We start from the raw sequence: 54523 nt of genomic DNA, 5'->3' as shown, positions 1-54523 counted from the left end.
GCCCACGTCGACCTGACCCCGGGGGAGTACACGCAGCTCACCGGGCGGGCCGGGCGACGGGGCATCGACGTCGAGGGGCACGCCGTGGTGGTGTGGTCGCCGGAGACCGATCCACGGCACGTGGCGGGGCTGGCCTCCACCCGGACGTACCCGCTGCGGTCGAGCTTCCGGCCCTCGTACAACATGGCGGTCAACCTGGTCGGCAGCGTCGGCGCGGCACCGGCCCGCGAGCTGCTGGAGTCGTCGTTCGCGCAGTTCCAGGCGGACCGGTCGGTGGTCGGCCTGGCCCGGCAGGTGCAGCGCAACACCGAGACCATCGATGCGTACGGCGCGGAGGCGGCCTGCCACCACGGTGACTTCGACGAGTACTTCGCGCTGCGGGTGGCCATCTCCGATCGGGAGCGGGCCATCGCGCGCCAGGGGCAGAGTCAGCGCCGGGCGGCGGCGGTGGCGGCGCTGGAGCGGCTGCGGGTGGGTGACGTGATCCGGGTGCCGTCGGGACGCCGGGCCGGTCTGGCCGTGGTGCTCGACCCGGCGGCCGGCGGGTTCAGCGAGCCCCGGCCGCTGGTGCTCACGCAGGACCGGTGGGCGGGTCGGATCAGTCCCGGCGACTTCACCACCCCGGCCGAGGTGCTGGCGCGCATCCGGGTGCCCAAGCACTTCAACCACCGCAACCCGGCCGCGCGGCGGGACCTGGCGGCGCAGGTCAGCGGCACCGGCCTGGACCGGCACTCCCGTCGGGGCGCGCGCGGCCGACAGTCGGGGGAGGACCACCGGCTGACCCAGCTCCGCTCCGAGATGCGGCGACACCCCTGTCACGCCTGCCCGGAGCGGGAGGAACACGCCCGCTGGGCGGAGCGCCGCCGTCGGCTGGAGCGGGACACCGAGGAGTTGCGGCAGCGGGTCTCCGGACGGACGGGGTCGTTGGCCCGTACGTTCGACCGGATCGTGGCCCTGCTCACCGCGCGCGGCTACCTGACCGCCGAGGGTGCGGTGACCGACGCCGGGCGGATGCTGGGGCGGATCTGGACGGAGGCCGACCTGCTGGTCGCGGAGTGCCTGCGGCGTGGCGTCTGGGACGGGCTCTCCCCGGCCGAGTTGGCGGCGGCGGTCTCGGTGGTGGTCTTCGAGGCGCGTCGGGACGTCGACGAGCGGGCGTCGTTGCCGCGTGGCGCGGTCGCCGAGTCGGTGGACGCGACGTTGAAGCTGTGGAGCGAGATCGAGGCCGACGAGGCGGCGCGGGGCCTGACCGTCACCCGGGAGCCCGACCTGGGCTTCGCCTGGCCGGTCTACCGCTGGGCGCGGGGTGAGGCGTTGGCGAAGGTGTTGGCCAGCGGGCACGAGTTGGACGGCGAGATGCCGGCCGGCGACTTCGTCCGGTGGGCCCGTCAGGTGGTGGACCTGCTCGGGCAGGTGGCCGATTCGGGTGGCGCCTCGACCGAGCTGCGGGCCACGGCCCGACAGGCGATCGCGGCCGTCAACCGGGGAGTGCTGGCCTACCATTCGCCCGCGTGAGTGTGACCGTCGGGAATCGACGCATCGCTGAGTAATCGTGACAACACAGCGCGAAGTGCCCCCGAACGCCTATTGTGCCTGCTCGGGTGCTCCCCGATCATGTCTTCGGCGCGTCGCTACGCGTTGGTAGCAGCTCTGGGGGGAGCCCGTTGTGGCGGAAATCAATCATTTTGAATACGGATGGATCACGCCGGGGATCAGTTACGCCCTGTCGGTGCTGGGTTCCATTCTCGGCCTGATCTTCGCGGGCCGGATAAGGATCGCGCAGTCCACCGGGCAGAAGATCTGGTGGGGGACGCTCGCGGCGTGGGCGCTCGGCGGCACCGCGATCTGGACGATGCACTTCATGGCGATGCTTGGCTTCGCGGTGACCGGCTCGCGGATCCGGTACGACGTGCCGATCACCGTCGCCAGCGCCCTGCTGGCGGTGCTCGCGGTCGGCATCGGTCTGGCCATCGTGGGCACCGGCCGGCTGTCGGCGGTCCGCATCCTGGCCGGTGGCCTGTTCACCGGTCTCGGTGTGGCGGCGATGCACTACAGCGGCATGGCCGCGATGCGGCTGGACGGCCGGATCAGCTACGACTCGCTGCGGGTGGCGGCGTCGATCGTGATCGCGGTGGTTGCCGCCACCGTGGCGCTCTGGCTGGCGGTCACCGTCCGTCGGGGACTGGCGATCTTCGGCTCGGCGCTGGTGATGGGTGTGGCGGTCAACGGCATGCACTTCACCGGGATGAGCGCGATGTCGGTGCACCTGCACGACCAGCGGACCGAGCTGGCCGGGGCCACGGTCAGCACGATGCTGCTGCCGATCGTCCTGCTGGTGATCTTCGGCGTGGTGGGCCTGGTGTACGCCCTGCTCGCGGCGCCGACGGACGAGGACCGGGCGGCCATGGCATACCTGGACTCGCTGCGGGACTCGACCGCCGCCGCGCCGGCGCCGGCCGCCGTGTCCGCCGCCGACCCGGTCGGGCTGCGTGCCCGGTCGAGCCTGGCGCGTCCCGGCGCGCAGTTCCCGTCCCGCCGGGACCGTCCGACGCCCTGAGCGTCGGCCCGGCCCCAGGGCCGGTGGTGGCCCCGAGCAACGGCGCTCGGGGCCATCACCGTGTGCGGCCACGGGTCAGGGCAGGGCCTTGAGGAACGGGCCGTGGCTGCGGCCGAACTCCCACTGGTAGAAGCGGTCCCAGTTGATCGACCAGGTCATCAGGCCACGGAAGTTCGGGTTGGTGCCGCTGCGCGGCGTGTAACCGCCGCAGTTCTGCCCCCGGACCAGGCAGGTGACGGCCGCCTGCACCCCGGCCGGGGCGACGTAGCCGTTGCCCGCGCTGACCGACGAGGGCGCGCCGAAGGCCACCTGGTCCTCCCGCAGCGCGGGGAAGAAGCGGTCCGGGTTGCCGGCCACCGGGAAGCCGGCCAGCAGCATGTCGGTCATCGCGATGTGGAAGTCGGCCCCGCCCATGGTGTGGTACTGGCCGTCCAGCCCGACGATCGGGCCCGAGTTGTAGTTCTGCACGTGCAGCATGGTCAGGTGGTCCCGCAGCGCGTGGATCACCGGCAGGTACGACCCGGCGCGCGGGTCCTGGCCGCCCCACGGTCCCGGCCCGTAGAACTGGTAGCCGAGCTGGACGAAGAACGTCTCCGGCGCCATGGTGAGCAGGAAGCCTGCGCCGTAGCGTTGCTTGAGCGTACGGATCGCCGAGATCAGGTTCACCACGACCGGGGTGGTCGGGTTGCGGAAGTCGGTGTCACCGGCATCGAGGTACAGGGAGTGGCCCTCGAAGTCGATGTCGAGCCCGTCGAGGCCGTACCGGTCGACGATCGCCGACACCGAGCGGACGAAGGCGTCCCGGGCGGTGGTCGTGGTGAGCTGGACCTGCCCGTTCTGCCCGCCGATGGAGAGCAGCACCTTCTTGCCCTGCTGCTGCTTGGCCCGGATCGCGGCGGTGAACTCGGCCTCGCTCTCTACACCCGGACACTCGCTGGCCGGGCAGAGCTGGAACCGGATGTCGCCGGAGGTGACCGTGGTGGGTTCGCCGAAGGCGAGGTTGATGACGTCCCACTCGGCCGGTACGTCGGCCATCCGGAGGTAGCCGGAGCCGTTGGCGAAGCTGGCGTGCAGGTAGCCGATCAGAGCCCGTCGGGGCAGGCCGCCGGTGGGCGGTGTCGTCGGCGGTGGCGTGGTGGGTGGCACGGTGGTCGGCGGTGGGGTGCTGGGCGGTGGCGTGGTGGGCGGCGTGGTGGTCGGAGGAGTGGTGGTCGGCGGGGTCGTCGGGGTGCCGCCGCCGCAGGGCGCGCCGTTGATCCGGCAGTCGGTGGGTGACCCGGGCCCGGTGGCCAGGAAGCCGAAGGAGGTCGAGGCGCCCGGGGCGAGGGTGCCGTTCCAGGATCGGTTGGTGAAGGTGTGCCGCTGACCGACGCTGCTGACGGTGGCGTCCCAGAATGAGCCCAGGGTGGTCCCGGTGGGCAGGGTGAAGGCGACCTGCCAGGAGGTGATGGTGCTGCTGCCGCTGTTGGTGACGGTGTACCTGCCCTCCCAGCCGGTGCCCCAGTCGGCGGTCTTGACGAAGCCGGCGGTGGGACCGGCGGCCTGTGCCGGGCTGGTCGCCACCAGCGTGGTGGCGACGACGGTGGCCAGGGCCGCGACGGCGGTGAGCAGCAGATGTCGGGTGGGGCGACGCATCCGGACCTCCCGGGGGACGAGGGCCGTCGATCGACGGATGCTCAATTATTAGGATTGTTTACTGTAGATGTCCAGGGTTCCGTGTACGCCCGGTGACCACGCTCCCTGATGGACGGTTGCGGAAAGTGTCGTACCCCGCACCCACCATGTATTCATGGCTGTCCCCGCCCTCACCCCAGGCACCGCCCCGCCGCGCTCGCTGCCGCTCCGCGAGGCGCGCACCCGACTGAGCCAGCTCGTCGCCATGGCGGAGCTGACCGACACCGTCACCGTGATCACCCGCGACGGCGACCCCCGGCCGGTCGCCGCGATCGTGCCGCCGGGCGCGGTGCGCACCGCCGGCCAGGCCCGCGCCGACGCCGACCGGCTCGCCGAGGTCACCGCCGGATGGGCCCGCCGGCTGGAGGCCCAACGGGAGCAGAGTGGCCGTCGACACGCCGCCGAGCTGCGCGCGGTGACGACCGCGCTCGCCGAGGTCTGGGCCGAGTTGGAGCGACGCGCCCCCACCGGCGGCGATCCCGCGCTCGCCCGGCTGCGCGCGGCGCACGAACACCTGCTCGCCGGCTGATCACCGACCGGTCGCGCGGCCTTCGGCGTACCGGCCCGTCCGACCCTTCAGACGACGCCCCATCTCCCGGGCGATCTCCCGGTCGGCGTCCCGAGCGGCGAGCGCCTGCCGTTTGTCGTAGGCCTTGCGGCCCTTGGCCAGGGCCAGCTCGACCTTGGCCCAACCGCCGGAGAAGTACATCGACAGCGGCACCAGCGTGATCCCGCCCTCCCGGGTCTGGGCCAGGATGCGCTCGATCTCCACCCGGCGCAGCAGGAGTTTCCGGGTCCGCCGGGGCGCGTGGTTGGTCCACGTGCCATAGCCGTACTCGGCGATGTGCAGGCCGTAGAGCATGATCTCGCCGTCGCGTTCCTGCGCGAAGGCGTCGACGAGCGACACCCGCTTCTCGCGCAGCGACTTCACCTCGGTGCCGGCCAGCACGATCCCCGCCTCGTACGTCTTGAGGATCGTGTAGTCGTGCCGCGCCTTGCGGTTCGACGCGACAACCGTCCGCTCGTTGCCACCGGAGGTGCCCATCCGGCGAAGGATAGTGCCCGGCCGTCCCGATCCGCAGGGCCACCGGGGACGAGGCGTTGCGGACCCGCCTCGCCTCCACCGCCTCTTGCCGGACGCTCTAAGCTGCTCAGCGATGAACTCCGCCGACTCCAGCGACTCCGCCCGCATCGCCGCCCAGATCGTCGCCGCCCGTGGCGTCCTGGCCGACGATCTCGCTGATCTGACCGAGGCGCAGTGGGCCACCCGCTCGCTCTGCGGCTCCTGGAGCGTCGAGGAGACGCTGGCCCATCTGACCTCGGCGGCGCGCATGACTCCGTTCCGCTGGATGCGCAGCATGGCCGCCGCCGGGTTCCGCCCGGACGTGCACAACCGGCGTCGCCTGCGCGAGCAGCTCGGCGCGACGCCCGCCGAGACGCTGGCGACGTTCCGGGCCGCCGTGTCCGCCACGACCGCCCCGTCCGGGCACGCCGCCGCGTGGCTGGGCGAGGTCGTCGTGCACGGCCAGGACATCCGTCGCCCGCTCGGACTGCCCGGCGGGCCGACGGTCGAGGCGGCCACCACGGTCGCCGAGTTCTTCGTGTCCAGGAACTTCGCCGTCAACAGTCGCGATGTGGCGAGGGGCCTGCGGTGGGAGGCGACCGACGGGCCGTTCCGCAGCGGGGACGGCCCGGTCGTCCGGGGAACGACCGAGGCTCTGGTCATGGTCCTCGCGGGCCGACGTGCCTACCTCGCGGACATCACCGGCGACGGCGTGGCGACGGTGAGCGCCCGCCTCTAGGCACCGCGTGGACCCGTGCCGGTTCCGGGTGCCGCCCGGATCGTGGGTAGCTCTTGTATTCCTACTTTGCCGGTAGGAATATAGTTCGGTGGTCACCGATCCTCGACTCACATCCCGCCGGGTCGTCGACCTGATGCGGGTCGCCTCGGAACTCTGTACCGGCTCGGGCCGCGCCTGACCGGCGCGAGCCCGACGTCGAGCCCGTCCGCTGGTGTCACCCGGCGGATTCGATCACTCCACGCGTCCGTACGCCCTCTGCGTCGCCGTGCCCTCTCACCCCCGGAGGAACCCCCATGAGTGCCCCCGAACCACAGCCCACCCCGACCGCGCCGGAGAGCCGGTTCGCCATCAACGAGGACTGGGCCGCCACCCTCCTCGGGTTGGCCCTGCTCGCGCTGGTCCTGATCGGCGTCATCCCCGCCGGACTGGTGCCCTGATGACCACCGACGCCAGCCGACCCGCGACCGGCACCACCGCACCCGCCGACACGGACCCCACCGTCCCGGCCGACCCCGAGGCCGCCGTCGACTCGACGGCCACCACGGACGGCTCCCCAGCGGGCGCGACCGGTGCACCCGTATACACCGAGTCGGCACCCGCCGGTCCGGCGGGCCTGCCGCCGGCCGCGACACCGCCGGCCGGCGGCTCCTTCTGGGCCTGGACCGCCGTGGGCCTGCTGGTCGTCCTCGCCCTCGCCGTCCTGACCCGCTATCTCGAACAGAACGTGCCCACCTGGGCCGAGGGAACGGCGGTCGAGGACGTCACGGGCGCGATCGAATACCCGGTGTACGCCATCCTGCTGGGCCTGCTCGGCAACGCGGTGGTGACGCTGACCGGGCTACGGGACCGGATCGCCGCCGCGTTCCGCACCGAGTTCTTCATCAAGACCGGTCTGGTGCTGCTCGGTGCGTCGATCAACCTGGCGGTCATCGCCAGCGCCGCCGGTCCGGCCATCGCCCAGGCGTTGTTGCTGATCAGCGGCGTGTTCCTGTTCACCTGGTGGCTGGCCGGGCGGCTCGGTCTGGACGACAAGCTGCGGGCGCTGCTCGCCAGCGCCGTCTCCATCTGCGGGGTCAGTGCCGCGATCGCCGCCGCCGGTGCGGTACGCGCCCGCCGCGAGCAACTGGCCTACACGGCCAGCCTGGTGATCGTCTTCGCGTTGCCGTCGATCTTCCTGCTGCCCTGGCTGGCCGACGTGCTCGGGTTGGAGTCGGCGGTGGCCGGCGCCTGGATCGGCGGCAACATCGACACCACCGCCGCGGTCACCGCCGCCGGAGCGCTGGCCGGTGACGAGGCGTTGCAGATCGCCAGCATCGTCAAGGTCACCCAGAACGCGCTGATGGGCGTGGTCGCGGTGGCGCTGACCGCGTACTTCGCGCTGCACGTCGAGCGCCGGGCCGGCGCGGCCCGACCGGGACTCGGCGAGCTGTGGCGCCGGTTCCCGAAGTTCGTCCTCGGGTTCGTCGCCGCGTCGGTGATCGCCACCTGGTACCTCGACGTCGCCGGTGCGGACGGCAAGGCCACCATCGCGATCGTCAACGACCTACGAACCTGGTTCTTCATCCTGGCCTTCGTCAGCATCGGCCTGGAGGTGCGGGTGGCCGCGCTGCGGCAGGCCGGGTGGCGGCCGGTGGCGGTCTTCGGTGCCGCCACCGTGTTCAACCTGGTCCTCGCGCTGGGACTGGCTTCGGTGCTGTTCGCCGGCTTCTCGGTGAGCTGAGGCGAGGTTGGACGCGCGGTGCGGGAACCGGGTCCTCCCGCCGGTTCCCGCACCGCGTCCGCGTGGGTATGGCGGCGGGCCTCCTGCTCAGTCCGTCACTCGGCGGGGAGCTTTCGTGCGCCCTGGTCGCCCGGTCGCCACGGGTGTCGGGGCGGTTCGTAGTCCGGCCGGTTGGACGAAGACGGCCCGCCGGGTGACCGCATCACCCCGCATGTCGAGCTGGTAGCCCTCCAGCCAGATCCATCCGTCGTACGTGGTCCAGGTCAACACCCGGATCACGCGGAACAGGATCGGCCGACGAAACTGCACGCTGGCCTGCGGCCCGATCAGGAGCAGGTCACCGGCGCGCGGCGCGATGGTCACGGCAGCCACCCGAGGAACCGCCGATGCAGCAGCCCGGCCGGAGCCCACCCCATGTCCTGACTGGCCGCCACCAGGCACGCACCGAGGTAGAGCGCCAACGACATAGGAGCCTGGTCGTACTCGACCCGCAATTCCTGACGACGTGTCCGGCAGGGCCACGGCGCACCACACCCCGTACAGGTCCAGATCGGCACCACCGGCCCGTGCATCGTCACGAGGTCTCCCCAGGCCAGTGGCGTCGATTGATCGGCATCGGATAGCGCACCCGACACGGCAGATCCCGACCACACCGACATGTCACCCGCCTGAGCACGTGGTTCCATTTCGGTCGGTGCCGACGCGCGAACGTCAGAGCCGCGGCGAGCAGGAACTCGTTGTAGGTCATCTGCCGGACCATCTACCCCTCCTCCCATGAGGAGCGTGGTGGCCGGGCCACGCACGGTCATCCGACCACCACACTCAGGTTCATCGTCTGTTGCCGACGGCCACGGATGCACTATTTCATTTTGGATGAAACGTATGAGAGGATCTCAATACGAAGGACTGCATTGCGTAGCGTGTTCGGCAGGTGTTACAAATCGGGTGCAGTCATCGCCCGGTATGTAGTCAGGAAAAGGGAGTGGTCAGTGACTACCGACACCGGCTCGACAGTTCCCAGGCGGCAGCTCGGGCGGCACTTGCGGCACCTCCGCGAAGAGGCACGCATGACCATCAAGGCGGCAGCCGATGCCCTCGAATGGTCAACTCCGAAGATCTGGCGGATCGAATCCGGTGCTACCTCGATGCGATCGCTAGACGCAGAGGCGATGTGCAGAGTGTACGGAGCGTCACCGGAGATTACCGAGGCGCTGATGGGGCTCGCCAAGGAGACGAGGGGTCGAGGATGGTGGCATTCCTATGGTGACGCCATACCAGAGTGGTTTGAGCTGTACGTAGGACTGGAAGCGGCTGCTGCTCGTTTGCGGAAGTACGAGGCGCAGTTGATTCCTGGTCTACTCCAGACGAAGGCGTACGCCACCAATGTCTATGAGGTCGCACGGCCCGACATGACCGCCGAGGAGATCGATCGAAGCGTTGCGGTGCGACTCGGTCGACAGGCGCTGTTGACCCGCACTGCACCCCGCGCGCCACAGGTCGACATCCTGCTGGACGAGGCTGCCCTCCGGCGGTGCGTGGACGCTGAACAACTTGGCCATCTGGTGACGGTCAGCCGTCAGCCCAATGTGACCCTTCGGGTGCTGCCGTTCGGCGTCGATCTGTACCGCGCCAACCTGACGAACGGCGCCTTCACGATCCTCGACTTCGAACACGGCAGCGAGCCGTCCATCATCTACTCGGACGGCCTCACAGGTGCGCTGTACCTCGAAAAGCCAGCGGAGGTCGAGGCGTACGAAGCTGTGTGGTCCGCCACCGAGAACAAGGCCCTCAGCGAGACGCAGTCTCGCAAGCTCATCGCATCTATCGCAGAGGAGCGGACATGACCACCCTCAACTGGAAGAAGAGCACACGGAGCAACGCGGGCGGAGACTGCATCGAGATGGCCACGCCACCCGAGGCCGTGCTGGTGCGGGACAGCAAGGACCGGCACGGGCCGGTGCTGTCGTTCAACACCGACCAGTGGGCCGGCTTCGTCCAGGGTGTGAAGGGCGGCAGGTTCGTCGCCTGAGCGGCGACGTCTCGTCCTCAGGTGGGTACGCCGAGTCGGTCGAGCAGGCGGCGGCGTAGCGCGCCGAAGGCCGGGTCGTCGGGAGTACGGTCCGGGCCGAGCGGAACGTGCAGCTCCTCCGCGATGACGCCGGACTCCAGCAGGAGCAGCCGGTCGGCGAGCAGCAGTGCCTCTTCGACGTCGTGGGTGACCAGCAGCGCGGCGAAGCCGTGCTCGGCGCGTAGTCGACGCAGCAGCGCCTGCATCCGGAGTCGGGTGAGCGCGTCGAGCGCGCCGAACGGCTCGTCGAGCAGCAGCACGTCGGGTTCGCGTACCAGGGCTCGGGCGACCGCGACCCGCTGTGCCTGGCCGCCGGAGAGTTCGGCGGGCCAGGCGCGGTGCCGGTCGGCGAGGCCGACCTCGGCCAGCGCCCGGTCGACCCGTGCTGCCACGTCCGGGCCGGGCAGTCCCAGGGCGACGTTGTCGGCGACCCGTTTCCACGGCAGCAGCCGGTGCTCCTGGAAGACGACTGCGGCGGTGCCACGTAGGACGGTGTCGCCGGTGGCCTCCTCGTCGAGCCCGGCGAGGACGCGCAGCAGGGTGCTCTTGCCGGAGCCGCTGCCGCCGAGCAGGGCGACGACCTCGCCGGGCGCGATGCTCAGCGAGGTGCCGGCCAGCACGGTGGTGGTGCCGAAGTCACGGCGTACGTCGGTGGCGGTCAGCACCGCCGTCGGGCCGGTCAGGTCGCCCGAAGTCCTCGTCGCCATGACAGCGTCCTCCTCTCCAGGGTGCGGATGGCCACGTCGGAGAGCAGTCCGAGCAGGGCGTAGACGAGCAGGCCGAGGACCACCACGTCGGTCTGGCTGAACTCGCGGGCCTCCATCATCAGGAAGCCGATGCCGGTCTGCGCGTTGACCTGCTCGCCGACCACCAGGCTGAGCCAGGCGGCGCCGATGGCCAGCCGCAGTCCCAGGAACAGGGCGGGCAGCGCGCCGGGCAGCACCACGTGCCGCAGCCGGGCGACGGGACCCAGGCCGCAGGTGCGGGCCGCCTCGACCAGTCGTTCGTCGATGTCCCGGATGCCGGCGTAGGTGTTGAAGTAGAGCGGGAAGAAGGCACCGAGGGCGACCAGACTGATCTTCAGCGACTCACCGATACCGACCCAGATGATCAGCAGCGGTACGAGTCCGAGATGCGGCAGCATCCGGGCCATCTGGACCGGTGGGTCGATCAGGGCGTCACCGAGTCGCAGCAGCCCGGCGACGGCACCGAGGAGCAGGGCGAGCCCGCCGCCGATGAGCAGCCCGGCACCGGCCCGGCTGAGCGAGTCGAGCAGGTGGGTCAGTAGGGTGCCGTCGCTGGCCAGACGCCATCCGGTGGCGAGCACGGTGCTCGGTGCGGGCAGTTTCTCCGGCGCGAGCCACCCGGCCCGCGCCGCCAGTTCCCACCCCGACACCAGCAGCACCGGACTGGCCAGCCGCCACCCGGCGATCCCGGAGACCGTGGTACGTCGACGCCCCGCAGAGGGCCGCGACGTACCAGGATCTGTGGGGGTGGGTGGGGCGCCAGGGGTGGCTGTGCTGGTCACTGGTAGACCTCGTTGAAGCGGTCGTCGATCCGGGAGCGGATGTCGACCGGGCCGGGGATGAGTTCCAGCGCGGCGAAGCCGTCCGCGATGGCCTGCAACTCGTCACCGACGGCGGGGGTGACCGGTGCCAGGGCGCGGGCGCTGCGGTCCAGGGCCCGGCTGGTGACGTCCTCGGGGATCTTCAGTTCGGGGGCGAGCACCGAGGCGCGTTCGGTGGGGTTGGCGATGCCCCAGTCGGTGACCGTCCGGTAGGTACGCAGGAACGACTCGATCTGTGGGGACTTGTCCGTCAGCGCGTCCGGGTGGGCCAGCACGTACTCGCGGTTGCTGGCCAGGCCGGTGGCGTCGGCCAGGATCCGCACCCCGGGTCGCTCGGCGAGGGCGAAGTAGGGGTCCCAGATCACCCAGGCGTCGACCTGACCGTTGTCGAAGGCGGGCCGCCCCTCGGCGGGCTTGAGGTACTTGACGTTGATGTCCCCCAGGGTCAGGTTGTTCGCCTCCAACAGCCGGACGAGCAGCCAGTGCACGTTGGAGCCCTTGTTCAGGGCGACCGTGCGTCCCTTCAGGTCGGCGAAGGTGCGGATCCCGGAGTCCTCCCTGACCAGCACCGCCTCGCCCTGTGGGACCGGCTCGGAGGTGCCGATGACGGAGAACGGGATCTTGCCGGCGGCGGCGAAGATCGGCGGTGCCTCACCGGTCTGTCCGATGTCGATCGATCCTGCCTTGAGCGCCTCGGTCAGCGCCGGGCCGCTCTCGAACAGCGACCATTCGGCGTCCGGTGCCTCACCTCGCGCCTTGACCAGGCTCAGCCCGCCGAACCGTTGGTAGCCGATGCGCAGTCGGGGGGTGTCGTCGTCGCCGACGGCCGACCCGCCGCACGCGGTGAGGCCGACCGAGGCGACCAGGGCGAGCGCCGTGAGCAGGGCGGTCCGGGCGCGACGTGGGGGAGGGGTACGCATGGTTTCTCCTGGACACCGGGATGAGGGGATCGTCGGACATCGACAGAAGTCCGGGACGGCAGCAGCCTACTAAGCCGATAGGTTTTATCGATAGTCTGTCCGCGTGGTCGTCCCATCTCTCAGGAGTGGTCGGCCGGACCCACCCCTGCGCGCCCGGAGGATCGAGTCATGTCGTTGACGTTCCACTGGTTCCTGCCCACGTACGGCGACAGCCGGGACATCGTCGGCGGCGGGCACGGCATGTCGGCGGGAAGGGCCGGCGGCGCCCGCCCGCCCACCATCGGCTACCTCGGCCAGATCGCCCGCACGGCGGAGCAGCTCGGCTTCGTCGGCGCGCTCACCCCGACCGGGGCCTGGTGCGAGGACGCCTGGCTGACCACCGCCATGCTCACCGAGGTCACCGAGCGGCTGAAGTTCCTGGTCGCCTTCCGACCCGGTCTGCTCTCGCCGACCCTCGCCGCGCAGATGGGCGCCACCTTCCAGCGGCTCTCCGAGGGACGGCTGCTGGTCAACGTGGTCACCGGCGGCGAGGCACACGAACAGCGGGCGTACGGGGACTTCCTGGACAAGGACGCCCGGTATGCGCGTACCGACGAGTTCCTGCACGTGGTGCGGGCGCTGTGGCGCGGTGAGACGGTCGACCACAGCGGCACCCACGTCCGCGTCGAGCAGGCCCGCCTGGCCCGGCTGCCCGACCCGGCCCCGCCGGTCTACTTCGGCGGCTCGTCGGCGGCGGCCGGTCCGGTCGCCGCCCGGCACAGCGACGTCTACCTGACCTGGGGCGAGCCGCCGACGCAGGTCGCCGCCAAGCTCGACTGGATCCGCAAACTGGCCGCCGAGGCCGGCCGGACCGTGCGGTTCGGCATCCGGCTGCACGTCATCTCGCGCGACACCGCCGACGAGGCGTGGGCGCAGGCCCGACGACTGCTCGACGGTATCGCCGACGCCGACATCGCCGCCGCGCAGGAGGGGCTGCGCCGCAGCGAGTCCGAGGGGCAGCGACGGATGCTCGACCTGCACGGTGGGTCCCGGGACGGCCTGGAGATCAGCCCCAACCTGTGGGCCGGGGTCGGTCTGGTCCGTGGTGGCGCGGGCACCGCCCTGGTGGGCAGCCACACCGAGGTCGCCGACCGGATCGCCGAGTACCACGCGCTCGGCCTGGACGAGTTCGTGCTCTCCGGGCATCCGCACGTGGAGGAGGCGTACTGGTTCGGTGAGGGGGTGCTGCCGATCCTGCGGGCGCGCGGGCTGTGGCACCACCCGGCGGGCGCACCGGTGGTGTCGCAGCCCGCCGGCATCCCGTTCGCCACCCCGCCGGTGCCGTCGGGTCGGGGCTGACCCGAACGTCGTCAGCCGGTGCCGGGCGGATGATCCGGCACGCGTACCCGCCGGTCAGCCGGACCGGCGGGCGAAGAAGTCGGCCAGCATCCGGGTGTGGGTGGAGAACGCCAGTTCAGTGGGCTCGGTCAGCACCAGCCACTCGGTGGCCTCCGCTGTCGGGGCCGACGGCGGCAGGTCCTCGGCGGCGCGTACCGGCAACTCTCCGAAGATCATCATGGTGCCGCCGGCCGGTGCACCGTGCACCGCGAGCAGCTCCGCGGTGGCGGAGTCGGCGACCAGCCCCGTCTCCTCCCACAACTCGCGGACCAGCGCGTCGCGCCACTCCTCGCCGTACTCGACGAAGCCGCCCGGCAGCGCGAGCAGCCCGCGTGCCGGTTCGATGTCCCGCCGGACGACGACCACGCCGAGACCGGTGACGGTGCGGACCGGCAGCAGCGCCACGGCCACCGGCAGCGGGTTGCGCCAGACCGTCTGGCCGCAGGCCGCGCAGATCCGGGGCCACCCGGCGTCCGCCGGGTAGGCGGCACCGCAGGACGAGCAGTGCGAGTACGGCAGGCCGGTCATGTCGCTGCACGTTACCCCGACGATCGGGACGCGGCGCCGACGGTCAGCCCGGCGGTGGCGCGGTGTGCGGTCAGGCAGTGTCCGCCCGGGCGTTGCCGATCGCGTCCTTGTGTCCCCAGCGGCCCGGGATGTCGAGCAGTTCGATCCGGCCGAACCGCTGCGGTATCGCCGGATGCACCACCAGGTGCTCGCCGTACGGCTCCAGGCCGAGCAGGGTCCGCAGCAGCAGGAAGATCGCGCCGGTGGCGGAGGCCTGCGGGCTGTTCGCCGCCGGGTACGGCACCGGGAAGCGGGTCAGCTCCCGGTCGTAGCCGGCGAACGACTCCGGCACCCGCCCGGCGAAGTGCTGCGCCGCGTCGATGATGCTCTCCGCGATGACGCCCGCCTCGGCGAGGAAGCCGTACCGGCGCAGCCCCATCGCGATCAACGAATTGTCGAACGGCCAGACCGTGCCGACGTGGTAGCCGAGTGGGTTGTAGCTGACCTGTCCGGTGGCGAGCGTCCGGACGCCCCAGCCGGAGAACAGCCGGGGACCGAGCAGGTGGTCGGCGACCGAGGCGGCCTTGTCGTCGTCGGCGATGCCGCTCCACAGCAGGTGCCCCATGTTCGACGCCAGCGCGTCCACCCGGTCGCCGTCGGGGCCCAGCGCCAACGCGAAGTACCCGCCGTCGTCGATCCAGAAGTCCCGGTTGAACCGCTGCTTGAGCTGCGCCGCCTGCTGGTCCAGGCGGTCGGCGTACGCCGGGTCGCCCCAGAACTCGCGGGCCAGCCGGGCGCCGCGCCGTTTCGCGTCGTACGCGTAGCCCTGCAACTCGCAGGTGGCACGGGGCAGTCCCGGCAGCCGGCCGTCGCGATAGCAGATCGCCTCCGGGGAGTCCTTCCAGCAGTGGTTCTTCGCCCCGCTGTGTTCGTTGCGCGGCTGGTACCAGATGTACCCGTCGCCGCGTACGTCGCCGTACTCGTCGATCCACCGCAACGCGGCCCGTGCGGCGTCCTCCAACTCCCGGACCAGCGCACCGTCCCCGGTCCAGCGTTCGTATTCGTCGAGCAGGACGACGAACAGCGGCGTGACGTCGGCTCCACCGAAGTAGGGCGACTGCGGGCGTTCCTCGAAGGCCGCCATCTCGCCGTACCGGAACTCGTTGAGGATCTTGCCCGGCTCCTCGTCCCGGAAGTCGTCGAGCACCGTGCCCTGGTTGAGCGCGAACAGACGCAGCGTGGTGGTGGCCAGGCGGGGCACGAACGGCAGCGTCTGGAAGCAGGTGAAGATGCTGTCGCGCCCGATGAGCGTCGCCGACCAGGGCAGTCCGGCGGCCGGCATGGACTCGTTCGGTGCGGCCAGCGGCGTGTAGCGCAGACCCGCCAGGTCCACCAGCCCGCGCCGGTAGGTGGTGGTCATCGGTTCCCAGTCGCAGGTGAGCTGGGGCGCGTCGGCCAGCCACTCGCTGAGGTCGTGACGCAGTCGCGCCCCCTTGAGGTGCCCGTGGTGGCCGAGCCGGGTCCGGATGTCCTCGCCGTTCGGACTGGGGACCAGGCCGGTCACCTGGAGTCGTGTGCTCCACTTGCCCTGCCGGGCGACCTGGATCCGGAACGTCAGCCCGCGCTCGTCGACCTCGGCGGGTTCGCTGGAGGAGACGTCGGTGAGCCGATGGAAATTCTCCCGCCGGTAGCCCAGCCGCAGGCGGTCGTCGGACACCTCGCGGTAGCCGCGCACCGTCGAGGCGCGCGGCCACACCACGTTGTAGATCGGGGCGAAGTCGCTGTCCACCTCGACGCGCAGGACGTGGTCGACCGCCTCGCCGGTGTGGTTGAGCACGGTCAACTGCTCGACGAACCCGCAGCCCGAGATCCACCGGTCCCGGATGACCGACACCTTGGCGTCCACGTAGTGGGTCGGATGGCCGGGCACCAGGAAGAACCTGATCTCGTAGTAGTTGGGGTCGTGCACGGCCAACGGGTGCAACTGCTCCCCGTCGAGGCTGAGCTGCCAGGTGGACAGGAACCGGGTGTCGAAGGCGAAGAAGCCGCTGGGGTTGCTGAGGCTGAACGCCATGTCGCCGTTGTCCTCGCTGAGCGCGAAGACGTTGCCGTCGAGGATGCGGACCAGCTTCTGCACGTCAGTTCCGCTCCCGGGCCGGGCTGCCGCCACCGGCCACCTCACGAGGGTGGCGGGCGCCCGGTGGCGGGGCGAAGATCCGCTCCAACATGATCACGAAACGGAACTCGCCGTCCGCGGTGAAGTCGTTGCGCAGCCAGGCGGGCAGTGGCTTGACCTCGCCGTGTGCCATCCGCAGGAACAGCGCCTCGTCGGCACCGATCACCGTGTCCGCGGGGGCCGCGTCGCCCCGGACGACCGTCACCCGCCCGTGGTCGATGCGGACCAGCCAGTGCTCGACATGGTCGGGGTAGCGCAGGTCGAAGCGGACCGTGCCGGAGACCTGGCGCAGCATCCGGCCGCCGTCGCGGGCCAGACCGTCGAAGAAGTGGCGCACCGCCTCGGACATCCCCACCACCTCCTGCGGACCGGCGGCAGCGGACCGCGACCGCCCCACACGGCGCGGCGGATGTGCCGGTCAAGCTGCGGTATCTGTCACCTTAGCGGCTTAAGTACGTATACGGGTGGGTCTGCTACCGGGACCGTCCGGATTTGCCATTGGTTTCCTGTGCTGCCGCGCCTATGGTGGTCCGATGCATCCCGCCGCTCCGCTGTTCCGCGCCGCCGTCGCCACGGCGGTGCCGCTGGCGGCTGCGCTGGGGCGGTGCGCCGCGACCCGGCCGGCGTGGGTGTCCGCGCGGGCCGGTCACGGTCAGCCGCGTCCCGCCGGTCGGAGCCCCCCGGCATCCCGTCGCACACACACGACGGCCAGGGGCGAAGCGGACAGCTTCGGCCCTTTTCTATTTTCCGAGGAGGGAACAGCGGCATGAGCCAGCAGAGCGAGCGAATCATCCGGTGCAGTGCGGTGAGGTCTCATGGCGGCACGCAGCGGCGCGGAGTGACGGCATGAGCACCGACACGTACGACCAGCAGTGGCGCACCGAACTCCAGGCGACGTTGACGCACGAGTTCGAGGCGCAGACGGCCCGGCTGACCGAGCTGACGGCCGACACCGGCGACCCGGCGGAGGCGCTCACCAACGGCGCGCTGATCGCCGCCACCCGACAGAGCCTGGAGCAGATCACCGGGGCGCTGCGCCGTCTCGCCAGCGGCAGCTACGGGAGCTGCGAGAAGTGCGGCACCACGATCCCTCGGGAGCGCCTGGAGATCCTGCCGCACGCCCGGTTCTGCGTGCCCTGTCAGCAGAAGCACAACGGCTGACTCGGGTGCCGGCTGCCGCGTCGAGCGCCTATCGGCGCGGCAGCCCCTCGTCGCCGCCACGTGGGCCGGCGGGCGGACCGCTCGGGGGTAGCCCCGGCAGTACGGTCGGCTGGTCGATCAGGCTGGCGGTGACGGTGGCGGTCATGCCGTCGGGTCGGCGGGTGAGGGTCAGCGCACCGGTGAGCTGGTGGGCCAGCCAGAGGCCGCGCCCACCGGCGGTGGTGCTCGGCGGCAGGTGCACCGTCAGGTCGGCGTCGGGCTGGTCACCGTGGTCGGAGACCTCGCAGACCAGCAGGTGGGCACGCTGGATCAGGTCGAGACGTCCCTGCCCCCCGCCGTGCAGCACGGCATTGGTGACCAGCTCGTGCACGGCCAGGACGAGATCCTCGGCCAGGTCGCCGGTGAGGCCCGCGGCGGCGATCCGCGCGGCGAGCAGGTGCCGCAACGGCGTCACCGTCTGTGCGGTGAAAGACTCGGACAGTAGGCAGATCTCCTCGCCGACCCCCGACATCGGGCCGCCGGTGCCGCCGGCGTCCGGTTGGGCGAGGTTGCTCATGCAGGCAGATTACGTCGTCCCTCGGCATCTGCGACCCTTGCCGGACAGCAAGCATCGCGGTGGGGGCGCTGCTCGGGCCCCGATTGGCATGATCGAATGCCGCAGCTCGCCGCACGCACTCTCGGCCCCACCGAGTCGGTGCTGCTGAGCGATGCGACCGGGACCGGGCCGAACATCGGGATCGCCCCCGCCGGGGACCTGCCGCCGGTCGGCCGGATCCGACTGGACCTGACCGCCGAGGACGGGGAGATCGCCTCGGTGGTGGCCGCCGGGGCGACCGTGCGGCGTACGCTGCCGCGCTGGACCGTGCTGACCGACCCGGAGGGCAACGAGTTCCGTCAGCACCGACCTCGGCTCAGCCCGCCGCGTCCGCGCGGTCGGCGGGGCGGGGCAGCGCGCCGGTGGTCTCCAGGATCAGCGTGGCGACCGCCTCGGGATCGTCGCTCATCGGCACGTGCCCACAGCCGGACAGGGTCTGCACACGGGCGCCCGGCAGGTCGGCGCGGGCCCGCTCGGCCTGGTGGACACCGAAGATGCGATCTCGGTCACCCCAGCCGATGGTGACCGGTGTCGCGCACCCGCCCAGCGCGGCACAGTCGACCCGGTAGCCCCGGGCGGCCCGGGCGACGGTGCCGAAACCGGCACACCGGCGCAGGGCGAGGGCGTCGGCCAGGGCCCGCTCGGCGTCCAGCGCCGCCGGACGGGCCACCAGCGGGCCGAAGCACCACGCGCGCAGCCCCGGCGAGCGCAGCGCGGCCCGGATCAGTGGGGTGGGCAGGTGACTGGTGGCCCGCATCCAGCTCAGGGCCCGCAGTGCGCGGCGACGCTCGGCGTCGGTGAAGAACCCGGCGGGGGAGAGCGCGGTGACCGAGGCGGCCAGCCCGGAGGCGGCCAACTCCAGGCCGATCGCCCCGCCCAGGCTGTACCCGGCGACGTGCGGCCGGTCCCACCCCCATTCGGCGAGTACCGGCCGGATCGTCGCGACGATGGCCGCCATGTCGGTGGGCATTCCGGTCGGCGGCACCGGGGATTCGCCGAAGCCGGGCAGGTCGATGGCGATCACGTCGTGATGCGCGGCGAGCCGGTCGAACACCGGGTCCCACGCCTGGTGCCGGTGCCCGATGCCGTGCACCAGCAGCAGCGGATCCCCGGCCCCGGCCCGCCGGAAACGCAGCGTCACGAGCCACCACCCCCCACCGAGGTACGCCCGAAGGAGCGCCCGAGCAGACGCACCTCGTCCTCCATCTGCGCGACCATGGTCGTACCCCCGAAGCGGCTGATCACCGCGTCGGCCAAGCGACTCTGCGCGATCGGCCGCAACGCCTGGACCAGGCCGATCGAGCGCGGAATGTAGATCTTGCGGCGGCGACGCTCGATGCCGCGTAGCAGCTCCTCGGCGCACCGTTCGACGCCGACCACGGTGTTCAGCGGCCACGGCAGCCGGCGCTGGGCCTGCCGGAACGAGGCCAGGTCGTCACGCAGGTCCCGGACCAGGTCGGTGTCGATCCAGATCGGATGAGCGGTGCCCACGGTCAGGCCGTGCCGCCGGTTCTCCAGGCGCAGCACGTTGCCGAACTGCTCCGCGCCCGCCTTCGACGCGCAGTACGCGGCCATCCCGGGCATCGCGCCGAAGGCCGCCGCCGAGGAGACGATCAGCACGTGCCCCCGGGCGGCGAGCACCTGCGGCAGGGCCGCGCTGACGGTTCGCACCACGCCGGTGAGGTTGACCTCGATGGTGCGCGCGAGCGCGTCGACCGGCCCCAGCGCGACCGTACCCAGGTTCGCGATGCCGGCGTTGGCCACCACCACGTCGATACCGCCGTACCGCTCGACGGTGGAGGTGACCGCGTCGTCCAGCGCGGACTGGTCGGTCACGTCCGCCTCGTACCAGTGGCCGTCCAGCTCGGCGGCGAGCTGCCGCAGCAGCGCCGGCTCCAGGCCGACCAGCGCGACGCGGGCGCCCCGGGCAGCGGCGCCCCGGGCCAGCTCGGCGCCGATGCCCCGGGCCGCGCCGGTGATCAGGATCGTCCGGTCGCGAAGGTCGTACCGCATCGGCGTGCTCCCTGTCCCGGTCGGCGCCGCCGGTGGTGGTGGCGCGGTGGGCGACGGGACGGAACCAGACCGTACCGCGACCGCCGGTCGGCAGCTCGGCGGAGGCACCGGCCGTGCGGGTCGGCGTCGTGCTGCTGCGGACAGCGGGGTCGGCATCGGGAAGGATCGGCCCGACGACCACGACGAGCAGGAGACCCCCGCATGGCTGACTTCGTCGGTGCCGTGGACCAGGGCACCACCAGCACCCGCTTCATGATCTTCGACCACGGCGGTACCGAGATCGGCCGTCACCAGCTCGAACACCAGCAGATCCTGCCGCGCGCCGGGTGGGTGGAGCACAATCCGCTGGAGATCTGGGAGCGGACCCGTACCGTCGTGCGTACCGCCCTGAACACGCACGGCATCGCCGCCGCCGACCTCGCGGCGCTGGGCGTCACCAACCAGCGGGAGACGACGGTGGTGTGGAACCCGCGCACCGGTCAGCCGTACTACAACGCCATCGTCTGGCAGGACACCCGCACCGACCGGATCGCCGCCGCGCTGGACCGCGACGGCCGGGGCGACGTGATCCGCCGCCGGGCGGGCCTGCCCCCGGCGACCTACTTCTCCGCCGGCAAGATCCAGTGGATCCTGGAGAACGTCGACGGGGTGCGGGCCGCCGCCGAACGCGGCGAGGCGGTGTTCGGCACCACCGACACCTGGCTGCTCTGGCACCTGACCGGCGGCCCGGACGGCGGGGTGCACGTCACCGACGTCACCAACGCCAGCCGGACCATGCTGATGAACCTGGAGACGCTGGACTGGGACGACGAACTGCTGTCGTTCTTCGGCATCCCCCGGGCCATGCTGCCGGCCATCCGTCCCTCGTCCGACCCGGACGCCTACGGCAGCACCCGGCCCGACGGTCCCTTCGGCGGGCCGGTCCGGATCACCGGCGACCTGGGCGACCAGCAGGCGGCCACCGTCGGGCAGGTCTGCTTCGCGCCCGGCGAGGCGAAGAACACCTACGGCACGGGCAACTTCATGCTGCTCAACACCGGCACGGAGCTGGTCCGGTCGGAGGCGGGCCTGCTCACCACCGTGTGCTACCAGTTCGCCGGAGCGGACCCGGTCTATGCGCTGGAGGGGTCGATCGCGGTCACCGGATCGGCCGTGCAGTGGCTGCGTGACCAGCTCAAGATCATCAACAGCGCGGCGCAGAGCGAGGACCTGGCCCGCCAGGTCTCCGACGCCGGCGGGGTGTACTTCGTACCCGCCTTCTCCGGCCTGTTCGCCCCGTACTGGCGGTCCGACGCGCGCGGTGCCATCGTCGGCCTGTCCCGCTACAACACCGACGCCCACATCGCACGGGCCACCCTGGAGGCCATCTGCTACCAGAGCCGCGACGTGGCCGAGGCGATGGCCACGGACTCGGGCGTGGCCCTGGAATGCCTCAAGGTCGACGGCGGGGTCACCGTCAACGACCTGTGCATGCAGTTGCAGGCGGACATCCTCGGGGTGCCGGTGAGTCGGCCGGTGGTCGCCGAGACCACCGCCCTCGGTGCCGCGTACGCCGCCGGATTGGCGGTCGGCTTCTGGCGGGACGCCGACGAACTGCGGGCGAACTGGAACGAGAGCCGCCGCTGGGACCCGACCTGGTCACCGCAGCAGCGCGCGACCGGCTACGCCGGTTGGCAGAAGGCGGTACGCCGCACCCTGGACTGGGTCGACGTGGACTGACCGGACGGCGGCGGCGGACCGCGTTTCGGTGACGTTTCGTGGACGCGACATCACTGCGTGTTGCTGTCGCGATACCGGGATGTCCGCTCAGTCTGCCTTAGCATCCCGATGTCCGGCAGGTGCCGGTGTGGGACAGGGAGGGGCAAAAATGCGGATCACGCGGGCCATCGTGGCGATCGTGGTCGTGTTGTCGGCCGGCGTGCTCGCGGGCACGGCGAACGCGGCGGAACCGTCACCGTTCACGGTGGTCAACGGGTCGATCAACCCGGCGACCGGCACGCCCGTGCCCCCGTCCGGCACGCACGCCACGCTGTGGCGCAACAGCAGTCACGCCACCACCGTGCTCCAGGGCTCCGGCCAACTCGTGATCGGTGCGATCGGGGACGAGTGCGACGGCTGGCCGGTCGCCCGGGTCAGCGTGGGCGGCCAGCCGGTCGGCGAGGTGACCGTCACCAGCGCCACCGAGTACGGCAGCTACCTCGTCGGCGCACCGCTGGCGTACGGGCGGCACTCCGTCCGCATCGAGCTGGTCAACGACCGCTACACCACCACCTGCGACCGCAACGTGCACGTGGCGTACGCCCGGACGCAGGAGGCCGGGCCGGTCGACACCACGTTCGGCTTCGCGGTGGTGCCGGACACCCAGGAGGAGGTGCTGACCGCGGGCGACACCCGGCTGCGGCAGCGCATCGACTGGCTGGTGGCCCAGCGCAGCGCCCTGGACCTGCGCTTCGTCACCCACTCCGGTGACGTGGTCAACTACGACACCCCCGACCACGTGCAGTACGCCCGCGCCAGCGCCGCCCTGCGCCCGCTGGAGGCGGCCGGTCTGCCGTACACCCTGGCGGTCGGCAACCACGACACCCAGGTCTTCGGTCCCGACGGCGTGCTGCGCAGCCCGGCCGGGCCGTTGCTGCGCGACACCACGACCTTCAACCAGTACTTCACCGTCGACCGCTTCGGGGTGGCCGGGGGGCGGTTCGAGCCCGGCAAAGTGGACAACGTCTTCGCCACCTACCACGCCGGTGGGGTGCAGTGGCTGGTGCTGACGCTGGAACTGTGGCCCCGACGGGCGGCAGTCGCCTGGGCGCAGCAGGTCGTCGAGGCACACCCCCGGCACAACGTGATCGTCGTGACCCACCACTTCCTGGAGAGCGACGCCACCATCGGCCAGAGTGCCGCCTTCGGGTCGACGAGCCCGCAGTACGTCTTCGACAACCTGATCCGGCGGTACGCCAACATCCGGTTCGTCTTCTCCGGGCACACCGGCACCGCCGCGTCCCGGGTGGACACCGGGCTGCACGGCAACCGGATCCACTCGTTCCTGCAGACGTTCCACTCGCCCCGGACCAACCCGGTACGGCTGGTGGAGATCGACACCGCGGCGAACTCGCTGCGTACCTGGATCCACGCGCCGTACACCAACGAGGATTTCCCAGCCCACACCCGCACCTACACCAACCTCAACCTACTCCGCTGACCCGCCCACCCCACCCCCGCCGCCCCACCCCACCACCCACCACCCCCTCCCGTCGTGGTTGATCAAGAAGTTTTGGTCGTCCTGGGCACGTGAACCGTGCCCAAACTCCTTGATCAACGCGGCGGTTGGGGTGCGGGGGTGGGGTGGGCGGACAGCGGGGTGGGTGGGGGTTGGGGATGTCTTGAAATTAGCTCGAAACTGTCTCAGTATCGTTGTTGGATTCGAGATGGCGGTAGACGGTGGCTCGGGACACCCCGAACTCGGCGGCGATCTCGTCGGCCGAGTGGGTGCCCGCCAGGTGCATCCGGCGGGCTGCCGACACCTGGTCCGGGCTCATCGAACGCGGACGCCCCGGGCGTCGTCGGCCAGCGCGTGAGCGCGGGTCGACGGTGGCCGGGTCGACGGTTGCCGGGGCGTTGGTGTCCGGAGTGCTGGTGGCGGCTCCGGCGGTGGGGGTGGCTCCGGCGGTGGGGGTGGCCTCGGCGGGGTCGGTGACGGTCGGCGGGGTGGCCGTCGGCGCGGTCTGCGACGCGGCTGGCGGGGGGTCTGCCAGCAGGCGGCGGACGCCGTCGAGCATGTCCTCGCGCAGTGCCTCTGCTGGCACCTCGGCGAGGAAGAGCACCGGGTCGCCGCACATCGCGAGCGCCTGTACCGCCCGGACGCGTTCCCGCACGCCGGGGTTGGGCCCGGCCACGATCTCGTTGGCCCGCATGGCGATCTGCATCAGGCTCTGGTAGTCGGTGCCCTGGCCGACCAGCGCCAGGTCGTGGTAGAGCATGCCCAGCGAGTGCCGGTGGGCCAGCATGACGTCCACCCAGCCCTCCAGCAGCGTCCATCGGGCCTGCTGCGCCGGTAGCGCCTCGGCCCGGTCGAGCAGGGACTCCAGGTCCCGTACGAACGGCCCGGCGAGATCACCGAGCAGGTGTGCCTTGCTGGGGAAGTGATAGAGGATCGCCGCCTTGGTCAGTCGCAGGCGTTCGGCGATCTGGCGTAGCGAGGTGCGTTGGTAGCCCTGCTCGATGAACATGTGCAGGGCCGTACGCAGGATCCGGCTGCGCGTGTCGTCGACTTCCTCCCAGCTCATGGCGTAGAGCCTAGCCCGTCCTGACCGTCGGACGGAGACCTGCGCGAAACCACTTACCGACGGTCAGTACAGTGGGGTGGTCGACACACCGAGCGACAGGAGGCACCCATGTCCGTGATCTCGATCGAGAACCTCGTCAAGACCTTCGGCGGTGTACGTGCCCTCGACGGGCTCGACCTGACGGTGGAACCGGGGGAGGTGCACGGCTTCCTGGGGCCCAACGGCGCGGGCAAGTCCACCACCATCCGGATCGTGCTCGGCCTGCTGCGCCGTGACTCCGGGCAGGTACGGGTCCTCGACGGCGACCCGTGGCGGGACGCGGTCGCGCTGCACCGGCGGTTGGCGTACGTACCCGGTGACGTCAACCTCTGGCCCAACCTGACCGGCGGCGAGGCGATCGACCTCTTCGGCGCGTTGCGTGGCGGTCTGGACCGACGCCGCCGCGACGAGCTGGTACGACGCTTCGAGTTGGACCCGACGAAGAAGTGCCGCACCTATTCCAAGGGCAACCGGCAGAAGGTCGCCATCGTCGCGGCCTTCGCGTCCGCCGTGGAGCTGTACGTCCTGGACGAACCCACGTCCGGACTGGATCCGCTGATGGAGGCGGTGTTCCAGGAGGAGGTGCGCACGCTCACCGGGGCGGGGGCGAGCGTGCTGCTCTCCAGCCACGTGCTCGCCGAGGTGGAGGTGCTCTGCGACCGGGTCAGCATCATCCGGGACGGACGTACCGTGGAGTCCGGCAGCCTCGCCGAGTTGCGCCACCTGGCGCGTACCACGGTGACCGTCGAGACCGCACGGCCGCTGACCGGGCTGGCGGAGCTGCCCGGCGTGCACGAGGTCCGGCCGGTCGACGGCCGGGTCAAGCTGGAGGTCGAACCGGCGCACCTGGACACCCTCCTCGGCCACCTGGTCCGGTTCGAGGTCCGCGCCCTGACCAGCACGCCGCCCACGCTGGAGGAGCTGTTCCTGCGGCACTACGGCGACAGCGCCGACGCCGGGCGGCAGACCGGCGACGCCGCAGGGCGGACCACCGACGCCTCGGGGCAGACCGGCGACGCCGCGCGGCAGACCACCGCCGGAGGTGCCCGATGAGCGCCTTCACCGGCACCGGGCGACTCGCCCGCCTCGCGCTGCGGCGCGACCGGACCCGCCTGGCCGTCTGGGTCCTCGGCACCCCGCTGATCGGCTACGGCCTGGCCGAGAGCGTCGCCGGGCTCTACCCCGACGAGCAGACCCGCCTCGGGTACGCCGAGACCGCCCTGTCCAGTGTGGTCGCCCGCGCCTTCAACGGTCCGATCGCGAGCACCGACCTCGGTGCGGTGGTGGTCGCCGAGACGTACCTCACCCTCACCCTGCTCGCCGCGCTGCTGAGCACGTTCGCGGTGATCCGGCACACCCGGCAGAACGAGGAGACCGGGCGTGCCGAACTGCTCGGCGCCACCGTCGTCGGCCGGTACGCCCTGCTCACCGCCGCCCTGCTGGTGGTGGTCGCCGCGAACCTGGCCTCCGCCGCGCTGCTCGCCCTGGCCTTCGTCGGCGCCGGACTGCCGGTCGCCGGTTCGGTGACCGCCGCCGCGGCGATCGGCGGGGTCGGGGTCGCCTTCACCGGCGTCGCGGCCGTCACCGCGCAGGTCTCGGTGAGTTCCCGGAGCGCGAACGCGCTCGCCGCGGCCACCGTGGGCGTCGCGTTCCTGCTGCGTGCCGCCGGTGACGTGCTCGGCGAGCGCAGCGCCGACGGCACCCGGCTGGACAGCGCCTGGCCGACCTGGCTCTCGCCGCTGGGCTGGGGCACCCAGGTACGCGCCTTCGGTGCCGAACGACCGTGGATCCTCGCCCTGCCGGTGGCGCTGCTGGTCGCCGGGGTCGCACTCGCCTACCTGCTGGCCGAACGTCGGGACGTGGGTGCGGGGCTGCTCGCCGCGCGGCGTGGACCGGCCCGAGCGGGCGCGGGGCTGCTCGGGCCGGTCGGCCTGACCTGGCGGTTGCAGCGGGGTGCACTGGCCGGCTGGGCGGTGGCGGTGGTGGTGCTCGGCCTCTCCATGGGGGTGGCCGGTCACGAGGTCGACGCGATGATCGCCGAGAACCCGGCAGCGGCCGAGGCGATCGCCCAGCTCGGCGGCGGGGCGGAACTCGTCGACGCGTACCTGGCGGCGATCCTCGGCCTGTACGCGTTGACCATCGGCGCGTACGCCGTGCAGGCCCTGCTGCGGACGCGCAACGACGAATCCGACGGCATCCTGGAGGCGCTGCTGGCCACGGCGGTGAGCCGGACCCGGTGGCTCGGGATCCAGGTGGGTGCCGCCGTGCTCGGCGCGGTGCTGCTGGTGCTGCTGGCCGGTCTCACCACCGGGCTCGGGTACGGCCTGGCGGCCGGTGACCCGATCGGCTGGACGGTCGAGCTGGGCGGGGCGGCGCTGCTGCGGCTGCCCGCACTGCTGGTGCTCGTCGGGGTGGTGACCGCCCTGTTCGGTGCGGTACCCCGCTGGTCGGTGGCGTCGAGCTGGGCGGTGCTGATCGCCTTCCTGCTGCTCGGGCAGTTGGGCGCGGTGCTGGAGTTGCCGCAGGCGGCGCTGAACCTGTCGCCCTTCACCCACGTGCCGTCGGTGCCCGCCGCCGATTTCAGGGTGCTGCCCCTGGTGGTGCTCACCGCCGTGGCGGCCGTGCTGCTGGCCGTCGGACTGGGCGCGTTCCGGCGGCGCGATACTCCGACCTGAGGTGAAAGGAGGGGACCCCTGCTAACGCCTCGTGCAGAGCAGGGGTCCCCTCCTTTCACCGCCGCCGCCCCCGCGCTACAGCACCTGCGAAAGGAACCGGCGCAGGCGCGGGTGCTCGGCCGACTCGAAGATCGCGGTCGGCTCGCCGGCCTCCAGCACCACCCCGGCGTCCATGAACGCGACGGTGTCGGCGACCTCGCGCGCGAAACCCATCTCGTGGGTCACCACCACCATGGTCATGCCCTGCGAGGAGAGGTCCGCCATCAACGCCAGCACGCCCTTGACCAGCTCCGGGTCCAGCGCCGAGGTGGCCTCGTCGAAGAGCATCACCTGCGGCTGCATGGCCAGCGCCCGGGCGATGGCCACCCGCTGCTGCTGCCCGCCGGACAGGTGCGCCGGGCGGGCGTCGGCCTTCGCGGCCAGCCCCACCCGGTCCAGGTGGGTACGGGCCACCGCCACCGCCTCGTCCTCGCCGAGCTTGCGGATGCGCCGCAACGCGACGGTGATGTTGCGCAGCACGCTCATGTGCGGGAACAGGTTGAACTGCTGGAACACCATGCCGACCCGTTGCCGCAGGGCGTCCGGGTCGTCGCGCAGCACACTGCGCCCGTCCAGCAGCACGTCGCCCCGGTCCGGTTCGAGCAGCCGGTTGACGGTCCGCAGCAGCGTCGACTTGCCGGACCCGGACGGGCCGATCACGCAGGCGGTCGCGCCGCGCGCGACGTCCAGGTCCACCCCGCGCAGCACCTGGTGACGGCCGAAGGCCAGGTGCACGTCGCGCAGGCTCAGGCTGACCGAGGTACTCATCGTTGGTTGCCTCCGGCGGCGCCGGGCAGCGCCAGGTCGAGGTCGTCGGGATCGTCACCGGCCGGTCCGGTCGCCGGGCGGCCGTGCCGCAGCCGCCGGTCGATCCAGTTGACGACGTGCGTCAGCGGCACGGTCAGCGTCAGATAGAAGAGCCCGGCCAGCAGCAACGCCGACTGGTTGCCGGTGTTGGCCGCGTAGTCCTGCCCGATCCGGAACAGCTCCCGCTGGCTGGCCAGCAGACCGAGGAAGTAGACCAGGCTGGAGTCCTTGATCAGTGCGATGAGCTGGTTCACCCAGGCCGGTAGGACCCGCCGGACACCCTGCGGGATCACCACCACCCGCATCGCCTCCCACCAGGAGAAACCGAGCGCGCGGGCGGCCTCCACCTGGGTCGCCTCCACGGACTGGATGCCGGAGCGGAAGATCTCCCCGATGTACGCCGCCGCGATCAGCGACAGCGCCAGGATCCCCAGCGGGTACGGGTTCGGTCCCCACACCTGCATGCCCAACGGTGCCAGGCCGACCCCGATCAGCAGGATCGTCGCCGCCGCCGGCAGGCCACGGAACACGTCGGTGTAGACCCGGGCGGGCCACCGCAACCAGCGGGTACGCGAGATGCCCGCGACGGCCAGCACGATGCCCATGGCCGAGCCGAGCAGGGCGGCGGTGACCGCCAGGATCAGCGTGTTCGGCAACCCGACGGTGATCATCTCGGGCAGCGCCTCGCGCATCGACTCCCAGTCGAAGAACGTCTCCCACAGGGTGCGCAACGGATCCACGGTCGACCTCCGCCCTACTCGCTCGTCGTCCTACCTCAGGAGGCGGCCGGTGCCGACACGTCGCCGCTGCCCGGGGTGAAGTCGGCCGGGATCGGCCGCCCCGGGTAGTACTGCTCCTGGAGTCGGGTCCAGGTGCCGTCGGCGATGACCTCGTCCAGGGCCCGGTTGAGCGCCTCGCGCAGCGGGTCGTTGCCCTTGGCGACCGCGTATGCGGTGGGTGCCGGGCTGAGCTCCTTCGCCGCGACCTTGATCTTGCCGCCGCTGTCGGCGGCGGTCTTCTCGCCGATCTCGGCCGGGGCGATCCAGGCGTCCGCGGTGCCGGCCTTGAGCTGGTTGATCGCGCCGTTGTAGTCCGGCACCCGCACCGGGTCGAGGCCGCGCCCGGTGGCGTAGTCGTCCTGGACGGTGCCCTGCACGACCACCACCCGCTTGCCGGACAGCTCGTCGAAGCCGGTCAGCGTCGATCCGGCGGGCACGTCGAGCCCGAAGTACCCGAAGTCGTAGCCGTTGCCGAAGTCGACCGTCTTCTTCCGCGCCTCGGTGATCGTGATCGAGGAGCTGCCGACGTCGAACTTACGGTTGTTGACCTGGGCCAGCAGGCCGGAGAAGTCGGTGCCGACGAACTCCACCCGCAGGCCGAGCTTGTCGGCGGCGGCGACCAGCAGGTCGTTGTCGAACCCGGTGAACTGGCCGTCCTTGAGATAGACGTTCGGCGGCGCGTCGGTGAGCGTGCCGGCCCGCAGCACCCCCGGCTGGAGCAGGTTGTACGGGTTGTCGGCGGTCTCGCCGTCCGAGCCGCACGCGGTGAGGGCGGTGGCGGCGAGCACGGCGGTGACGCCGACGGCGACGGCCCGGGTCAGGGCGGGAAGGAAGCGCACAGGTGTCTCCTGGATGAACGGCGGCGGGCACGCACGTGCCACGCCGACGGTCCGCCGTGGGACGGACCGTGAGGGGTGGGAAAACGGAACGGGGCTGGTCGTCCGACCGGGCAGGTCGGCGGCCGGGTAGCGACGCAGGTCAGCTACACGCGGCGCTGCACACCCGCATCATGTCGACGTGCCGACGCCGGGTCAGATCCCGGCAGGCCACCGGTCGACAGCGGTAAGGCATGGTTCTCCTCAAGGTCGTGATGACCTGGGACACCAGGCCACGCTTGCACCGGAGGTCGCTCCGATGCCTGGTCCTCACCCGGGGCACCCCTGCGCGGACGAGGGTTGCCGGCCAGCGAGCCGGGGCTTGACGCTGGCGCTCTTGACCTGTCGCCGAGGCTAGCAGCCGGTGACGGGGCAGCGTCCACCCGTTATGACGACCCTCACGCGGGGTGTTGCCCGCCGCCCGCGTGATCCCTTACGGTCTGCTCAGCGGTGGGCGGTGCGGTCCGCATCCGACCCGACACCGCCGGTGGTCCGCCACGCGGACCGGGGAGGTGGAAACCCCGGGGCCCGCGCACGTGGCGGTCGGACCGGCGGGCGAACCCCGACCGGCGGTCGGCGCGTCGAGGCGCCGGGCCGACGGTGTCCGGGGGCGCGGACACCCACCGGGAGCACCCCGTGTATCTCACCCCGCACGAGCAGGACCGCCTGCTCGTCCACGTGGCGGCGGACGTCGCCCGGCGCCGCCGCGAACGCGGCCTGCGTCTCAACTACCCGGAAGCCGTCGCGGTGCTCACCGCCTTCCTCCTCGAAGGCGCGCGCGACGGGGCGTCCGTGGTCGACCTGATGGCCTCCGGCCGCACCGTGCTGACCCGGGACGACGTGCAGGACGGCATCCCCGAGTTGCTGAGGGAGGTGCAGGTGGAGGCGACGTTCCCGGACGGCACCAAGCTGGTGACGGTGCACCACCCGATCCCGTGATCCCCGGGGAGATCCTGCCGGCCGCCGGGCCGGTGGAGATCAACGCCGGTCGTCCGGTGACCACGCTGCTCGTGGTGAACACCGGCGACCGGCCGGTGCAGGTCGGGTCGCACTACCACTTCGCCGAGGCCAACCCGGCCCTGGACTTCGACCGGGCCGCCGCCTGGGGGCAGCGTCTGGCCGTACCGGCCGGGACGTCCGTGCGTTTCGAACCGGGCGTGAGCCGCACCGTGGATCTGGTGCCGCTGAGCGGCGCGCGGATCGTCCCCGGCCTGCGCGGCGAGTGCGCCGGCTCACTGGACCCGACCCCGACGGCGGTGTCTCACGGCGGCGCGCAGCGGAGCGGAGGGACGGCATGAGCATGGTGGAGCGGGAGCGCTACGTCGCGCTCTACGGGCCGAGCACCGGTGACCGGATCCGGTTGGCCGACACGAACCTGCTGATCGAGGTCGAGCACGACCACTGTGCCGGCGGTGACGAGGCGGTCTTCGGCGGCGGCAAGGTGATCCGCGAGTCGATGGGCCAGTCCCGGGCCACCCGGGCCGAGGGCGCGCTGGACACCGTCGTCACCGGCGCGGTGGTCCTCGACCACTGGGGCGTGGTCAAGGCCGACGTGGGGATCCGCGACGGGCGGATCGTGGCGCTGGGTCGGGCGGGCAACCCGGACACCATGGACGGTGTCCATCCGGATCTGGTGATCGGCCCGGCGACCGAGGTGATCGCCGGCAACGGTCGGATCCTCACCGCCGGGGCGGTCGACACCCACGTGCACCTCATCTGCCCGCAGGTCGTCACTGAGGCGCTGGCCGGTGGGGTCACCACCCTGGTCGGTGGTGGCACCGGACCGGCCGAGGGCACCCGCGCCACCACCGTCACACCGAACGCCTGGCACCTGGCCCGGATGCACGAGGCCCTGGACGCGTTCCCGGTCAACGTCCTGCTGCTCGGAAAGGGCAACACGGTCTCCACCGAGGCGCTCTGGGAGCAGTTGCGGGCCGGTGCGGGCGGTTTCAAGCTGCACGAGGACTGGGGCACCACCCCGGCGGCGATCGACGCGTGCCTGCGGGTCGCGGACGCCTCGGGCGTGCAGGTCTCCATTCACACCGACACCCTCAACGAGGCCGGGTTCGTCGCGGACACCCTGCGGGCGATCGGCGGTCGGGCGATCCACTCCTACCACACCGAGGGGGCCGGGGGCGGACACGCGCCGGACATCATCACCGTCGCCGGGGAACCGAACGTACTGCCGTCGTCGACCAACCCGACCCGCCCGTACACCCGCAACACGCTGGCCGAGCACCTCGACATGCTGATGGTCTGCCACCATCTGAACCCGGCGGTGCCGGAGGACCTGGCGTTCGCGGAGAGCCGGATCCGACCGTCCACGATGGCCGCCGAGGACCTGCTGCACGACCTCGGCGCGATCTCCATCATCGGCTCGGACTCGCAGGCGATGGGCCGGGTCGGCGAGGTCGTGCTGCGGACCTGGCAGAGCGCGCACGTGATGAAGGCGCGGGTGGGGGCGTTGGCCGGTGACGGTGCCGCCGACAACCACCGGGCCCGGCGGTACGTGGCGAAGTACACCATCTGCGCGGCCATGGCCAACGGGCTCGACCACGAGATCGGCTCGGTCGAGTCGGGCAAGCTCGCCGATCTGGTGCTCTGGGAGCCGGCGTTCTTCGGCGTCCGGCCGCACCTGGTGATCAAGGGCGGCTTCATCGCGTACGCCCAGATGGGGGACGCGAACGCCTCGATCCCGACGCCGCAGCCGATGCTGCCCCGACCCATGTTCGGCGCGTACGGCGTCGCAGCCGCCGCCACCAGCCTGGCGTTCGTGGCACCCGCCGCGCTCGACGCCGGGTTGCGCCTGGACGTGCGTCGCCGGGTGGTGCCGGTCGCCGACGTGCGGTCGCGCGGCAAGACCGACCTGCCGGAGAACGGTGCGCTGCCGCGCATCGAGGTGGACCCGGACACCTTCACCGTGCGGATCGACGGCGAGGTGGTCGAACCCGACCCGGTGACCGAGTTGCCGATGGCCCAGCGCTACTTCCTGTTCTGATGACCGCGTCGACCATGCTGTTGCTGCTCGCCGACGGGCGGTTCCCGGCCGGGGCGCACGCCCATTCGTCGGGTCTGGAGGCGGCCGTCGCGGCCGGGCGGGTGACCGACCTGGCCACGCTGGGGGAGTACCTGCGCGGGCGGCTCGCCACCGCCGGGCTGGTCGCGGCGGCGTTCGCGGCGGCGTCCCGTCGGGCCGCCCGGTCGGCCGGACGCCGGGACCTGCTGGTGCGGCTCGACGCCGAACTGGACGCCCGGACCGTGTCACCGGCCCAGCGGGCGGTGTCCCGACGACAGGGCCGGGCACTGCTGCGGGCCGGGCGCGAGATCTGGCCCGACGACACCTTCGACGATCTGCCCACCGTGCCGCCCGGCCCGCACCAGCCGCTGGTGCTGGGGCTGGTCGGTGCCGCCGCCGGTCTGGACCCGGCGCAGGTCGCCACGGTCGCCGCGCACGCGACGGTGACCGGTTCGGCAAGCGCCGCCGTACGTCTGCTCGGCCTCGATCCCTATCGGGTGCAGGCCCTGCTGGTGCGGCTCGCGGTCGCCTGCGATGCCACCGCGGCGCGGGCGGCGCGGGCCGCCGAGGAACCACCGGAGCGGTTGCCGGCCGCCGCCGCTCCGCTCGCCGACATCCATGCCGAAGTTCACGCCACCTGGGAGGTGCGTCTCTTTGCGTCCTGAGACCGATCACGACGAGTCCGTTCCCCACACCCACCCGGAGCCCGGTGTCGACCCGCACGCCCCGCTGCCCGCCGCGTCGCGGGCGTTGCGGGTCGGCATCGGCGGGCCGGTCGGCTCCGGCAAGACGGCGCTGGTCGCCGCGCTGTGCCGGGCCTTCGCCGACGAGTTGCGGCTGGCGGTGGTGACCAACGACATCTACACCACCGAGGACGCCGACTTCCTCAAGCGGGCCGGGGTGCTCGACCCGGACCGGATCCGGGCCGTGGAGACCGGCTGCTGCCCGCACACCGCCATCCGCGACGACATCGGCGCCAACCTGGACGCGGTAGACGAGTTGGCCGAGGCGCTCGGCCCGCTGGACCTGGTGCTCGTGGAGAGCGGCGGGGACAACCTCACCGCCACCTTCAGCCGAGGGCTGGTCGACCGGCAGATCTTCGTGGTCGACGTGGCCGGCGGGGACAAGGTGCCGCGTAAGGGCGGCCCCGGGGTGACCGCCGCCGACCTGCTGGTGATCAACAAGACCGACCTGGCCCCGATGGTCGGTGCCGACCTGTCGGTGATGGACCGCGACGCGCGGGCCCGTCGGGGCGACCTGCCCACGGTGTTCCAGTCCATCACCGAGGACCCCCTGGCCACCCGGGTCGCCGCGTGGATCCGGCACGAACTGGCCCACCATCGGGCCGCGTCCGCGCACACCGGCCACCCGGTACCCGCCGGGCGGTCCTGATGCGGGCCGCCGCCCGGCTGGTGGCCCGCGCCGACCGGCACGGCCGCACCGTGCTGGCGGAGCTGCGCGGGGAGAGCCCTCTGCTGCTGCGCCAGGTGCCGGCGTCGGGCGGTGGCGTCACGGTGTACGTCGTCGGCGGTGCGGCCGGTCCGCTCGCCGGCGACGACCTGCGGCTGGACGTCGAGGTGGCTCCCGGCGCGGTGGTCGACGTCCGGACCGTGGCGGCCTCGATCGCCCTGCCCGGCCGCCCCGGCGCGGTCTCCCGGATGCTGGTCCGGGCGACCGTCGCCGCCGACGCCACGCTGCGCTGGCTGCCCGAGCAACTCGTCGCGGCGGCAGGCTGTGCGCACGTGGCCGACGCGCAGGTGGACGTGGCCGAGGGCGGCACCCTGCACTGGCGGGACGAACTGATCTGCGGCCGGTATCGGGAGGCACCCGGCAACGCCGAGGTCGTCACCCGGGTCGACCTCGGCGGTCGACCGTTGCTGCGACAGTCGTTGGCGGTCGGGCCGGACGCACCCGGCTGGTCCGGCCCGGCGGTGCTCGGCGACGCTCCCGCCACCGGCTCGCTGCTCGTGGTCGACCCGACCGCACCGGCCGAGCCTCCGGCGGTCCGGGGCCCGGTCGCCCGGCTACCGCTGGCCGGCGGTCCGGCCACCCTCTGGACCGCCACCGCCCCGGACGCGCACACCCTGCGGACGTACCTCAGCCCAACGGCGACGGCGTTCCCGGCCGACGACCGGATTGCCCGAGTCGGGTGAGGCCGTCCCGAAGACCTCGGTACGAGACGGCCGCTACCGGGGCGCTCCCGTACCAAGGTCTGGGCGTAGCGAGGCGGACGAGGTCCACTTCGGAGTGACGGCCAGCGATAGATGGGTGGGTATGGCAGGGTGTGTCCGGTGCCGGCAATCCCGCCGGTGGCACGCCGGACCAGAGGAGTGGCAATGGCCGAGCAGATGAGTCGACGGGCCGCGATCGGGATCGGGGCCGCCGCGGCGGCCCTGGTGGCGACACCGGCCGGTGCCGTCGCCGCGCCGAGTGCGCCGGTCGGAGACGCGTCCGGCCCCGGTGGAGCACAGGCGCTGATCGGGCGTGCCTATCGGCAGCAGAAGGCGCGGGCGGGCGGCGTGTGGCACTCGCACGTGGCGATGGTGGACGGCACCGGTGCGCTGCGGACCGTGGTGGCCGACGACGCCGACCGGGTGACGCACGGGTACAGCGTGCAGAAGCTGGCGGTCGCGGTGGCGGTGATGGACAAGATCGACCGAGGTGAGCTGTCGCTCGGCCAGCGCCTCGACCTGACCGGCGACATCATCCTCGGCGGCAGCGGCATCTACTTCCTGCACACCGTCTGGGGTGACGAGATCACCGTGGCGAACTTCCTCACCGCGATGCTGCTCGTCTCCGACAACACGTCGGTGCGGATGTGCGGTCGGGTGGTGCCGGCGCTGGAGATCAACGAGATCCTCGCGGCCAAGGGCTTCACGCACACCCGGGTCGAGCCGGTGGCCAACCCGAACCGCTTCTTCCTCGGCGTGACCACCCCGCGCGAGACGCACGACCTGCTCTGGCGGCTGGCCGACAAGACCCTGCTCTCGACCCGGTCGAGCGACTTCCTGCTCGGCATCCTGCGCTGGGTGAACGGCTACCACGACGGGATCCGCCGCGACATGTCCTCGGCGGAGCGCAGCCGGGTGGCCACCAAGTACGGTGCGGACTTCGACGAGAGCGGCGCAGCCCGGCACGAGGCCGGCATCATGTTCGACGCGACCGGCGCACCGACGCTGACCTACGCCTTCTTCGCCGACTCCCTCGGCGACCTGGACAACTACGGCGGCACCCACCCGGCGGTACGCGCCCACGCGACCCTGGGCCGGGTGATGTTCGACGCCGTCGGGCCGGTCACCAACGACGCGGCACGGGCCCGCCACTCCGTCCACCGGTTCCGCCCGGTCAACGGCGGCTGACCGACGTCAACCGGCACCATGGCCGGCCGGCGACGGTGACTCGCCGCTGGTCGGTCCCGGCGTCAGACCCGGGTCGGGGCCGGACGGCGCTCCGGCTCCAGCCGTCCGATCAGGTCGTCGAGGTGCCCGGCCAGGTCTGCGTCGCCCGAGGCGCTCAGCCCGGACAGGTCGGTGTGGATCCGCGCGGCGACCCGCTCGTGCTCGCGCCGCCCCCGGTCGGTCAGGTACGCCCGGATGCGCCGCCGGTCGAACGGGTCGACCCGCCGGAACACGAGGTTGCGGTCCACGAGTTGGTCGACCAGCTTGGTCAGGGTGCCCGGCGGCAGGGACGCCTCGGCGGCGACCTCGCTCATCGGGTGCCCCCGACCGTCGGCGAGCAGGCAGAGCACCCGCCACGCCTCGATGGTGAGTGACTCGACGGAGAGCACCCCGCCGACCCGGCGGGCGAGCAGCCGCTCGGCGCGGGTGAGCAGGGGTAGCAGGTCGGCTGCGGAGCCGGGAAGGTCTGACATGGCACTCCCGCCTGGCGGTTGCCGAGTCATCGTACCGAGACGTCCCGTCTGCTGGGGAGGTCTGGTCATCATCCTCGGCTGCGGCCACGATGTGTTCATGTCCGCGCCGGCACCGGGGTACGGGCGCCCGCAGGCGGGGGAGAGGCTCGCCGCCGGGGCGTCCTGGCTCACCGTCGACCGGGGCGTGGTCAGCATCGCGCTGGTGTACCCGATGCGGGGTCCGGCCGGCATGTTCGGCCCGAGTTGCGAGCAGTGCGCCCAGCTCGCGGTGGAGGAGGTCAACCAGCGCGGCGGGGTGCTCGGCCGCGAACTGCGGCTGGTGCCGGTCGACGGCGGCGCGCCACCGGCCGAGGTCGCCGCCGAAGTCGAGGCGTTGGTGTCGACCGGAGCCGTGCAGGGCGTCACCGGCTGGCACATCTCCTCGGTACGGCAGGCGGTGGCGCCGCGCATCGCGCACCGGGTGCCGTACGTCTACACCGCGCTGTACGAGGGCGGGGAGCGCACCGAGGGGGTCTTCCTGACCAGCGAGACGCCGGACGCGCAACTGTGGCCGGCGATGCGGGTGCTCGCCGCCGACCTCGGGGTCCGGCGCTGGTTCGTGGTGGGCAACGACTACGTCTGGCCGCGCCGGACCACCCGGGCCGCCTACCGGTACGCGGTGCGCAGTGGTGGTCGGGTGGTCGGGCACCACTTCCTGCCACTGGAGACGCACGACTACGTCGAGGTGCTGCGGCGCATCGAGCGCAGTGACGCCGACGCGGTGCTGATGCTGCTGGTCGGAGCCGACGCGGTCCGGTTCAACCGGGCCTTCGCGCGGTCCCGGTTGGACCAGCGCTGCCTGCGGTTGAGCACGCTGATGGACGAGAACATGCTGCTGGCCAGTGGTGCGACGAGCACGCGCGGGCTGTTCAGCACGGCCGGCTTCTTCGCCGGGCTGGTGACGCCGGAGAACCTCGACTTCCACGGTCAGTTCGCCCGCCGCTTCGGGTTGGAGGCGCCACCGCTGGGCAGCCTCGGTGAGTCCTGTTACGAGGGCGTGATGCTGCTGTCCGCCCTCATCGCCAAGGCTGGCACGCTGGACGTACGGGCGGTGGAGGCGTCCGCCGACGTGGTGTCGTACGACGGGCCGCGGGGCGAACTGCGGTTGCGTCGTCGGCACGTACGCCAGCGCATCTATCTGGCCGAGGCCGACGGCCTGGACTTCACCGTCCTCGCCGAACTGTGAGGCGGCTACCCGTGGGCGGCCCGGCGAGCGGCGGGGGTCGATCGGCGGCGTGACCCGACCGTGGCTTGACAGGATCGCGCGCCGGCCACATAAGATACTTCCTGCGTGAAGTATCTGGCTCGCGGGCCGGATACGACCACCCGCCCGACGGTGATCGGAAATTGCCGCCGTCGTGGTCCATATTCGTGTGCCGGTGCCATTCCGCCGATTCTCGCGGCGGGGCTCCGGCATTTTCTGCATCCGCTCGGGCGAACAGCATCAGCCAGCGGAAACAGTCTATTGAGGATCGGGAAACATTCGCGCAACGAAGCGGATCGAAGCTTTCCCTGCCCGATATCCGAATCGGTGCCCGGACCGGCGTCCACCCGCCGTGCCGGGCAGCGCGACACGGCTTCACGGACCGCACCGCACACGCAGAATCCGCACTTCTCGACCCGGGACCGACGCTCGTTCCCGGGCACTGACTCCACGCCCAGGCGCGAAGCAGGGAGCATTGATGACACTGATCCGGGGCCGCCGCATCCTGGCGGGTGCCATGACCCTGGTCGCCGCAGCCGCATTGGCCGCGTGCGGCAGCAAGACCACCGATGGGAACACCTCCGCCGGCGTCAGCGCCGACGTCTCCGGCGACACCGTCAAGGTGGGCCTGCTCAACTCCCTCTCCGGCACCATGGCGATCAGCGAGGTGACCGTCCGCGACGCGATCACCCTGGCGATCGAGGAGATCAACGGCGCTGGTGGCGTACTCGGCAAGAAGATCCAGCCGGTCGGCGAGGACGGCGCCTCGGACTGGCCGACGTTCGCCGAGAAGGCCGAGAAACTGATCCGTGAGGACCGCGTCGCCGCCGTCTTCGGATGCTGGACCTCGGCCAGTCGCAAGGCCGTCAAGCCGGTCTTCGAGAAGAACAAGGCGTTGCTGTTCTACCCCGTGCAGTACGAGGGACTGGAACAGTCGCCGTACATCTTCTACACCGGCGCCACCACGAACCAGCAGATCGTTCCCGGCCTGGACTATCTCAAGGCGCAGGGCGCCAAGTCGCTCTACCTGGTCGGCTCCGACTACGTCTTCCCGCGCACCGCGAACAAAATCATCAAGGCGTACGCCCAGGCCAACGGAATGACGGTGCTGGGCGAGGACTACGCCCCGCTCGGGTCCACCGAGTTCGGCACCATCACCAACAAGGTGAAGTCCGCCGGTGCGGACGCCGTGTTCAACACCCTCAACGGCGACAGCAACGTGGCGTTCTTCAAGGAGTACAAGTCCGCCGGGCTGACCGCCGCCGCCATGCCGGTGGTCTCCGTCTCGATCGCCGAGGAGGAGGTCAAGAGCATCGGCACCCAGTACCTGGAGGGCCAGCTCACCGCCTGGAACTACTACCAGACCACGCCGGGCGCGGCGAACGAGAAGTTCGTGGCCGCGTACAAGGCGAAGTACGGCGCGGACAAGCCCACCAGCGACCCGATGGAGGCCGCGTACGTCTCGGTCTATCTGTGGAAGGCGATGGTGGAGAAGGCCGGCACCTTCGACGTGGAGAAGGTCCGGGAGGCCTCCGACGGCATCACCTTCGAGGCGCCGGAGGGTCTGGTCACCGTGGACGGCGCGACCCAGCACATCGCCAAGACGGCCCGGGTCGGCAAGGTCGGTGCGGACGGGCTGATCGCCGAGGTCTGGAACTCCGGCCAGCCGATCACGCCGGACCCGTACCTCAAGAGCTACCCCTGGGCCGGCGGCCTGAGCTGACCGACGTCCCGGTCCCACGGCCCGGGCGGGAGGAGTCCCGCCCGGGCCGAACCCCCACCCGCAGTTCGGAGTACCCACCGTGACAGTTCTGATCGGTCAACTCTTCACCGGCGTCAGCATCGGCGCGGTGCTGCTGCTGATCGCGCTGGGTCTGGCGCTCACGTTCGGCCAGATGGGCGTGATCAACATGGCCCACGGCGAGTTCATCATGGCCGGCGCCTACACCACCTACGTCCTGCAACAGGTCATCACCGCGGCCGGGTGGTCGCTGCTGGTGGCGCTGCCGGTCGCCTTCGTGGTGGCCGGCGCGATGGGCGTCCTGCTGGAGATGCTGCTGATCCGGCGTCTCTACGCCCGGCCGCTGGACACGCTGCTGGTCACCTGGGGCGTCTCGCTGATCCTGCAACAACTCGCCCGGGACGTCTTCGGCAGCCCCAACGTGCAGACCCGCGCCCCGGAACTGCTCACCGGCAACATCGCGCTGCCCGGCGGGATCACCGTCGCCAACAACCGGCTGTTCATCCTGGCCCTGGCCGGTGGCGCGGTGCTCGCGTTGACACTCGCGTTGCGCCTCACCCCGCTGGGTCGGCGGATCCGCGCCGTGGTGCAGAACCGCGACCTGGCCGCCGTCTCCGGCATCGCCACCGCCCGGGTGGACCGGACGACCTTCTTCCTCGGGTCCGGCCTGGCCGGCATCGCCGGGGTCGCGCTCACTCTGCTCGGCCCGATCGGTCCCACCATGGGCACCAACCTGATCATCGACGCCTTCCTGGTCGTCGTGGTCGGCGGCATCGGCCAGCTCAAGGGCACCGTGATCGTCGCCTTCGCGCTGGGCGTGCTCCAAGCCTCCGGCGAGTACCTGACCACCCTCAGCGTCGCCAAGGTGATGGTGTTCGTCGCCATCGTCGCGTTCCTCCAGTGGCGACCCCAGGGCCTGTTCACCCTGCGTACCAGGAGTTTGGCATGACCACCGTCGCCCCAGACCCCGTCAGCGCCGACGTACCCGCGCCTGGGCCGGCCGCTCCCGCCGCCGGTCCGTCCCGGCACCGGTTCCGGGCCGCCGCCGGGTTCGCGTTCGGCGCGGCCCTGCTGTTCGCCGTCGCCCCGCTGCTGCTCTCCGACTTCCGGCTGTCCCTGCTGGCCAAGTACCTCTGCGTGGCGATGGTCGCGGTCGGCATCGGCCTGGCCTGGGGACGCGGCGGCATGCTCGCCCTCGGCCAGGGCGTCTTCTTCGGCCTCGGCGGCTACGCGATGGCCATGCACCTCAAGCTCGCCGACGCGGGTCCGGGCAACATGCCCGACTTCATGATGCTGTACGGGCAGCTCGACGAGTTGCCGCTGTGGTGGCGCCCGTTCGCCAGCCCGTGGTTCGCCCTGCCCGCCACGGTGCTGCTGCCGATGGCGGTCGCCTTCGTCCTCGGGTCGCTGGTGTTCCGCCGCCGAGTCCGGGGCGCCTACTTCGCCATCCTCAGCCAGGCCCTCGCCGCCGCCATGGTGATCCTGCTGATCGGTCAGCAGGGCACCACCGGCGGCACCAACGGCCTCACCGACATCCAGGGCTTCTTCGGGTACGACCTGGACGACCCGGTCAACCAGCGGATGGTCTACTTCATCATCGCCGGCACCCTGTTGGTGTTGCTGGCACTGACCCGGCACCTGATGCAGAGCCGCTACGGCGAACTGCTCGTCGCGGTCCGTGACGGTGAGGAACGGGTCCGCTTCCTCGGCTACGACCCGGCCACCGTCAAGCTGGTCGCGTACGTGGTGGCGGCGGGGATGGCCGGGCTGGCCGGGGCGCTGTTCGTCCCCGCGGTCGGCATCATCTCGCCGGCGCTGATCGGGATCGTGCCGTCCATCGAGTTCGTCATCGGTGTCGCGATCGGCGGCCGGGCCACGCTGCTCGGGCCGGTCCTCGGCGCGGTCGCGGTGGCCTGGGCCCGGACCGCCCTGTCGGAACGGTTCCCGGGCACCTGGACGTACCTGCAGGGTCTGTTGTTCGTGGTGGTGGTGGCCTTCCTGCCCGGCGGCCTGGCGTCGCTGGTCGGCCTGCTCCGCCGCCGCGACGACGGTGACGGGCGCCCGGGCCGGTTCGGCCGGCTGCGGCGTCGGAAGGCGGAGGCGACGTCGTGACCGGGCAACTGCACGGGCTCACCGTACGCGACCTGCGGGTCAGCTTCGACGGCTTCACCGCCGTGGACGGCGTCAGCCTGGACGTCGCACCCGGGGACATCCGGTTCCTCATCGGACCCAACGGCGCCGGCAAGACCACCCTGGTCGACGCCGTCACCGGGCTGGTCCGGGCCGGTGGCTCGGTCCGTTTCGGCGACCGGGAACTGCTCGGCCGTCCGGTGCACCGGATCAGTCGCCTCGGTGTCGGCCGGACGTTCCAGACCTCGACGGTGTTCGAGGAGCTGACCGTGGTGCAGAACCTCGACATCGCGGCCGGTGCGCGGCGGAGCTGGGCGACGTTGCTGCGCCGTCGGCACGGGGTGCCCGACGAGGTGGCCGAGGCGCTCGATGTGATCGGCCTGGCCGACCGGGCCGCGCAGCTCGCCGGCACCCTCGCGCACGGGCAGAAGCAGTGGCTGGAGATCGGCATGCTGCTCGTCCAGGACGCCCGGCTGCTGCTGCTCGACGAACCGGTGGCCGGGATGAGCCACGAGGAACGCGACGCCACCGGCCGCCTGCTGGAGAAGGTCGCCCGGGACCGCACGGTGGTGGTGATCGAGCACGACATGGACTTCCTGCGCCGGTTCGCGCGGACGGTCACCGTGCTGCACGCCGGTCGGGTGCTCAGCGAGGGCACCGTGGCGCAGGTGCAGGCCGACCCGCGCGTGCAGGAGGTCTACCTCGGTCACCCGGTCGACGCCGGGGCGGCCCCGACGGCTACGGAGGCATGATGCTCAGTCTGCGCGGCGTGCACGCCGGCTACGGGCGCAGCCGGGTGCTGCACGGCGTCGACGTCGAGGTGCCCGACGACGGGGTGGCGGCGGTCCTCGGGCACAACGGTGCCGGCAAGTCGACCCTGTTGCGGGTCGCCGCCGGGCTGCTGCGGCCCAGCGCCGGTCGGGTCGAGCTGGACGGGACGGACATCACCCGGCTGGCCCCGCACGAGCGGGTCGCGCGGGGCATCGCGTACGTGCCGCAGGGCCAGCAGTGCTTCCCGCACCTGACGGCGGCGGAGAACCTGCGCCTGGTCGCCGACGGTCGGCGGGACGGCGCGGCGGCCACCGCCGAGGTGCTGGACCTGTTCCCCGCGCTGCGCGGGTTGCTGCGCCGCCGGGCCGGGCTGCTCTCCGGCGGTCAGCGCCAGCAGTTGGCCATCGCCCGGGCCCTGATCACCCGGCCCCGCCTGCTGATGCTGGACGAGCCGACCGAGGGCATCCAGCCGTCGGTGGTGACCGAGATCCAGGAGCGGATCGTGGCGCTGATCGCGCAGCGTGGGTTCAGTGTGCTCCTGGTCGAGCAGCACCTCGGCTTCGCGCTGCGGGTGGCCGACCGCTACCACGTGCTGGAGTCGGGGCGGGTCACCTCGGCCGGCGAGGGCGGGGCCACGGCCGAGCGGACCGTACGCCAGGCGCTCGCGGTCTGAGTCCGCCGCAGCCTCCGGGACCCCTGCCCCACCCGCCCCCGGGTGAGGCAGGGGCCGTCCGGTGTCGCGACGCCACCCCGGACGGCCCCGCGCGGCCCGGGCCTGGAGTGGGCCGCGTCCTGGCGTGTCCGTGGCGCCTAGGCGAGCCGGATGGCGTCCCCGTCGACGGAGACGTTCGCGGCGGGCAGCGGGGACCCCGCCGGCCCGCTGCGCACCGAACCGTCGGCGATGTCGAACACGCTGTTGTGGCAGGCGCAGACGATGGTGCCGTTCGTCACCGAGGTCACCGTGCAGCCCTGGTGGGTGCAGGTCGACGAGTACGCCTTGATGGTCCCCGGCGTCGGCTGGGTGATCACCACCCCGGCGTCGGCGTAGATCTGTCCACCCCCGACCGGGATGTCGGCGAGGGTGGCCAGCGCCGGCGGGCCCCCACCGACGTCCGGCGCGCCGGACGCGGACGGGTCGGCGCTGGGGTCGGCGGCGGGCGGCGGAGGTGGCGGGGGAGCCGAGGTCGGCTGGCCGTACGTGGCGCATCCGGTCAGCGCCGCCACGCCCACCGCACCGGTGCCGGCCAGCATGGCCCGTCGCGACCGGCAGCAACCGGCCTGCTCGTGGTTCATCCGAGGTGCCTTTCCGTCAGAGCTGGAAACCGAACGTGGTGAAGTACCAGACCGACGAGGTCAGGAAGACACCGATCAGGGCGACGAACACCACCCCGCCCACCACCGGCAGCACCCACCCGGCGAGACCGCGCTTGGGCAGGGTCAGCATCTTGGTGGCGAACACGCCGAAGAAGAAGCAGCCCAGCAGGGAGTGCATCAGCACCCGGGTGTCGAAGTCGGCGAAGCCGAGCGCGTACAGGCAGTGCACCGCGACCGGGACGGTGAGCAGGAAGGCGATCCGGCCCGACCAGCGGTGTGCGGCACCGGCCCAGGACGGGGAGAACCCGCCGAGCCGACCCCACATGGACAACGCCGAGAGCAGTTGGACGACGGCGAAGAACGCCGCGCCGGTGCCCAGCCACACCTTCACCGTCAGCGGCGACGAGAACCCCGCCACGTTGACCGCGATGCCGGTCGGGGTGTGGGTGCGGCCGTAGACCCCCAACGCCACCGCGACCGCCGCCCCGACCAGCAGCGGGACCACCATCGACGGACGCGGCGTCGGCGCGCTCGGCGGCGGAGTGTCGAAGTCGCGCATCACCTCCATCGACGGCTCCCGGCGGCGGGGCACGGTCCGCGCGCTGCCGTGGCGGTGCTGGGACATCACCGTGCTCCGGGGACGACCGGTGCGGCGGTGACGGTGACTCCGTTGACCTTGGTGGTGAAGAAGGCCGGATCCAGCGGCGGTGCCGGGATCGGCTTGCCGTTCCAGGTCACGATGCCGATCTGGGTACCGTCCGGCAGCATGATCCAGCCACCGTCGATGCCGGCCGCCCGGATCTCCTCGGTGGCCCGGTAGATCGCCGGGGCGGTGCCGGAGCCGGACTTGACCACCGGGCTGTCGTCGGTCTTCTCCTCGGGCCGGGCGGTGAACTTCCACCGGCGTACGCCGACGACCATCTCGCCGCTGGCGACGTCGCCCCGGATCACGCCGGTGAGCTTGGCGTCCTTGCCGGTCAGCTCGATCCTGCCGTCGCGGACCGTGCCGGACAGCCAGACCTCCATCTCCCGACCGTCGCAGACGTATGCCTCCGCCTTGCCGTTCTTGACGGTGATCGCGATGGTGGCGCCGTTCTCCAGCTCGCCGATCCAGTTCTGCTCCACCGAGTTGACCTCGGTGCCGGCCGACGACGGATCCCGGTCGGCCGGTGGCGAGGTCACGCCGGGCCGCGCGCCGTCGGGGGCGTCCGGGTCGACCTCCGGGTCGGCGGGATCGTCCACGTCGTCGTCGACGTCGGCCTCGACGCCGTCCTCGATCCCGGTCGGTGCCGGCGCGGCGGCCGGTGGTCCGTTCCCGGCGGCGGGCTGGGTTCCCGGTGGGGAAGCCTGCGCACTCATCGTGAACAGCACGGCGGCCGTCACCGCCCCCGAGAGGAGGGTGAGCAACGGGGTCATGCGCTTCATGGGCCTCTCCCTTCGCCCAGGACGTACGGGTGGCGGCGGTGTAACGGTTCAATCGGTGCGGGAGAACCTTGCCCGGGGTGGTCGAGACGCTGCCCGGGTGGTCCGTTCGGACAGGTGTCGATCACCCTGAGCGGTCGGTCGACCCACCGTCGGCGACATTTGCACGTGGCGAACCTGTCTCACGACATCGATAACGACTATCATTAGCCCGCTCGGGAGGTCCTCAGAGGACCGACGACCGCCGACGAGACGGGGTGGGCGATGGCCGCCGGTACCGACACGGACGCCGGTGGTGGCGGCCGGGAACTGCTCCGATCACTGGTCCGGGCGCAACGGGGCCGACTCGCCTCGGCCGTGCTGCTCGCCGTCGCGGCGGTGGCCTGTCAGCTCGTGCCCTACCTGATGGCCTACCGGGTCGCGGTCGAGCTGGTCACCGAGGCGGAACCCGACGGCGGCCCGCTGATCCGGTACGCCGTCGTCGCGCTGGTCGCCATCGCGGCCGGCACCGCGCTGATGGGCGGGGCCCTGGCGATCAGCCACGTCTGCGCGTACTGGCTGCTGCACCGGTTGCGCCAGCGCATCGCCGAACGCGTCTCGGTGCTGCCGCTGGGCGAGGTGACCCGACGCGGCAGCGGCGGGGTCGGCAAGCTCGCCATGGAGGACGTCGAACGCATCGAGGTCTTCGTCGCGCACATGCTGCCCGACGCGGTCGCCGCGTTGACCGTGGTCGCGGCCACCACCGTCTGGCTCCTCGTCATCGACTGGCGGCTGGCGCTGGCGTCGGTGGCGGTCGTCCCGCTGGCCATGCTGGCGATGCGGCACGCCACCAGGGGCTCCGGCGCGTGGGTGGCGCAGTGGCACGGCGCCGGGATGGCCATGAACCAGGCGGTCACCGAGTTCCTGCACGGCATCAAGGCCGTCAAGGTGTTCAACCGGCAGACCGACACCGTGGCCCGGGCCACCGACGCGGTCCGCCGCTACGTCGACTCGGAGACCCGCTGGGGGATGGCCTTCCTGCCCGGCGGCGCCGCGTACTTCACGATCATGGCGGCGAACGTGGCGATCGTCGTACCGGTGGGCCTCTGGCTCTACCGCGACGGTGCGGTCGACGTGCCCACGCTGCTGCTGTTCCTGCTGCTCGCTCTCGGCTACACCGCGCCGCTGACCAAACTCACCGGCTACAGCTCCCAGTTGCGTCAGGTGCGGTTCGGCGCCGACGAGATCGCCGCCCTGCTGAACAGCCCGGCGCTGCCGGACACCGGCCGCCGGGTGCCGCTGGGTCCGGTCTCGGTCGAGCTGGCGGACGTCTCGTTCGGCTACACCCCCGACCGGCGCGCCCTCGACGGGGTGAGCATCCACGCCGAGGCGGGCCGGGTCACCGCCGTGGTCGGCCCCAGCGGCTCGGGCAAGAGCACCGTCGCCCGGCTGGTCTCCCGGTTCTTCGACGTGGACGCCGGCAGCGTACGGGTCGGCGGTGTCGACGTCCGGGAGATGGCCGTCGACCAGCTCATGGACACCGTCGCGGTGGTGTTCCAGGACCCGTTCCTGTTCCACGACACGGTCCGGGCCAACCTGACCCTGGGCCGCCCCGACCTGGACGACGAGACCGTGCACCGGGCCGCTCGGGCGGCGCGCTGCCACGACTTCATCCTCTCCCTGCCCCAGGGCTACGACACCGTGGTCGGCGAGCGCGGCGCCACCCTCTCCGGCGGCGAGCGGCAACGCATCTCGATCGCCCGCGCCCTGCTCAAGGACGCACCGGTGGTGGTGCTGGACGAGGCGACCGCCTCCACCGACCCGGAGAACGAGATCGCCATCCAGCAGGCGGTGGCGAACCTGGCCAGCGGGCGCACCCTGCTGGTCATCGCGCACCGGCTCAGCACCATCCGCGACGCCGACCGGATCGTGGTGCTGACCGACGGCCGGGTGGCCGAGACGGGCCGCCACGACGACCTGGTGGCCGCCGACGGCACGTACGCGCGGCTCTGGGCCGACGCCACCACCAGCGCCCAGTGGAGCCTCGGCGCCAGCGACGAGCGGAGCGGAGCGCGCGGATGAGCACCCTGACCTCACCTGCCGCCGGGCGGCAGGAGTCCCCGCCGGTCGGCACGGTGGCCGGACGCACCGTGGCCCTGGTCCGCCGGCTGTGGGAGCTGTCCGATCCCCGGCTGCGTCGTCAGCAACTGTGGGGGATCGCCGCCCGGATGGCGGCGGCGGTCTGCATCGCGGTGCCGATCTGGCTGCTCGTCGTGGTCCTGCAACGACTGCGCGAGGCCAACCTCGGCGGACCGCCGATCAGCCAACGCGAGGTGCTCCTGTGGAGCGCCGCCGTGGTGGCGGCGACCGTCGGCCAGTTCGGCTTCGACCTGCTCGCCCAGCGGCAGAGCTGGGTGGCCTCCTTCGAACTCCTCGGCGAGCTGCGCCTGCGGGCGTTGGAACACCTGCGCCGGCTGCCGCTCGGCTACCACACCAAGCGGCAGACCGGTGACCTCACCGCGCTGGTCACGCACCACCTCAGCGAGTTGGAGCCGGTGGTCTTCGGTGCCGTACCCACCATCATCGGCGCGGCCCTGCTGCCGCTGGTGATCGCGGTGGGCCTGCTGGTCGAGGACTGGCGGATGGGCCTGGCCGCGCTGGCCACCATCCCGCTGGCGATGCTGGTCTACACCTGGTCGCAGCGGACGTTCGCCCGGCTCGCGGCGGACCGCGCCCAGGCCAGCGGCCAGGCCGCGGCCCGTTTCCAGGAGTACGTCTCGGGCATCGCGGTGGCCCGCGCGCACGGCGCCACCGGTGAGCGCGCCGGCCGCCTCGCGCAGGCGCTGGTGCGGCACCGGGAGGCGAGCATCGGGCTGGTCAACAAGCTGGTCGTCCCGCTGGTGCTGTTCCTGACCGTGATCGAGCTGGGGCTGCCGGTGGTGCTCCTGGCCGGGGCCTTCCTGCTGATCGGCGGCGACCTGGCACCGGCCACCTTCCTGGTGTTCGCGGTGCTGTCGCTGCGCATCCACGGGCCACTGCGGGCGATGGGTGAGCAGACCGAGAGCCTGCGGGTCGGCGAGGCGGCCGTGGACCGGCTGGGCGCGCTGCTGGCCGAACCGGTGCCGGCGGAGGTCCGGGCCGGACCGGCGCCGCAGGGCCACGACGTCGAGTTCGACCGCGTCTCCTACACCTATCCGGGGGCGGCCCGCCCGGCGCTGCGGTCGGTCAGCTTCGAGGCGACCGCCGGTACGGTGACCGCGCTGGTCGGCAGCAGCGGCGCGGGCAAGACCACCTGCCTGCACCTGCTGGCCCAGTTCTTCGCGCCGGACTCCGGGGCGATCCGGATCGGCGGGGTGGACATCCGCGAGCTGGACAGCCGGACCCTCTTCGACGCGGTGACCGTGGTCTTCCAGGACAGCTACCTGTTCAGCGAGTCGGTGCGGGACAACATCCGCTTCGGCCGACCGGAGGCCGACGACGACGAGGTGGACCGCGCGGCGGCGCAGGCCCGGGTGGACGAGATCGTGGCCCGGCTGCCGCAGGGCGCGGACACCCTGGTCGGCGAGGGCGGGGCCACGCTCTCCGGTGGTGAGCGGCAGCGGTTGTCGCTGGCCCGCGCCATCGTCAAGGACGCGCCGATCGTGCTGCTCGACGAACCGACCGCCGCGATGGACGCCACCAACGAGCGCCACGTCCAGCAGGCCCTGTCCGGCCTGATCCGGGACCGTACGGTGCTGGTCGTCGCGCACCGGCTCGGTACGGTCCGGCACGCCGACCGGATCGTGGTCCTCGACGCCGGTGAGGTCGTCGAGGTGGGACGGCACGACGAACTGCTGGCCCGCGACGGGCGGTACGCGCGGATGTGGGCCGAGCAGGAGGCGACCCGCTCCTGGCGGCTGTAGCCGTCGGTGGGCGGCCGACCGCCGCCCACCAGGCGGGTTGACGGTCTCCGGGTGGTCCCGGCCGGAGCCGGGACCACCTCAGGCGGCGATCCAGACGTTCTTCGGCCGCAGGAACTCCCGGACGCCGGCCTCGCCGCCGATCCGCCCCCAGCCGCTCTGCCGTACCCCGCCGAACGGGGCCGACGGCAACACCCCGGGCACTCCGTTGACCCAGACGCTGCCCGCCGTCACCGCACGGCTCACCCGGTGCGCCGTGCGCAGGTCGGTGGTGTGCAGGTACGCCCCGAGGCCGTAGCGGGTGCCGTTGGCCAGCCGGACCGCCTCCTCCTCGGTGTCGAAGGAGGTGAACGCCAGCACCGGCCCGAAGATCTCCTCCTGCGCCAGCTCGCTGTCCGGGTCGACCTCCCCGAACACCGTCGGCGCGATGAAGTACCCGTCGCCCAGGTCGCCGCCGAGCCGTTCGCCGCCGGTCACCAGCCGTCCCTGGCCCTTGTCCCGGGCCCGCTCCACCACGCCCAGGATCCGGTGGCACGCCTGCTCGCTGACGACCGGACCCATCATGGTGCGCTCCTGCGCGGGATCACCGAGCGGCACCCGGGCCAGCCGGGCGGCGACGGTCCGCAGCACCTCGTCGTAGACGGCGGAGTGCACCAGCACCCGGGTGCCGTTGGCGCAGCCCTGGCCGCTGAGCGCGACGGCGCCGCTCATCGCCAGCCGGGCCGCCATCCGGACGTCGGCGTCGGCGAAGATGACGTGGGCCGACTTGCCGCCCAACTCCAGGCCGACCGGCAGGAGCCGTTCGGCGGCGGTGGCGAGGATCTGCCGGGCGGTGGTCCCGCCGCCGGTGAAGTGCACCTTGTCCACGCCCGGGTGCCGGACCAGCGCCTCGCCGCCGGCCGCGCCGCCGGGCACCACGTTGACCACGCCGGGCGGGAAGCCCGCCTCCAGGGCCAGCTCACCGATGCGCAGCGCGGTGAACGGCGCCAGTTCGGAGGGTTTGAGCACGATGGTGTTGCCGGCCGCGAGCGCCGGGCCGAGCATCTGCGCGACCGACACCAGCGGGCCGTTCCAGGGGATGATCAGGGCCACCACCCCGTACGGTTCGTCCAGGGTGTAGTCGACGGCCCGCACCGGCCACGTCGGGACGACCTCGCCGCCGACCTTGTCCGCCCAGCCGGCGTTGTACCGCAGGTGGTCCACGGCGACCCGGGGCATCACCGAGGCGAACTGCCGGGGGCAGCCGTTCTCCAGCGTCTGCAACGCGCCCAGCTCGGTGGCGTGCCGCTCGACCAGGTCGGCCAGAGCGAGCAGCAGGTCCCGGCGTACGTTGCCGGGAGTGGCCCGCCAGCCGTCGAGGGCCTCGCCCGCGGCACGGACCGCCGCGTCCATCTCGGCGGCGCCGCCCAGCGGCACGGCGGCGGTGACGCGTCCGTCGGCGGCGTACACGTGCTCGTGCACGCCGCCGGTGGTGGTGGCCGTACGGGTGGCGCCGATCAGGGCGGCGGTGTCCGGGATCAGTTCGGTCGGAGCGGCGGTGACGGGCACGTGGTGACACCTCTTCCGGCTCGGCGCGCCATCCGATGGCGACGGTCAGCGGAGTATGTTGGGTCGAATCCTAGTGTAGTTTGTTGCGTTAGATAGCCCCCCGCCCGGACGGTCGGCCGGGGAGGCGCACGGATCGTTGGACCGAGGAGGCCGGTCGTGTCAGGAGAGCTGTCGTACTTCGAGTTCGGGGTGCCGGACGTCGCGGTGGCCAGCAGCTTCTACGCCGAGTTGTTCGGCTGGAAGGTGCAGGCGCAGGAACACGGTGGGTCGATCGACACCGGGGAGGCGGCGGTGCCGGGCGGCTTCCACCGCGACCCCGGGCCGCCGCAGCACTACCTCTACTTCCGGGTGGACGACATCGACGCCGCCATCAAGCGGGTGCAGGAACTCGGCGGCGAGGTCGAGCCGATGCGTCCGGCCACCGAGGAGTGGGGGGCGTTCGCGGAGTGCCGGGACAACCAGGGACTCGCCTTCGGCCTGCACGTACCGCCCAAGCCGAAGAACTGAGCGCGGCGCGGGGGCCGGGTGTCCGATCCGACACCCGGCCCCCGCGCGGTCGGGGCGGGCCGCCCCGTCACTGCTCGTCGGTGAGGAACCGGCCCGGCACGTATCCGGTCCGGGCGGTGGAGAGCCCGCCGTCGACCGTGACCACCGTGCCGGTCACGTACGACCCGGCGCGGCTGCACAGGTAGATGGCGGTGCCGACGATGTCGTCCGGCCTCCCGATGCGCTGCAACGGCGTCACCGCGGCGATCTCCTCACCCATCGCCTCCAGCACGCCGGCCATCATCCGGGACGGGAAGCTGCCCGGCGCGATCACGTTCGCGGTCACCGTGGGCGCGAAGTCGTGCGCCAGCATCCGGGTGACGTGGTGGATCGCCGCCTTGGCCGCGGCGGCCGAGTAGGTCGGCATCTCCGGCACCCGCTGGGCGTCCGCGCTGCCGATGTTGACGATGCGCGCCGGGTCCTCGGCGGTGCCCGCCGCCCGCAGCAGCCCGGCCAGTTCCCGTACCAGGAACAACGGCGCCTTCAGACCCAGGTCGAGCACGCTGTCCCAGGCGGTGGCGGGGAACTGCTCCACCGGCGCGGTCCAGGCGGTGCCCGCGTTGTTCACCAGGATGTGCAGCGCGGACTCCCGCTCGCCGATCTCCCGGGCCAACCGGACGCACTCGGACTCGTCGGAGAGGTCGGCGGGGATCGCCACGCACGTCCCGCCACCGGCCGAGAGTTCCTGGGCCACGTCCTCGCAGTCGGACTTCGTCCGCGCGGTCAGGTAGACCCGTGCACCGGCGGCGACGAAACCCTCCGCGATCATCCGGCCGATGCCCTGCGTGCCGCCGGTGACCAGTGCCGTCTTACCGGCGACCGAGAACAACTCACTCATTGGAACCTCCACAGACGATGTGCTCTCAGCGGCGCCGGTTTACGGCCCCGCGACGACTCGGGTCAGCGCGGCCCGGCGGACGTCTCCTCGTCCACCGCGAGCGCGCCCAACGTGGCGTACGAGTCGCGGCCCGCCACGAAGTGCTGGGTGGCGGTCCGCATGTCCCGCATCCGCCGTTGCAGCGGCGAGGTGTCGTACACCCCGGTGCCGCCGGACAGCGTGTAGGCGGCGTCGACGACCTGTGCGCAGAGGCCGGTCACCTGGGCCGCCGCCGCGCGCAGCCGGGCCCGGCCACCCGGCGACGCGGAGTCGGGTGCCGTGGTGGCCTCGGTCGCCTCCGCGTACAGCAGCGCCCGGGCCGCCCGGTGCATGGTCTGCGTCTCGCCCAGCCGGTCGAGGAAGACCGGTGAGTCGGCGAGCCGCCGCGCGCTCAGCGCCGGGCGCTTGCCGTCGGCGGCCAGGCGCACCAGGTCGGTCAGCGCGCCGTCGGCCAGACCGACCGCCACCGCGCCGATGATCAGGCTGGACTGTGCGATGCGGTGCGCGGCCTCCTCGTCCTGCGGGGAGACCGCGAGATGCTCCGGCACCCGCGCGTCGTCGACCGTCACGTCGTGGCTGGCGGTGCCGCGCAGCCCCAACACCTGCCAGGTGTCGAGGACGCGCACGTCGCGGGCCGGGACGAACAGGATGCGGGTGGCCGGCGCGCCGTCCGGGCCGACCGGCACGCTGCGACCGGAGACCAGCACGCAGTTCAGATAGAACCAGGCGGCCCGGGGGCACCCGGTGACGAAGGGCCAGCGGCCGGTCACCCGCCACTCGTCGTCGCCGGTACGGGCCCGGCCCTTGGGCGCCACCGCACCGGCGACCAGGGTGTCCGCGCCGTCGGCGAAGATCTCGTCCCGCGCGGCGGCCGGACCGCACCGCACGATCAGGTGCGACAGGGCCACCTGACCCACCGTCCACGAGGTGGCCGCGTCGGCGCGGGCGAGTTCCTCCAGCACGGCGAGCACGTCGGGCAGGTCGAGCTGGTCGCCGCCGTGACTGGCGGGGGCGAACATCCGGAAGCAGCCGGCCGCGCGGAGGTCGTCCACGAGGTCGTCGGGGAGGCCGCGCCGCTGCTCGATCTCCTCGGCGTGCTTCGCCACTCGGGACGCCAGCTCGCGTACCCGGGACAGCGTTGGGTTCACGTCGGCCCCCTCCTGTGTTCGGTGTGTCGTGTTCGGACGCTATCTCCCGCCGCCGGGTGCTGTCCATGGCGCGCCCGCGTGGATAGAGTGTGTCGAGAAAACAACACACACATGTGTCGCCGGAGGGGATACCGATGACGACTCCCGTCGACCCGCAGGCTCGGGTCTTCGCGGTCCGGATGTGGACCTCGCTGCTGGCCACCCAGGAACTGCTCGCCACGTATCTCGGTGTCCGCCTCGGGCTCTACGACGACCTCGCGGCCAAGGGGCCCGGCACGGTGGGGGAGATCGCCGCGCGGGCCGGGGTCGACCCGCGGTACGCCCGCGAGTGGCTGGAACAGCAGGCGGTGGCCGGTGTCCTGACCGTGGACGACGCGTCGGCCCCGGCCGACGAGCGGGTGTTCACGCTGCCCGCCGCGCACGCCGAGGTGCTGACCGTGTCGGACAGTCCGCTGTCCATGTCGGCGTTGGCCGTCCTGCCGCTGGGCGGGGTGGCGGCGGCGCTGCCGGCGCTGCTTCAGGCGTACCGCACCGGTGACGGGGTGGCCGACGCGGTCTACGGCGTGGACTGGCGGGAGGGGCACGCCGGGGCGAACCGGGCGATGTTCACTCACCAGATGGCCGGCTGGCTGCGCCGACACGCCCCGGACATCCACACCCGACTGGTCGGCACCCCGGCCCGGGTCGCGGACGTGGCCTGTGGCGCGGGCTGGGCCGGCATCGGGTTGGCCCGGGCCTTCCCCCGGATCACCGTCGACGGGTACGACATCGACCCTGAGGTGATCGCGGACGCCACCGGGCACGCCGCGGACGCCGGGCTGGGCGACCGGGTCTCCTTCGCCGCCCGGGACGCCGCCGATCCCGACCTGGCCGGCACGTACGACCTGGTCTGCCTCTTCGACGCGCTGCACGAGATCGCGCGCCCGGTGGAGGTGCTGCGGGCCTGTCGGCGGCTGTGTGCCGACGGCGGGAGCGTCCTGGTGCTCGACGCCCGGGTGGCGGAGCGGTTCGCCGCACCGGCCGACGAGATCGAACGCTTCCAGTACGCCACCAGCGTGCTGCACTGCCTGCCGGCGTGCCGCAGTCAGCAGCCGTCCGCCGGCACCGGCACGGTGCTGCGTCCGGACGCCGTCCGGGACCTCGCCACCGAGGCCGGATTCGTGGCGGTCACCCAGTTGCCCATCGACGATCGCTTCCACCGGCTGTACCGGCTGATCGGCTGAGGAGGACGCCCGTCGGCGTCGCGCCCGGCGGGCCGAGAGACGCGGCGGGGGGGGGGGCCCCCCCCGGGGGGGGGGGCCCCCGCGGGGGCCGGGCCGGGGCCCCCCCCCGCCCCGGCCCGCGGAGCGGCCCCGCGGGGGTCTGCCCCCGCCCGGTGCCGGGG

At 72.1% G+C, this 54523-nt stretch carries 54 protein-coding genes, 1 pseudogene and 1 riboswitch (1 of these 56 cut by a window edge); of the genes and pseudogenes, 32 read left to right on the top strand and 23 right to left on the bottom strand.

From position 1 onward, the window contains the following. Together ACIBMZ_RS14210 and ACIBMZ_RS14205 are read left to right on the top strand one after the other, a co-directional pair. On the top strand, window positions 1-1515 hold the 3' portion of the coding sequence (locus ACIBMZ_RS14210; protein WP_396693652.1) for a DEAD/DEAH box helicase. 1266 nt of this gene lie to the left of the window's left edge; the window shows 1515 of its 2781 coding nt (coding positions 1267-2781); its start codon lies off the left edge, out of view; the stop codon is at window positions 1513-1515. 151 nt (window positions 1516-1666) lie between these two features. Next, window positions 1667-2557, top strand: a complete 891-nt coding sequence (locus tag ACIBMZ_RS14205; protein WP_396693650.1) for an MHYT domain-containing protein — start codon at window positions 1667-1669, stop codon at window positions 2555-2557. Between the two features lie 75 nt (window positions 2558-2632). Here the strand turns inward: ACIBMZ_RS14205 and ACIBMZ_RS14200 are convergent, their stop codons facing one another. Next, on the bottom strand, window positions 2633-4171 hold the full coding sequence (locus tag ACIBMZ_RS14200; RefSeq protein ID WP_396694157.1) for a chitinase: 1539 nt from the start codon (window positions 4169-4171) through the stop codon (window positions 2633-2635). 175 nt (window positions 4172-4346) lie between these two features. Here ACIBMZ_RS14200 and ACIBMZ_RS14195 point away from each other — a divergent pair, with 175 nt between their 5' ends. Next, window positions 4347-4760: a type II toxin-antitoxin system Phd/YefM family antitoxin gene (locus ACIBMZ_RS14195; RefSeq protein ID WP_396693648.1), complete on the top strand. Its 414-nt coding sequence runs from the start codon at window positions 4347-4349 to the stop codon at window positions 4758-4760. Here the strand turns inward: ACIBMZ_RS14195 and smpB are convergent, their stop codons facing one another. Beyond that, the gene (gene smpB, locus ACIBMZ_RS14190) at window positions 4761-5276 is read right to left on the bottom strand and encodes an SsrA-binding protein SmpB (RefSeq protein WP_396693646.1); all 516 of its coding nucleotides are present in this window, start codon (window positions 5274-5276) and stop codon (window positions 4761-4763) included. Between the two features lie 112 nt (window positions 5277-5388). Between smpB and ACIBMZ_RS14185 the strand changes: the two genes are divergently transcribed. From ACIBMZ_RS14185 to ACIBMZ_RS14175, 3 genes are all read left to right on the top strand, one after another. After that, window positions 5389-6033, top strand: a complete 645-nt coding sequence (locus ACIBMZ_RS14185) for a maleylpyruvate isomerase family mycothiol-dependent enzyme (protein ID WP_396693644.1) — start codon at window positions 5389-5391, stop codon at window positions 6031-6033. Between the two features lie 293 nt (window positions 6034-6326). Next, window positions 6327-6470, top strand: a complete 144-nt coding sequence (locus ACIBMZ_RS14180) for a hypothetical protein (protein ID WP_396693642.1) — start codon at window positions 6327-6329, stop codon at window positions 6468-6470. Further along, on the top strand, window positions 6470-7753 hold the full coding sequence (locus ACIBMZ_RS14175) for a putative sulfate exporter family transporter (RefSeq protein ID WP_396693640.1): 1284 nt from the start codon (window positions 6470-6472) through the stop codon (window positions 7751-7753). Before ACIBMZ_RS14180 ends, ACIBMZ_RS14175 begins: the two co-directional genes overlap by 1 nt. Window positions 7754-7840: 87 nt before the next feature. Here ACIBMZ_RS14175 and ACIBMZ_RS14170 read toward each other — a convergent pair whose 3' ends face one another. After that, the gene (locus ACIBMZ_RS14170; RefSeq protein ID WP_396694155.1) at window positions 7841-8110 is read right to left on the bottom strand and encodes a hypothetical protein; all 270 of its coding nucleotides are present in this window, start codon (window positions 8108-8110) and stop codon (window positions 7841-7843) included. Window positions 8111-8742: 632 nt separating this feature from the next. On the opposite strand from ACIBMZ_RS14170, the gene ACIBMZ_RS14165 reads away from it, so the two are divergent. Both ACIBMZ_RS14165 and ACIBMZ_RS14160 read left to right on the top strand, forming a co-directional pair. After that, window positions 8743-9597, top strand: coding sequence for a helix-turn-helix domain-containing protein (locus ACIBMZ_RS14165; RefSeq protein ID WP_396693638.1), 855 nt, complete (start codon window positions 8743-8745; stop codon window positions 9595-9597). Beyond that, window positions 9594-9782 (top strand): DUF397 domain-containing protein, encoded by a 189-nt coding sequence (locus ACIBMZ_RS14160; RefSeq protein ID WP_396693636.1) that lies wholly within the window; start codon window positions 9594-9596, stop codon window positions 9780-9782. The genes ACIBMZ_RS14165 and ACIBMZ_RS14160 overlap by 4 nt, the downstream gene beginning before the upstream one ends. A 17-nt stretch (window positions 9783-9799) precedes the next feature. Here the strand turns inward: ACIBMZ_RS14160 and ACIBMZ_RS14155 are convergent, their stop codons facing one another. The 3 genes from ACIBMZ_RS14155 to ACIBMZ_RS14145 are packed head-to-tail and all read right to left on the bottom strand — an operon-like array spanning window position 9800 to window position 12308. Then, window positions 9800-10528 carry an ABC transporter ATP-binding protein gene (locus ACIBMZ_RS14155; RefSeq protein WP_396693634.1) on the bottom strand — a complete coding sequence of 243 codons (729 nt, stop codon included), beginning with the start codon at window positions 10526-10528 and terminating at the stop codon, window positions 9800-9802. Further along, window positions 10501-11349 carry an ABC transporter permease gene (locus ACIBMZ_RS14150; RefSeq protein ID WP_396693632.1) on the bottom strand — a complete coding sequence of 283 codons (849 nt, stop codon included), beginning with the start codon at window positions 11347-11349 and terminating at the stop codon, window positions 10501-10503. The genes ACIBMZ_RS14155 and ACIBMZ_RS14150 overlap by 28 nt, the downstream gene beginning before the upstream one ends. Continuing rightward, window positions 11346-12308 (bottom strand): aliphatic sulfonate ABC transporter substrate-binding protein, encoded by a 963-nt coding sequence (locus tag ACIBMZ_RS14145; RefSeq protein WP_396693630.1) that lies wholly within the window; start codon window positions 12306-12308, stop codon window positions 11346-11348. Before ACIBMZ_RS14145 ends, ACIBMZ_RS14150 begins: the two co-directional genes overlap by 4 nt. Window positions 12309-12476: 168 nt before the next feature. Between ACIBMZ_RS14145 and ACIBMZ_RS14140 the strand changes: the two genes are divergently transcribed. Further along, window positions 12477-13646, top strand: coding sequence for an LLM class flavin-dependent oxidoreductase (locus ACIBMZ_RS14140; protein ID WP_396693628.1), 1170 nt, complete (start codon window positions 12477-12479; stop codon window positions 13644-13646). A 54-nt stretch (window positions 13647-13700) separates the two neighbouring features. Here ACIBMZ_RS14140 and ACIBMZ_RS14135 read toward each other — a convergent pair whose 3' ends face one another. The 3 genes from ACIBMZ_RS14135 to ACIBMZ_RS14125 form a co-directional block, all read right to left on the bottom strand. Next, on the bottom strand, window positions 13701-14213 hold the full coding sequence (locus ACIBMZ_RS14135; RefSeq protein ID WP_396693627.1) for an NUDIX domain-containing protein: 513 nt from the start codon (window positions 14211-14213) through the stop codon (window positions 13701-13703). A gap of 70 nt (window positions 14214-14283) precedes the next feature. Then, entirely contained in the window at window positions 14284-16329 is a 2046-nt protein-coding gene (locus tag ACIBMZ_RS14130; protein ID WP_396693625.1) for a glycogen debranching N-terminal domain-containing protein, read from the bottom strand. 1 nt (window position 16330) lies between these two features. Beyond that, complete coding sequence (locus ACIBMZ_RS14125) at window positions 16331-16717, bottom strand: SCP2 sterol-binding domain-containing protein (protein ID WP_396693623.1); 387 nt, start codon at window positions 16715-16717, stop codon at window positions 16331-16333. A 497-nt stretch (window positions 16718-17214) separates the two neighbouring features. On the opposite strand from ACIBMZ_RS14125, the gene ACIBMZ_RS14120 reads away from it, so the two are divergent. Further along, the gene (locus ACIBMZ_RS14120) at window positions 17215-17529 is read left to right on the top strand and encodes a TraR/DksA family transcriptional regulator (protein ID WP_396693621.1); all 315 of its coding nucleotides are present in this window, start codon (window positions 17215-17217) and stop codon (window positions 17527-17529) included. 28 nt (window positions 17530-17557) lie between these two features. Here the strand turns inward: ACIBMZ_RS14120 and ACIBMZ_RS14115 are convergent, their stop codons facing one another. Then, a complete protein-coding gene (locus ACIBMZ_RS14115) occupies window positions 17558-18085 on the bottom strand; it encodes an ATP-binding protein (RefSeq protein ID WP_396693619.1) in 528 nt (175 codons plus the stop codon). 96 nt (window positions 18086-18181) lie between these two features. Here ACIBMZ_RS14115 and ACIBMZ_RS14110 point away from each other — a divergent pair. Then, window positions 18182-18412 (top strand): annotated as a pseudogene (locus tag ACIBMZ_RS14110) (VOC family protein); the annotation flags it as partial. A gap of 28 nt (window positions 18413-18440) precedes the next feature. Here the strand turns inward: ACIBMZ_RS14110 and ACIBMZ_RS14105 are convergent. Beyond that, on the bottom strand, window positions 18441-19265 hold the full coding sequence (locus tag ACIBMZ_RS14105; RefSeq protein ID WP_396693617.1) for an alpha/beta fold hydrolase: 825 nt from the start codon (window positions 19263-19265) through the stop codon (window positions 18441-18443). After that, a complete protein-coding gene (locus tag ACIBMZ_RS14100; protein WP_396693615.1) occupies window positions 19262-20137 on the bottom strand; it encodes an SDR family oxidoreductase in 876 nt (291 codons plus the stop codon). The genes ACIBMZ_RS14105 and ACIBMZ_RS14100 overlap by 4 nt, the downstream gene beginning before the upstream one ends. 201 nt (window positions 20138-20338) lie before the next feature. Here ACIBMZ_RS14100 and glpK point away from each other — a divergent pair, with 201 nt between their 5' ends. Further along, window positions 20339-21856 (top strand): glycerol kinase GlpK, encoded by a 1518-nt coding sequence (gene glpK / locus ACIBMZ_RS14095; RefSeq protein WP_396693613.1) that lies wholly within the window; start codon window positions 20339-20341, stop codon window positions 21854-21856. Window positions 21857-22004: 148 nt separating this feature from the next. After that, complete coding sequence (locus tag ACIBMZ_RS14090; RefSeq protein WP_396693611.1) at window positions 22005-23336, top strand: carbohydrate-binding domain-containing protein; 1332 nt, start codon at window positions 22005-22007, stop codon at window positions 23334-23336. A 187-nt stretch (window positions 23337-23523) separates the two neighbouring features. Here the strand turns inward: ACIBMZ_RS14090 and ACIBMZ_RS14085 are convergent, their stop codons facing one another. Further along, window positions 23524-24420 carry a TetR family transcriptional regulator gene (locus ACIBMZ_RS14085; protein ID WP_396693610.1) on the bottom strand — a complete coding sequence of 299 codons (897 nt, stop codon included), beginning with the start codon at window positions 24418-24420 and terminating at the stop codon, window positions 23524-23526. 108 nt (window positions 24421-24528) lie between these two features. On the opposite strand from ACIBMZ_RS14085, the gene ACIBMZ_RS14080 reads away from it, so the two are divergent. After that, window positions 24529-25512, top strand: a complete 984-nt coding sequence (locus ACIBMZ_RS14080) for an ATP-binding cassette domain-containing protein (protein ID WP_396693608.1) — start codon at window positions 24529-24531, stop codon at window positions 25510-25512. After that, entirely contained in the window at window positions 25509-27134 is a 1626-nt protein-coding gene (locus ACIBMZ_RS14075; protein WP_396693606.1) for an ABC transporter permease, read from the top strand. Before ACIBMZ_RS14080 ends, ACIBMZ_RS14075 begins: the two co-directional genes overlap by 4 nt. A gap of 75 nt (window positions 27135-27209) precedes the next feature. On the opposite strand, the gene ACIBMZ_RS14070 is transcribed toward ACIBMZ_RS14075, so the two are convergent. Genes ACIBMZ_RS14070 through ACIBMZ_RS14060 form a run of 3 tightly spaced genes read right to left on the bottom strand, consistent with a single transcriptional unit; the run spans window position 27210 to window position 29598 of the window. Further along, a complete protein-coding gene (locus ACIBMZ_RS14070; RefSeq protein WP_396693604.1) occupies window positions 27210-27941 on the bottom strand; it encodes an amino acid ABC transporter ATP-binding protein in 732 nt (243 codons plus the stop codon). After that, window positions 27938-28720: an amino acid ABC transporter permease gene (locus ACIBMZ_RS14065; protein ID WP_396693602.1), complete on the bottom strand. Its 783-nt coding sequence runs from the start codon at window positions 28718-28720 to the stop codon at window positions 27938-27940. The genes ACIBMZ_RS14070 and ACIBMZ_RS14065 overlap by 4 nt, the downstream gene beginning before the upstream one ends. A gap of 35 nt (window positions 28721-28755) precedes the next feature. Next, window positions 28756-29598: an ABC transporter substrate-binding protein gene (locus ACIBMZ_RS14060; RefSeq protein WP_396693600.1), complete on the bottom strand. Its 843-nt coding sequence runs from the start codon at window positions 29596-29598 to the stop codon at window positions 28756-28758. A gap of 266 nt (window positions 29599-29864) precedes the next feature. Then, window positions 29865-29977: riboswitch (SAM riboswitch) on the bottom strand. Between the two features lie 293 nt (window positions 29978-30270). On the opposite strand from ACIBMZ_RS14060, the gene ACIBMZ_RS14055 reads away from it, so the two are divergent. The 7 genes from ACIBMZ_RS14055 (at window position 30271) to ACIBMZ_RS14025 (ending at window position 36009) form a co-directional block, all read left to right on the top strand. Further along, window positions 30271-30573 (top strand): urease subunit gamma, encoded by a 303-nt coding sequence (locus tag ACIBMZ_RS14055; protein WP_396693598.1) that lies wholly within the window; start codon window positions 30271-30273, stop codon window positions 30571-30573. Then, complete coding sequence (locus tag ACIBMZ_RS14050) at window positions 30570-30932, top strand: urease subunit beta (RefSeq protein ID WP_396693597.1); 363 nt, start codon at window positions 30570-30572, stop codon at window positions 30930-30932. The genes ACIBMZ_RS14055 and ACIBMZ_RS14050 overlap by 4 nt, the downstream gene beginning before the upstream one ends. Further along, a complete protein-coding gene (locus ACIBMZ_RS14045) occupies window positions 30929-32632 on the top strand; it encodes an urease subunit alpha (RefSeq protein ID WP_396693595.1) in 1704 nt (567 codons plus the stop codon). Before ACIBMZ_RS14050 ends, ACIBMZ_RS14045 begins: the two co-directional genes overlap by 4 nt. After that, a complete protein-coding gene (locus ACIBMZ_RS14040; protein WP_396693593.1) occupies window positions 32632-33315 on the top strand; it encodes an urease accessory protein UreF in 684 nt (227 codons plus the stop codon). Before ACIBMZ_RS14045 ends, ACIBMZ_RS14040 begins: the two co-directional genes overlap by 1 nt. Continuing rightward, on the top strand, window positions 33305-34042 hold the full coding sequence (ureG, locus tag ACIBMZ_RS14035) for an urease accessory protein UreG (RefSeq protein ID WP_396693591.1): 738 nt from the start codon (window positions 33305-33307) through the stop codon (window positions 34040-34042). The genes ACIBMZ_RS14040 and ureG overlap by 11 nt, the downstream gene beginning before the upstream one ends. Next, on the top strand, window positions 34042-34803 hold the full coding sequence (locus ACIBMZ_RS14030; protein ID WP_396693589.1) for an urease accessory protein UreD: 762 nt from the start codon (window positions 34042-34044) through the stop codon (window positions 34801-34803). Before ureG ends, ACIBMZ_RS14030 begins: the two co-directional genes overlap by 1 nt. A 183-nt stretch (window positions 34804-34986) precedes the next feature. Beyond that, on the top strand, window positions 34987-36009 hold the full coding sequence (locus tag ACIBMZ_RS14025) for a serine hydrolase (protein ID WP_396693588.1): 1023 nt from the start codon (window positions 34987-34989) through the stop codon (window positions 36007-36009). A gap of 62 nt (window positions 36010-36071) precedes the next feature. Here ACIBMZ_RS14025 and ACIBMZ_RS14020 read toward each other — a convergent pair whose 3' ends face one another. Beyond that, window positions 36072-36521, bottom strand: a complete 450-nt coding sequence (locus ACIBMZ_RS14020) for a MarR family winged helix-turn-helix transcriptional regulator (protein WP_396693586.1) — start codon at window positions 36519-36521, stop codon at window positions 36072-36074. Between the two features lie 97 nt (window positions 36522-36618). Here ACIBMZ_RS14020 and ACIBMZ_RS14015 point away from each other — a divergent pair, with 97 nt between their 5' ends. The 6 genes from ACIBMZ_RS14015 to urtE all read left to right on the top strand — a co-directional run bounded on the left by ACIBMZ_RS14015 (window position 36619) and on the right by urtE (window position 43079). Beyond that, window positions 36619-37746, top strand: a complete 1128-nt coding sequence (locus ACIBMZ_RS14015) for a substrate-binding domain-containing protein (RefSeq protein ID WP_396693584.1) — start codon at window positions 36619-36621, stop codon at window positions 37744-37746. Window positions 37747-38242: 496 nt separating this feature from the next. Further along, on the top strand, window positions 38243-39487 hold the full coding sequence (gene urtA, locus ACIBMZ_RS14010) for an urea ABC transporter substrate-binding protein (protein WP_396693582.1): 1245 nt from the start codon (window positions 38243-38245) through the stop codon (window positions 39485-39487). Between the two features lie 79 nt (window positions 39488-39566). After that, window positions 39567-40454: an urea ABC transporter permease subunit UrtB gene (gene urtB, locus ACIBMZ_RS14005; protein WP_396693580.1), complete on the top strand. Its 888-nt coding sequence runs from the start codon at window positions 39567-39569 to the stop codon at window positions 40452-40454. Then, the gene (urtC, locus tag ACIBMZ_RS14000; RefSeq protein WP_396693578.1) at window positions 40451-41617 is read left to right on the top strand and encodes an urea ABC transporter permease subunit UrtC; all 1167 of its coding nucleotides are present in this window, start codon (window positions 40451-40453) and stop codon (window positions 41615-41617) included. Before urtB ends, urtC begins: the two co-directional genes overlap by 4 nt. Next, window positions 41614-42387, top strand: coding sequence for an urea ABC transporter ATP-binding protein UrtD (gene urtD, locus ACIBMZ_RS13995; RefSeq protein ID WP_396693576.1), 774 nt, complete (start codon window positions 41614-41616; stop codon window positions 42385-42387). Before urtC ends, urtD begins: the two co-directional genes overlap by 4 nt. Further along, on the top strand, window positions 42387-43079 hold the full coding sequence (gene urtE, locus ACIBMZ_RS13990; RefSeq protein WP_396693574.1) for an urea ABC transporter ATP-binding subunit UrtE: 693 nt from the start codon (window positions 42387-42389) through the stop codon (window positions 43077-43079). Before urtD ends, urtE begins: the two co-directional genes overlap by 1 nt. A 137-nt stretch (window positions 43080-43216) precedes the next feature. Here the strand turns inward: urtE and ACIBMZ_RS13985 are convergent, their stop codons facing one another. The 3 genes from ACIBMZ_RS13985 to ACIBMZ_RS13975 form a co-directional block, all read right to left on the bottom strand. Continuing rightward, on the bottom strand, window positions 43217-43699 hold the full coding sequence (locus ACIBMZ_RS13985) for a Rieske (2Fe-2S) protein (RefSeq protein WP_396693572.1): 483 nt from the start codon (window positions 43697-43699) through the stop codon (window positions 43217-43219). A 16-nt stretch (window positions 43700-43715) separates the two neighbouring features. Continuing rightward, complete coding sequence (locus ACIBMZ_RS13980) at window positions 43716-44279, bottom strand: DUF6529 family protein (RefSeq protein WP_396694153.1); 564 nt, start codon at window positions 44277-44279, stop codon at window positions 43716-43718. Between the two features lie 65 nt (window positions 44280-44344). Continuing rightward, the gene (locus tag ACIBMZ_RS13975) at window positions 44345-45145 is read right to left on the bottom strand and encodes a hypothetical protein (protein WP_396693570.1); all 801 of its coding nucleotides are present in this window, start codon (window positions 45143-45145) and stop codon (window positions 44345-44347) included. A 261-nt stretch (window positions 45146-45406) separates the two neighbouring features. On the opposite strand from ACIBMZ_RS13975, the gene ACIBMZ_RS13970 reads away from it, so the two are divergent. Continuing rightward, the gene (locus ACIBMZ_RS13970) at window positions 45407-47203 is read left to right on the top strand and encodes an ABC transporter ATP-binding protein (protein ID WP_396693568.1); all 1797 of its coding nucleotides are present in this window, start codon (window positions 45407-45409) and stop codon (window positions 47201-47203) included. Beyond that, complete coding sequence (locus ACIBMZ_RS13965; protein ID WP_396693566.1) at window positions 47200-49023, top strand: ABC transporter ATP-binding protein; 1824 nt, start codon at window positions 47200-47202, stop codon at window positions 49021-49023. The genes ACIBMZ_RS13970 and ACIBMZ_RS13965 overlap by 4 nt, the downstream gene beginning before the upstream one ends. A 78-nt stretch (window positions 49024-49101) precedes the next feature. Here the strand turns inward: ACIBMZ_RS13965 and ACIBMZ_RS13960 are convergent, their stop codons facing one another. Then, on the bottom strand, window positions 49102-50568 hold the full coding sequence (locus tag ACIBMZ_RS13960; protein ID WP_396693556.1) for an aldehyde dehydrogenase family protein: 1467 nt from the start codon (window positions 50566-50568) through the stop codon (window positions 49102-49104). A 156-nt stretch (window positions 50569-50724) separates the two neighbouring features. Between ACIBMZ_RS13960 and ACIBMZ_RS13955 the strand changes: the two genes are divergently transcribed. Then, entirely contained in the window at window positions 50725-51075 is a 351-nt protein-coding gene (locus ACIBMZ_RS13955) for a VOC family protein (protein WP_350694694.1), read from the top strand. A gap of 67 nt (window positions 51076-51142) precedes the next feature. On the opposite strand, the gene ACIBMZ_RS13950 is transcribed toward ACIBMZ_RS13955, so the two are convergent. Together ACIBMZ_RS13950 and ACIBMZ_RS13945 are read right to left on the bottom strand one after the other, a co-directional pair. Then, the gene (locus tag ACIBMZ_RS13950; RefSeq protein WP_396693554.1) at window positions 51143-51952 is read right to left on the bottom strand and encodes an SDR family oxidoreductase; all 810 of its coding nucleotides are present in this window, start codon (window positions 51950-51952) and stop codon (window positions 51143-51145) included. Between the two features lie 62 nt (window positions 51953-52014). Continuing rightward, window positions 52015-53139: an acyl-CoA dehydrogenase family protein gene (locus ACIBMZ_RS13945; protein ID WP_396693552.1), complete on the bottom strand. Its 1125-nt coding sequence runs from the start codon at window positions 53137-53139 to the stop codon at window positions 52015-52017. Window positions 53140-53273: 134 nt separating this feature from the next. On the opposite strand from ACIBMZ_RS13945, the gene ACIBMZ_RS13940 reads away from it, so the two are divergent. Beyond that, window positions 53274-54362, top strand: coding sequence for a class I SAM-dependent methyltransferase (locus ACIBMZ_RS13940; RefSeq protein ID WP_396693550.1), 1089 nt, complete (start codon window positions 53274-53276; stop codon window positions 54360-54362). Window positions 54363-54523: the final 161 nt, after the last annotated feature.

This window comes from Micromonospora sp. NPDC049900, from assembly GCF_044461025.1.
Classification (GTDB): domain Bacteria; phylum Actinomycetota; class Actinomycetes; order Mycobacteriales; family Micromonosporaceae; genus Micromonospora.
The sequence above is the reverse complement of the archived record's forward strand: the minus strand, read 5'-3'. Positions and strand labels throughout refer to the sequence as shown.

What these genes read in the sequence shown, in the direction of transcription:
- ACIBMZ_RS14195 (WP_396693648.1), top strand. Translation starts at nt 4,347, where the DNA reads ATGGCTGTCCCCGCCCTCACCCCAGGCACCGCCCCGCCGCGCTCGCTG.
- smpB (WP_396693646.1), bottom strand. Translation starts at nt 5,276, where the DNA reads ATGGGCACCTCCGGTGGCAACGAGCGGACGGTTGTCGCGTCGAACCGC.
- ACIBMZ_RS14185 (WP_396693644.1), top strand. Translation starts at nt 5,389, where the DNA reads ATGAACTCCGCCGACTCCAGCGACTCCGCCCGCATCGCCGCCCAGATC.
- ACIBMZ_RS14180 (WP_396693642.1), top strand. Translation starts at nt 6,327, where the DNA reads ATGAGTGCCCCCGAACCACAGCCCACCCCGACCGCGCCGGAGAGCCGG.
- ACIBMZ_RS14175 (WP_396693640.1), top strand. Translation starts at nt 6,470, where the DNA reads ATGACCACCGACGCCAGCCGACCCGCGACCGGCACCACCGCACCCGCC.
- ACIBMZ_RS14160 (WP_396693636.1), top strand. Translation starts at nt 9,594, where the DNA reads ATGACCACCCTCAACTGGAAGAAGAGCACACGGAGCAACGCGGGCGGA.
- ACIBMZ_RS14155 (WP_396693634.1), bottom strand. Translation starts at nt 10,528, where the DNA reads ATGGCGACGAGGACTTCGGGCGACCTGACCGGCCCGACGGCGGTGCTG.
- ACIBMZ_RS14145 (WP_396693630.1), bottom strand. Translation starts at nt 12,308, where the DNA reads ATGCGTACCCCTCCCCCACGTCGCGCCCGGACCGCCCTGCTCACGGCG.
- ACIBMZ_RS14140 (WP_396693628.1), top strand. Translation starts at nt 12,477, where the DNA reads ATGTCGTTGACGTTCCACTGGTTCCTGCCCACGTACGGCGACAGCCGG.
- ACIBMZ_RS14135 (WP_396693627.1), bottom strand. Translation starts at nt 14,213, where the DNA reads ATGACCGGCCTGCCGTACTCGCACTGCTCGTCCTGCGGTGCCGCCTAC.
- ACIBMZ_RS14125 (WP_396693623.1), bottom strand. Translation starts at nt 16,717, where the DNA reads ATGTCCGAGGCGGTGCGCCACTTCTTCGACGGTCTGGCCCGCGACGGC.
- ACIBMZ_RS14120 (WP_396693621.1), top strand. Translation starts at nt 17,215, where the DNA reads ATGAGCACCGACACGTACGACCAGCAGTGGCGCACCGAACTCCAGGCG.
- ACIBMZ_RS14115 (WP_396693619.1), bottom strand. Translation starts at nt 18,085, where the DNA reads ATGAGCAACCTCGCCCAACCGGACGCCGGCGGCACCGGCGGCCCGATG.
- ACIBMZ_RS14100 (WP_396693615.1), bottom strand. Translation starts at nt 20,137, where the DNA reads ATGCGGTACGACCTTCGCGACCGGACGATCCTGATCACCGGCGCGGCC.
- glpK (WP_396693613.1), top strand. Translation starts at nt 20,339, where the DNA reads ATGGCTGACTTCGTCGGTGCCGTGGACCAGGGCACCACCAGCACCCGC.
- ACIBMZ_RS14090 (WP_396693611.1), top strand. Translation starts at nt 22,005, where the DNA reads ATGCGGATCACGCGGGCCATCGTGGCGATCGTGGTCGTGTTGTCGGCC.
- ACIBMZ_RS14085 (WP_396693610.1), bottom strand. Translation starts at nt 24,420, where the DNA reads ATGAGCTGGGAGGAAGTCGACGACACGCGCAGCCGGATCCTGCGTACG.
- ACIBMZ_RS14080 (WP_396693608.1), top strand. Translation starts at nt 24,529, where the DNA reads ATGTCCGTGATCTCGATCGAGAACCTCGTCAAGACCTTCGGCGGTGTA.
- ACIBMZ_RS14075 (WP_396693606.1), top strand. Translation starts at nt 25,509, where the DNA reads ATGAGCGCCTTCACCGGCACCGGGCGACTCGCCCGCCTCGCGCTGCGG.
- ACIBMZ_RS14070 (WP_396693604.1), bottom strand. Translation starts at nt 27,941, where the DNA reads ATGAGTACCTCGGTCAGCCTGAGCCTGCGCGACGTGCACCTGGCCTTC.
- ACIBMZ_RS14045 (WP_396693595.1), top strand. Translation starts at nt 30,929, where the DNA reads ATGAGCATGGTGGAGCGGGAGCGCTACGTCGCGCTCTACGGGCCGAGC.
- ACIBMZ_RS14040 (WP_396693593.1), top strand. Translation starts at nt 32,632, where the DNA reads ATGACCGCGTCGACCATGCTGTTGCTGCTCGCCGACGGGCGGTTCCCG.
- ACIBMZ_RS14030 (WP_396693589.1), top strand. Translation starts at nt 34,042, where the DNA reads ATGCGGGCCGCCGCCCGGCTGGTGGCCCGCGCCGACCGGCACGGCCGC.
- ACIBMZ_RS14025 (WP_396693588.1), top strand. Translation starts at nt 34,987, where the DNA reads ATGGCCGAGCAGATGAGTCGACGGGCCGCGATCGGGATCGGGGCCGCC.
- ACIBMZ_RS14020 (WP_396693586.1), bottom strand. Translation starts at nt 36,521, where the DNA reads ATGTCAGACCTTCCCGGCTCCGCAGCCGACCTGCTACCCCTGCTCACC.
- ACIBMZ_RS14015 (WP_396693584.1), top strand. Translation starts at nt 36,619, where the DNA reads ATGTCCGCGCCGGCACCGGGGTACGGGCGCCCGCAGGCGGGGGAGAGG.
- urtA (WP_396693582.1), top strand. Translation starts at nt 38,243, where the DNA reads ATGACACTGATCCGGGGCCGCCGCATCCTGGCGGGTGCCATGACCCTG.
- urtC (WP_396693578.1), top strand. Translation starts at nt 40,451, where the DNA reads ATGACCACCGTCGCCCCAGACCCCGTCAGCGCCGACGTACCCGCGCCT.
- urtE (WP_396693574.1), top strand. Translation starts at nt 42,387, where the DNA reads ATGCTCAGTCTGCGCGGCGTGCACGCCGGCTACGGGCGCAGCCGGGTG.
- ACIBMZ_RS13985 (WP_396693572.1), bottom strand. Translation starts at nt 43,699, where the DNA reads ATGAACCACGAGCAGGCCGGTTGCTGCCGGTCGCGACGGGCCATGCTG.
- ACIBMZ_RS13980 (WP_396694153.1), bottom strand. Translation starts at nt 44,279, where the DNA reads ATGCGCGACTTCGACACTCCGCCGCCGAGCGCGCCGACGCCGCGTCCG.
- ACIBMZ_RS13975 (WP_396693570.1), bottom strand. Translation starts at nt 45,145, where the DNA reads ATGAAGCGCATGACCCCGTTGCTCACCCTCCTCTCGGGGGCGGTGACG.
- ACIBMZ_RS13970 (WP_396693568.1), top strand. Translation starts at nt 45,407, where the DNA reads ATGGCCGCCGGTACCGACACGGACGCCGGTGGTGGCGGCCGGGAACTG.
- ACIBMZ_RS13965 (WP_396693566.1), top strand. Translation starts at nt 47,200, where the DNA reads ATGAGCACCCTGACCTCACCTGCCGCCGGGCGGCAGGAGTCCCCGCCG.
- ACIBMZ_RS13950 (WP_396693554.1), bottom strand. Translation starts at nt 51,952, where the DNA reads ATGAGTGAGTTGTTCTCGGTCGCCGGTAAGACGGCACTGGTCACCGGC.
- ACIBMZ_RS13940 (WP_396693550.1), top strand. Translation starts at nt 53,274, where the DNA reads ATGACGACTCCCGTCGACCCGCAGGCTCGGGTCTTCGCGGTCCGGATG.